This is a genomic window from Prevotella merdae (assembly GCF_900290275.1).
GTDB classification, from domain to species: domain Bacteria; phylum Bacteroidota; class Bacteroidia; order Bacteroidales; family Bacteroidaceae; genus Prevotella; species Prevotella merdae.
On sequence record NZ_LT985327.1, the window covers coordinates 1 to 57,671 of the forward strand.

At 44.3% G+C, this 57,671-nt stretch carries 41 protein-coding genes, 1 tRNA gene and 3 pseudogenes (1 of these 45 running past the window's edge); 16 read left to right on the forward strand and 29 right to left on the reverse strand.

Annotated features, from left to right (window positions below):
* Nucleotides 1–170: 170 nt before the first annotated feature.
* From C9991_RS15440 to C9991_RS15450, 3 genes are all read right to left on the reverse strand, one after another.
* Nucleotides 171–1,445: an MFS transporter gene (locus C9991_RS15440; RefSeq protein ID WP_106813386.1), complete on the reverse strand. Its 1,275-nt coding sequence runs from the start codon at nucleotides 1,443–1,445 to the stop codon at nucleotides 171–173.
* 184 nt (nucleotides 1,446–1,629) lie between these two features.
* Nucleotides 1,630–3,072 carry a mannitol dehydrogenase family protein gene (locus tag C9991_RS15445; protein WP_106813387.1) on the reverse strand — a complete coding sequence of 481 codons (1,443 nt, stop codon included), beginning with the start codon at nucleotides 3,070–3,072 and terminating at the stop codon, nucleotides 1,630–1,632.
* 200 nt (nucleotides 3,073–3,272) lie between these two features.
* Nucleotides 3,273–4,280 (reverse strand): LacI family DNA-binding transcriptional regulator, encoded by a 1,008-nt coding sequence (locus C9991_RS15450; RefSeq protein ID WP_106813388.1) that lies wholly within the window; start codon nucleotides 4,278–4,280, stop codon nucleotides 3,273–3,275.
* A 337-nt stretch (nucleotides 4,281–4,617) separates the two neighbouring features.
* Between C9991_RS15450 and C9991_RS15455 the strand changes: the two genes are divergently transcribed.
* The 8 genes from C9991_RS15455 to C9991_RS15490 all read left to right on the forward strand — a co-directional run bounded on the left by C9991_RS15455 (nucleotide 4,618) and on the right by C9991_RS15490 (nucleotide 14,360).
* On the forward strand, nucleotides 4,618–5,967 hold the full coding sequence (locus tag C9991_RS15455) for an NAD(P)/FAD-dependent oxidoreductase (RefSeq protein WP_106813389.1): 1,350 nt from the start codon (nucleotides 4,618–4,620) through the stop codon (nucleotides 5,965–5,967).
* Nucleotides 5,968–6,134: 167 nt separating this feature from the next.
* Nucleotides 6,135–8,216 (forward strand): M3 family metallopeptidase, encoded by a 2,082-nt coding sequence (locus C9991_RS15460; protein ID WP_106813390.1) that lies wholly within the window; start codon nucleotides 6,135–6,137, stop codon nucleotides 8,214–8,216.
* Between the two features lie 39 nt (nucleotides 8,217–8,255).
* Nucleotides 8,256–8,750, forward strand: a complete 495-nt coding sequence (locus C9991_RS15465; protein ID WP_106813391.1) for a dCMP deaminase family protein — start codon at nucleotides 8,256–8,258, stop codon at nucleotides 8,748–8,750.
* A complete protein-coding gene (locus tag C9991_RS15470; RefSeq protein ID WP_106813392.1) occupies nucleotides 8,731–10,392 on the forward strand; it encodes a S41 family peptidase in 1,662 nt (553 codons plus the stop codon). The genes C9991_RS15465 and C9991_RS15470 overlap by 20 nt, the downstream gene beginning before the upstream one ends.
* Nucleotides 10,393–10,444: 52 nt before the next feature.
* Entirely contained in the window at nucleotides 10,445–11,020 is a 576-nt protein-coding gene (locus tag C9991_RS15475; RefSeq protein ID WP_157949508.1) for a hypothetical protein, read from the forward strand.
* Nucleotides 10,974–11,723 carry a hypothetical protein gene (locus tag C9991_RS15480; RefSeq protein WP_106813394.1) on the forward strand — a complete coding sequence of 250 codons (750 nt, stop codon included), beginning with the start codon at nucleotides 10,974–10,976 and terminating at the stop codon, nucleotides 11,721–11,723. Before C9991_RS15475 ends, C9991_RS15480 begins: the two co-directional genes overlap by 47 nt.
* Nucleotides 11,724–11,746: 23 nt before the next feature.
* Complete coding sequence (locus C9991_RS15485) at nucleotides 11,747–13,792, forward strand: S8 family serine peptidase (RefSeq protein WP_106813395.1); 2,046 nt, start codon at nucleotides 11,747–11,749, stop codon at nucleotides 13,790–13,792.
* A 34-nt stretch (nucleotides 13,793–13,826) separates the two neighbouring features.
* A complete protein-coding gene (locus tag C9991_RS15490) occupies nucleotides 13,827–14,360 on the forward strand; it encodes a 5-formyltetrahydrofolate cyclo-ligase (RefSeq protein ID WP_106813396.1) in 534 nt (177 codons plus the stop codon).
* On the opposite strand, the gene C9991_RS15495 is transcribed toward C9991_RS15490, so the two are convergent.
* The 3 genes from C9991_RS15495 to recF all read right to left on the reverse strand — a co-directional run bounded on the left by C9991_RS15495 (nucleotide 14,352) and on the right by recF (nucleotide 16,727).
* Nucleotides 14,352–15,239, reverse strand: coding sequence for an Rpn family recombination-promoting nuclease/putative transposase (locus tag C9991_RS15495; protein WP_106813397.1), 888 nt, complete (start codon nucleotides 15,237–15,239; stop codon nucleotides 14,352–14,354). The genes C9991_RS15490 and C9991_RS15495 overlap by 9 nt on opposite strands.
* Before the next feature lie 95 nt (nucleotides 15,240–15,334).
* Nucleotides 15,335–15,625, reverse strand: a complete 291-nt coding sequence (locus C9991_RS15500; RefSeq protein WP_106813398.1) for a DciA family protein — start codon at nucleotides 15,623–15,625, stop codon at nucleotides 15,335–15,337.
* 1 nt (nucleotide 15,626) lies between these two features.
* Nucleotides 15,627–16,727 carry a DNA replication/repair protein RecF gene (recF, locus tag C9991_RS15505; RefSeq protein WP_106813399.1) on the reverse strand — a complete coding sequence of 367 codons (1,101 nt, stop codon included), beginning with the start codon at nucleotides 16,725–16,727 and terminating at the stop codon, nucleotides 15,627–15,629.
* A gap of 196 nt (nucleotides 16,728–16,923) precedes the next feature.
* Here recF and C9991_RS15510 point away from each other — a divergent pair, with 196 nt between their 5' ends.
* Nucleotides 16,924–17,628 carry a tetratricopeptide repeat protein gene (locus C9991_RS15510; RefSeq protein WP_106813400.1) on the forward strand — a complete coding sequence of 235 codons (705 nt, stop codon included), beginning with the start codon at nucleotides 16,924–16,926 and terminating at the stop codon, nucleotides 17,626–17,628.
* Nucleotides 17,629–17,635: 7 nt separating this feature from the next.
* Nucleotides 17,636–18,112, forward strand: coding sequence for a 6,7-dimethyl-8-ribityllumazine synthase (gene ribH / locus C9991_RS15515; protein WP_106813401.1), 477 nt, complete (start codon nucleotides 17,636–17,638; stop codon nucleotides 18,110–18,112).
* Between the two features lie 105 nt (nucleotides 18,113–18,217).
* On the opposite strand, the pseudogene C9991_RS15520 reads toward ribH, so the two are convergent.
* The 9 genes and pseudogenes from C9991_RS15520 to C9991_RS15570 all read right to left on the reverse strand — a co-directional run.
* Nucleotides 18,218–19,039, reverse strand: a pseudogene (locus C9991_RS15520) (reverse transcriptase domain-containing protein); the annotation flags it as partial.
* A gap of 444 nt (nucleotides 19,040–19,483) precedes the next feature.
* Nucleotides 19,484–20,095, reverse strand: coding sequence for a hypothetical protein (locus tag C9991_RS15525; RefSeq protein ID WP_106813402.1), 612 nt, complete (start codon nucleotides 20,093–20,095; stop codon nucleotides 19,484–19,486).
* Between the two features lies 1 nt (nucleotide 20,096).
* Entirely contained in the window at nucleotides 20,097–21,257 is a 1,161-nt protein-coding gene (locus tag C9991_RS15530; protein WP_106813403.1) for a hypothetical protein, read from the reverse strand.
* A gap of 22 nt (nucleotides 21,258–21,279) precedes the next feature.
* Nucleotides 21,280–24,165, reverse strand: coding sequence for a putative endonuclease domain-containing protein (locus tag C9991_RS15535; protein ID WP_106813404.1), 2,886 nt, complete (start codon nucleotides 24,163–24,165; stop codon nucleotides 21,280–21,282).
* A gap of 314 nt (nucleotides 24,166–24,479) precedes the next feature.
* Nucleotides 24,480–25,621, reverse strand: a pseudogene (gene mobV / locus C9991_RS15545) (MobV family relaxase).
* Nucleotides 25,622–25,933: 312 nt separating this feature from the next.
* Nucleotides 25,934–26,577: pseudogene (locus C9991_RS15550) on the reverse strand (reverse transcriptase domain-containing protein); the annotation flags it as partial.
* A 599-nt stretch (nucleotides 26,578–27,176) separates the two neighbouring features.
* Nucleotides 27,177–28,043, reverse strand: coding sequence for a 4-hydroxy-3-methylbut-2-enyl diphosphate reductase (locus C9991_RS15560; protein ID WP_106813405.1), 867 nt, complete (start codon nucleotides 28,041–28,043; stop codon nucleotides 27,177–27,179).
* 31 nt (nucleotides 28,044–28,074) lie between these two features.
* Nucleotides 28,075–29,136, reverse strand: a complete 1,062-nt coding sequence (locus C9991_RS15565; RefSeq protein WP_106813406.1) for a DUF1573 domain-containing protein — start codon at nucleotides 29,134–29,136, stop codon at nucleotides 28,075–28,077.
* A gap of 11 nt (nucleotides 29,137–29,147) precedes the next feature.
* Nucleotides 29,148–34,712 carry an MG2 domain-containing protein gene (locus C9991_RS15570; RefSeq protein ID WP_232823375.1) on the reverse strand — a complete coding sequence of 1,855 codons (5,565 nt, stop codon included), beginning with the start codon at nucleotides 34,710–34,712 and terminating at the stop codon, nucleotides 29,148–29,150.
* A gap of 309 nt (nucleotides 34,713–35,021) precedes the next feature.
* On the opposite strand from C9991_RS15570, the gene C9991_RS15575 reads away from it, so the two are divergent.
* The 3 genes from C9991_RS15575 (at nucleotide 35,022) to C9991_RS15585 (ending at nucleotide 38,095) form a co-directional block, all read left to right on the forward strand.
* Nucleotides 35,022–35,813 carry a NigD1/NigD2 family lipoprotein gene (locus C9991_RS15575; protein ID WP_106813407.1) on the forward strand — a complete coding sequence of 264 codons (792 nt, stop codon included), beginning with the start codon at nucleotides 35,022–35,024 and terminating at the stop codon, nucleotides 35,811–35,813.
* A gap of 63 nt (nucleotides 35,814–35,876) precedes the next feature.
* A complete protein-coding gene (locus C9991_RS15580) occupies nucleotides 35,877–36,767 on the forward strand; it encodes a YitT family protein (RefSeq protein WP_232823376.1) in 891 nt (296 codons plus the stop codon).
* Nucleotides 36,768–36,793: 26 nt separating this feature from the next.
* The gene (locus tag C9991_RS15585) at nucleotides 36,794–38,095 is read left to right on the forward strand and encodes an MATE family efflux transporter (RefSeq protein WP_106813427.1); all 1,302 of its coding nucleotides are present in this window, start codon (nucleotides 36,794–36,796) and stop codon (nucleotides 38,093–38,095) included.
* 1 nt (nucleotide 38,096) lies between these two features.
* Here C9991_RS15585 and C9991_RS15590 read toward each other — a convergent pair whose 3' ends face one another.
* The 12 genes from C9991_RS15590 to rlmN all read right to left on the reverse strand — a co-directional run bounded on the left by C9991_RS15590 (nucleotide 38,097) and on the right by rlmN (nucleotide 51,668).
* Nucleotides 38,097–41,222, reverse strand: coding sequence for an efflux RND transporter permease subunit (locus C9991_RS15590; protein ID WP_232823377.1), 3,126 nt, complete (start codon nucleotides 41,220–41,222; stop codon nucleotides 38,097–38,099).
* A gap of 11 nt (nucleotides 41,223–41,233) precedes the next feature.
* Nucleotides 41,234–42,277, reverse strand: a complete 1,044-nt coding sequence (locus C9991_RS15595; protein WP_232823379.1) for an efflux RND transporter periplasmic adaptor subunit — start codon at nucleotides 42,275–42,277, stop codon at nucleotides 41,234–41,236.
* Nucleotides 42,278–42,404: 127 nt separating this feature from the next.
* On the reverse strand, nucleotides 42,405–43,319 hold the full coding sequence (gluQRS, locus tag C9991_RS15600; RefSeq protein WP_106813409.1) for a tRNA glutamyl-Q(34) synthetase GluQRS: 915 nt from the start codon (nucleotides 43,317–43,319) through the stop codon (nucleotides 42,405–42,407).
* Between the two features lie 136 nt (nucleotides 43,320–43,455).
* Nucleotides 43,456–43,531: transfer RNA gene (locus C9991_RS15605), tRNA-His, on the reverse strand.
* 287 nt (nucleotides 43,532–43,818) lie between these two features.
* Complete coding sequence (gene secG / locus C9991_RS15610; protein ID WP_374220272.1) at nucleotides 43,819–44,226, reverse strand: preprotein translocase subunit SecG; 408 nt, start codon at nucleotides 44,224–44,226, stop codon at nucleotides 43,819–43,821.
* Nucleotides 44,227–44,314: 88 nt separating this feature from the next.
* Nucleotides 44,315–45,091, reverse strand: coding sequence for a DUF8458 domain-containing protein (locus C9991_RS15615; protein ID WP_106813411.1), 777 nt, complete (start codon nucleotides 45,089–45,091; stop codon nucleotides 44,315–44,317).
* Between the two features lie 81 nt (nucleotides 45,092–45,172).
* Entirely contained in the window at nucleotides 45,173–45,646 is a 474-nt protein-coding gene (locus C9991_RS15620; RefSeq protein ID WP_232823380.1) for an LptE family protein, read from the reverse strand.
* A 90-nt stretch (nucleotides 45,647–45,736) separates the two neighbouring features.
* Complete coding sequence (locus C9991_RS15625) at nucleotides 45,737–47,083, reverse strand: sigma-54-dependent transcriptional regulator (protein WP_106813413.1); 1,347 nt, start codon at nucleotides 47,081–47,083, stop codon at nucleotides 45,737–45,739.
* Between the two features lie 172 nt (nucleotides 47,084–47,255).
* Nucleotides 47,256–48,272 (reverse strand): lysylphosphatidylglycerol synthase transmembrane domain-containing protein, encoded by a 1,017-nt coding sequence (locus tag C9991_RS15630; protein ID WP_106813414.1) that lies wholly within the window; start codon nucleotides 48,270–48,272, stop codon nucleotides 47,256–47,258.
* Nucleotides 48,273–48,278: 6 nt separating this feature from the next.
* On the reverse strand, nucleotides 48,279–49,469 hold the full coding sequence (locus C9991_RS15635; RefSeq protein ID WP_106813415.1) for a PdxA family dehydrogenase: 1,191 nt from the start codon (nucleotides 49,467–49,469) through the stop codon (nucleotides 48,279–48,281).
* Nucleotides 49,470–49,509: 40 nt separating this feature from the next.
* Nucleotides 49,510–50,532 carry a DUF4837 family protein gene (locus C9991_RS15640; protein ID WP_106813416.1) on the reverse strand — a complete coding sequence of 341 codons (1,023 nt, stop codon included), beginning with the start codon at nucleotides 50,530–50,532 and terminating at the stop codon, nucleotides 49,510–49,512.
* Between the two features lie 95 nt (nucleotides 50,533–50,627).
* Entirely contained in the window at nucleotides 50,628–51,668 is a 1,041-nt protein-coding gene (gene rlmN, locus C9991_RS15645) for a dual-specificity RNA methyltransferase RlmN (RefSeq protein ID WP_106813417.1), read from the reverse strand.
* A 248-nt stretch (nucleotides 51,669–51,916) separates the two neighbouring features.
* On the opposite strand from rlmN, the gene C9991_RS15650 reads away from it, so the two are divergent.
* From C9991_RS15650 to C9991_RS15660, 3 genes are all read left to right on the forward strand, one after another.
* Nucleotides 51,917–53,737: a hypothetical protein gene (locus C9991_RS15650; protein ID WP_106813418.1), complete on the forward strand. Its 1,821-nt coding sequence runs from the start codon at nucleotides 51,917–51,919 to the stop codon at nucleotides 53,735–53,737.
* Between the two features lie 20 nt (nucleotides 53,738–53,757).
* Nucleotides 53,758–55,182, forward strand: coding sequence for a DUF5723 family protein (locus C9991_RS15655; protein WP_157949510.1), 1,425 nt, complete (start codon nucleotides 53,758–53,760; stop codon nucleotides 55,180–55,182).
* 374 nt (nucleotides 55,183–55,556) lie between these two features.
* Nucleotides 55,557–55,772 carry a helicase associated domain-containing protein gene (locus tag C9991_RS15660; RefSeq protein WP_106813420.1) on the forward strand — a complete coding sequence of 72 codons (216 nt, stop codon included), beginning with the start codon at nucleotides 55,557–55,559 and terminating at the stop codon, nucleotides 55,770–55,772.
* A 42-nt stretch (nucleotides 55,773–55,814) separates the two neighbouring features.
* On the opposite strand, the gene C9991_RS15665 is transcribed toward C9991_RS15660, so the two are convergent.
* Together C9991_RS15665 and C9991_RS15670 are read right to left on the reverse strand one after the other, a co-directional pair.
* The gene (locus tag C9991_RS15665; protein WP_106813429.1) at nucleotides 55,815–56,606 is read right to left on the reverse strand and encodes a gliding motility protein GldB-related protein; all 792 of its coding nucleotides are present in this window, start codon (nucleotides 56,604–56,606) and stop codon (nucleotides 55,815–55,817) included.
* 144 nt (nucleotides 56,607–56,750) lie between these two features.
* A protein-coding gene (locus C9991_RS15670) for a glycosyltransferase family 2 protein (RefSeq protein WP_106813421.1) crosses the window boundary here: on the reverse strand, nucleotides 56,751–57,671 show its 3' portion. Its footprint extends 90 nt past the window's final position; only the last 921 of its 1,011 coding nucleotides appear in the window; its start codon lies off the right edge, out of view; it ends in the stop codon at nucleotides 56,751–56,753.

Consider the following 57,671-nt stretch of genomic DNA (forward strand, 5'->3'; position numbering starts at 1 on the left):
GTTTGTCTTGGGCTTCCTTCAGATTTCATCTCGCGATGAACACCCTTGCCTTTGACTATGCAATTCCCGCTATTAGGGCTTGCTCGGGACTTTCACCCGTTAGACAATGCTCATGCCGAGCGTACTAGATAAAAAGAGAGTGTGCCATACTTTTGACACACTCTCTTTTTTTATTTTCTATATCCCCTAAGTCCATACCACAACAGCACAAACTCGCATACAAGAGCTATTGTCCACGTGAATTGCCATGAGCCAATCCAGTCGGCCAACATTCCCTGAAGCACTGGGAATACAGCTCCACCGAACACTCCCATCATAAACACTCCAGAGGCACGCGAGGTATATTCTCCAAGTCCATCAACGGCAAGAGTGAACACACAACTCCACATAACAGAGTGGAAAAGACCTACAGCCGCCAAGAGCCAGAGGTTCTCGGTTAGCATAGCAGCAATCATGAGTGCAATTGCTCCAAGACTAACAGTTATGAGCATAGGACGCGGCTTAACGTTTTTCATTGACGCCGACACCATACGTCCAATAAGGAAACCTCCCCAATAGATTGTGGCAAGCAATGCTGGCGACAAAGATGCACCACCAGAAGCAAGTTCCATTGCGTGAAGGTTTATGTTGTTGCCGATGCTCACCTCCGTACCTACGTAGAAAAATATTGTTATAACTCCATATTTCAGATTGCGGAACGACCATACGCTTCTTGTGTTTACTGCAGAAGATGCAGAAGAGGTTGCATCTGACGATGAAGAGCGTATGCCCTCGATGTCGGGCAAGGCAAGTCGGCGCGTGGTCAATGTGGTGACTACAATACAGATAGTCATGAGTATAAAAGGCAGGGTGAGTTGCGATGCTGTGACGCTATCGAGAGGAACTCCTGCGAACATAATGCCTGTGACAAAGAGTGGGGCTATGGTTGTGCCAAACGAGTTGACGGCACATGTGAAATTCATCCTTTGCACCGCACTTGTACCTGGCAACGGATAGGCAGCGATATATGGATTGATGACCACCTGGAGCATGGCTGCAGCAGTTCCCATAAGGAACGAACCCATGAGAAACACGAAGTAGCCAAACGGCACGAAGTCGCCATTGACAACAACACCTGCATCGCCAGCATACTCAGCACAAAAAGCAGAGGCTGTATAAAACACCAAGCCTTCGACCATGACTATCAGCGAGCGTATCAACGTGCGCTTGTAGCCAATGAGATTGAGCATTCGTCCAGTGCGCGAACTGTTGAGCAGATAGCCAAGGAAGAAAGCGAAGGATATGAGTGTGGTCAATGAGTTGCGCATGGCTGTGGCTTCGGAGAGGAACGCTATCTTGAGCGGTCCTTGACACTGACCGTTGACTGTTGTAAGGAATCCTACAATAAAATATATAAATGTGAGCAGCAGGAATGGTCCTGCGGTCTTTAGGCTTAGGGTTTTCATATTGATGTTAGGGTTTTATTTAAGTTTAGAATTGATAGTTGAGAGTTGAAAGTTATGATTACCATAGTTGAGAGTTGAAAGTTATGATATGCTTCAACAATAAATGTTTAGCTTGGTAATCATAACTCTTAACTTTCAACTCTCAATTCTCAACTTGAATAAGCTCTCAATTCTCAACTGAAGATTATAGTATTTCTTCAAGAGTCTGCATTGCTCCCTTGGCCTTAATGCTCTCCACCATCTTCAGATAAGGCTGTGTGAAGTTGTTTGCCGCACGCAGGTCGGTACTACGGAATGGCGAGAGGGCAAGGAAATCAAGTGGCTCATCGCTTGCAATGAGCTTCAGGTCGTCGGCTGTGAGCCATGGGTCGGCCACCTCAAACTGCTCGCCATTATCGTCAGTATGATATTTAAGATAATGGCGATAGGCTGCAAAGAGATAAGCCACACGGATAAGCTCCTTGTCATCACGTATCATCTTCTCAAGATTAGGCATTACATACACTGGGAACTTAGAAGCACCGTCGAAACAAAGACGAGCCACCTGGTCGCTTACCGAACGGTTGCCGAAACGCTCGCATAGAGTCTGCTTGTATAGTTCAAGGTCTGTATCCTTGGGAGCTGGAACATACGGAGTGATGTCGATGTCCATAAACTGGCGCACAAACTTGGCAATGCGCTCATCGTGCATAGCAGCGTCCACCTTGCGGTAGCCATAGAGGAATGACGGATAAGAGAGCAATGTGTGAGAAGCGTTGAGAAGAGAGAGTTTCATGTTCTCAAATGCGGTCACATCATCTGTCATCTGTGCGCCTACATTCTCCCATGACGGGCGACCGGCAGCGAAGTTATCCTCAACAACCCACTGTATAAAGTCCTCGCAATAAACGGGAGCCTGGTCGTCTGTACCGTTCTCCTCATTAAGACGCTTGATATCCTCTGGGCGTGTGGCAGGAGTGATGCGGTCGACCATTGAGTTGGGGAAGGTCACATTCTCTTCCATCCATGCTGCCAACTCCTTGTCTTGAGCCTCTATGAACGACATGAAAGCGCGGCGTGCCGTATTGCCATTGTGCTGAAGATTGTCACAAGAGAGGATTGTGATAGGACCTGCATCCGATGCCACACGGCGGCGAAGTCCCTCAGCCACATAACCGAATGCTGTCTGCGGGTCGTGGGGATATTCAAGGTCGTGAGCCACCTGCGAATTGTCGAGCATAAACTCGCCCGTCTGACGTGAGATGTTATATCCACCCTCGGTGATGGTGAGAGTGATAATGCGGATGTCGGGGTCGGCAATCTTGTTGAATATAGAGTTCTTCTCCTCAACACCCCAATACAACTCAACAAGAGCACCAAGACGGTAAACCTCATTGTTGCCGTCGCGTCCGCATACTGTCAGGGTATACTCGCCATTCTGTGCCTTCAGAGCCTTATAGAGATGCTCGTCCCTATCCAATATCATAGCTCCGCAGATGCCCCAACCATGCTGGGTAGGGTCTTCAAGCAGATTGCTTGTCATGTATTCGAGGTGAGCACGATGGAAGTTGCCTACACCAAAATGAAGAATACCAGCCTTGACCGAGTTGCGGTCGAAAGAATACGATTTGATTACATTTGTTGCCATAATCTCTTTAAGTTATTAGTTATTATTATTTTAGTTATTAATTGTTCTTTTCGCTTGCAAAGATATATGGCAAAAAGATTATGGCAAAGAATAATTTTAAGGTAAGTTTTGGAAACGTTTGCGGTAACGTTCCCAAAATCTGCAAACGTTTTAAATAGTAAGTTGTTATTGTGGGAGGTAGGCTCACATAGTCTAACCTCCTACTCTCCTGTCGATGCCCGGAGCTTCATTTCCGTGCGTAACACTATCTTCCTGTTCTCGGATTCGGGGTTGTGCACCTTCTCAAGCACAAGCTCGGCTGCACGCTGTCCCATCTCCGTTAGTGGCGGTTCTACTGTAGTTAGTTGTGGAAAGACTATAGTAGAAAGCTCGGTCCCAGAGAATCCTGCCACAGCCACATCCTCTGGTATACGTCGTCCTATCTCACGCAGACGGTTCATGGCACCAATGGCAAGAGTGTCGGTAAAGGCATACACGGCATCAAACTCTATACCCTGTCTAACAAGACTGTCCACAGCTGCAGCTCCGTCGGCAAACGTCATACCGGTCTTAACAATAAGCCGAGGGTCGTATATTTGGAATTTCTCCATAGCCTCACAGTATCCACGACCACGCTCCACGGCATTATACACATCGTCAGGACCATAGAGATAGGCTATACGGCGGCGACCAAGACGTATCAAGTGTTCTGCCATGAAGTAAGAGTCGTTGTTATCATCCACCATTACCTGCGGCATGTCGTCCATGCCATGAGGTATACGGTCGTAGAAAACAATGGCTACACCCTCTTTGGCAAGACGGCGATAGGTATCGACATTATGCTTATAGCTGCAAATACTCACTATGAGTCCGTCGACCATGAACTCCTCCATCATCTGCAAGCTCTCTCGCTCACGATTGGGGTTCTCGTCCGACTCGGCTATCATCACCTTCTGATTTTTCTTGTAGAGTATGCTCTGTATGCCAGCCACCACCTGCGAGGCGTATGGCGTATGCATCTCGGGCACTATCACACCTATTGTATTTGTGCGTCCCATCTTAAGGTTCATTGCCACTGGATTGCGGCGATAGCCAAGACGCTCTGCCTCGCGCAGCACAGCCTCACGAGTTTCACGACGTATATTCTTGTCGTCGGTAAGTGCGCGCGACACTGTGGAAACAGATATGCACAGCGAACGTGCTATGTCTTTTATTGTTACATGTTTCATTGCCGGTAGAATAGTAGGTGTTTAATATTTTATTATATAATTTGCAAAAATACAAAAATCCATTGAATATAACTTGACATAAAGCATTAAATAGCCCACTAATGTTTGACGTAATAGATATTTCAAGAAAAAAGCGTAACTTTGCACCATCATAAAGGATAACCCCACTACACAATAGGATACCCCCGCAATATTTATTGCAAACGTTTGCGAATTTTGGAAACGTTACCGCAATCGTTTGCAAAAAGAAACACACAATAAAAATAAATGGTTTACTCAATAATGGCTAACTTAGCCGTCGGAAAGAGTAACTAAATAAACCTTTTTATATTATATTATGAGCATCAACATCCAGAGAAATCAGAAGAAAAGAGTAGTAATCGTTGGTGGCGGACTTGGCGGACTGCGCCTTGCCGAAGACCTATACGGCGTAGGCATGCAGGTAGTGCTTATCGACAAGAACAACTTTCACCAGTTTCCACCGCTTATCTATCAGATAGCGTCGGCAGGTATCGACCCAAGCAGCATTTCATTCCCCTTCCGTCAGATATTCCGCAAGCGCAAGGACTTCTATTTCCGTATGGCTGAAGCTCGTATGGTAGATACCGACAAAAAGATTCTACAAACTTCTATCGGAAAGATCGACTACGACTACCTTGTCTTGGCAGCCGGAGCTACAACCAACTTCTTTGGCAATAAGAACATAGAGGACTGGGCTATTCCTATGAAGACTGTGCCCGAAGCTATGGGTCTGCGCAATGCCTTGCTATCAAACTTAGAGCGTGCATTAACTTGTGCAACAGAGGAAGAACGCCAAGAGCTTCTAAACGTCGTAATAGTTGGTGGTGGCGCTACTGGTGTAGAGATTGCAGGAGCCTTGTCAGAGATGAAACGCTACGTCATTCCATACGACTATCCCGATATGGACTCGTCGTTGATGCACATTTATCTTATAGAGGCTGGCGACCGTCTGCTTGCCGGAATGTCGCAAGACTCGTCAAAGAAGGCTTACGACTTCCTCAAGAGTATGGGTGTGGACATCCAGTTCGGCAAGATGGTTACTGACTACCGCGACCATAAGGTCATTATGAAGGACGGCACAGAGATTCCTACACGTACATTCCTTTGGGTGTCTGGTATTAGAGCCAATGCTATGCCGGGCATCGACGAGAGTCATTTGGGCCGTGGTTTCCGATTTAAAGTAGATCAATATAACCGTATTCCAGGCTTGGAAGGAGTATTTGCCATTGGCGACCAGTGTCTGCAAACAACAGACAAGGCTTATCCTAATGGACATCCTCAGGTAGCTCAGGTAGCTATCCAGCAGGCTAAGAACCTTGCCAAGAACCTCAAAAAGATTAACGAGGGTCAGGCCGAAAGCTCACTCACTGCCTTCAAGTACAAAAACCTCGGCTCTATGGCCACCATCGGACGCAACAAGGCGGTGGTTGAAATAGGCAAGTTGCGCAGTCAGGGCTTCTTTGCATGGATATTGTGGCTTGTCGTTCACCTGCGCTCTATTCTCGGTGTTAAGAACAAGATGATGGTGCTGCTCAACTGGTTGTGGAAGTATGTTAGCTACAACGACTCTATACGTATGATTACATACGCCACAAAACCACGTGAGGTGGTGGAGCGTATGGAACGCGAGCAGACCACACACCTTGGCGAGGACTTGATGGAATAAAAATACAAAATAATATCAATAGGAGGGTATGGCACATTTGTCATACCCTTCATGCTATTCAACAAACTACACCTTATAATATAAGTTAAAAATAATCTGCAAGATACACATTTGTGATATTTTGCGTAATTTTGCAAATTGATATATCACACATTTTTATATTTAGTATGTTGGAAAATAGCACGAATACTCCAAAGAGAAAGAATCCGTTTTTTGAACCTTACAACACCCCACACGATACAGTACCATTCGAAAGAATACGCCTCGAAGACTATGAAGAGGCTTTTTTTGAGGGCATACGCCGCGACGATGAGGAAATAGACAAAATCGTAAACGACCCCGAGGAACCAACTTTCGAGAACACCATTGTGCGTGTTGACAACGAGAACGGCGAAAACTACTACGACTTGCTGTCAAGAGTGTCTACCGTGTTCTCGTGTATGATGAGCGCAGAAACGTGTGACGAACTCGACGCATTGGCGCAAAAGATGAGTCCGATACTCACCAAGCACGCCAACGACGTGAAACTAAACCGTCGACTGTTTGAGCGCATAAAGCATGTTTACGAGCATCATCGCCCGCTTACACCCGAGGAACAGATGCTGCTCGACAACGCCTATGATGGTTTTGTGCGCTCGGGAGCACTGCTCGATGAGGAAGGCAAGGAACGTCTGCGCAAACTGACCGAGGAGGCAAGCATGCTGTCGCTGCAGTTCTCACAAAACCTGCTTAAGGAGAACAAGGCATTCACGCTGAACATAACCGATGAGGCTCAGCTCGACGGACTGCCCGAAACAGCACGCGAGGCTGCTCAGCTCGCCGCAAAAGAAGCAGGAAAGGAAGGCTGGCTCTTCACTCTCGATTATCCCAGCTTTTCGCCATTCATGACATATTCCACACAGCGTGAGCTAAGAAAACAGCTCTATATGGCTCGCAACACAGAGGGCACACACGACAATGCTGAGAACAACCTTGAGATTTGCAAGCGGCTTGTCAACCTGCGCCGCGAGATAGCACAGCTGCTCGGATATGCCACATATGCCGACTATGTGTTGGTGCATCGCATGGCATCGAATGCCGACAATGTGTATAAGTTGCTCAACGACCTAATCGATGCCTACAAGCCCACCGCCATAGAGGAGGTGAAGGCTATAGAGCGCGAGGCAAAGCAGATTGAAGGCGACGACTTCCAGTTGGAGCCGTGGGACTTTGGCTACTACTCGCACAAGCTACAGATGCGCGAGTTTAATCTCGATGCCGAGATGCTACGCCCCTACTTCGAACTGTCGAAGGTTATCGACGGCGTGTTTGGATTGGCAAACAAACTTTATGGAATCTCGTTCAAGGAGTCGAAGGAAATACAGGTGTATCATCCTGACGTGAAGGCTTATGAGGTGTTCGACAAGGATGGATCTTATCTTGCTGTGTTCTATGCCGACTTCCACCCACGCAAGGGCAAGCAGGGTGGAGCGTGGATGACAGAATTCCAAGGACAGTGGATAGACCGCAAGGGCGTGAACGTGCGTCCGCATGTGAGCGTGGTGATGAATCTTACCAAGCCAACAGCCGAAAAACCAGCTCTGCTGACACTTGGCGAGGTGGAGACATTCCTCCATGAGTTTGGCCACTCATTGCACGGCATGTTTGCCAATACTCGATTCGAGAGTCTAAGTGGCACCAACGTGTGGTGGGACTTTGTTGAGTTGCCTTCGCAGTTTATGGAGAACTACTCGGTAGAGAAAGAGTTTCTGCGCACATTCGCCTTCCATTACCAGACAGGCGAGCCTATGCCGGACGAACTAATCGACCGCATTGTGCGTAGCCGCAACTTCATGGCTGCCTATGCTTGTCTGCGCCAGGTGAGCTTCGGATTGCTCGACATGGCATACTACACCAAGAAGGAAGAATTCAAGGACGACATCATCCCATTTGAGAAAAAGGCTTGGGAGAAGGCTATGATAATGAAGCAACTGCCAAACACTTGCATGACAACACAGTTCTCGCATATCATGGCGGGCGGATATGCCGCTGGCTACTACAGCTACAAGTGGGCTGAGGTGCTTGATGCCGACGCTTTCAGCGTGTTCAAGAAGAATGGCATCTTCGACCAAGCTACGGCACAAAGCTTCCGCGACAACATCCTATCAAAGGGTGGAACAGAGCACCCTATGACGCTGTATAAACGATTCCGTGGACAAGAGCCTACTATAGACGCATTGTTGGAACGCAACGGAATAAAAAGAAACTAAATATTCACTGCTATTATATAGCAATTATACTGATATACTATGCCAACAAAACATGACAATCCCATCACTACGGAGAAGGGCAAAGACGCAAAAGCATCCAAGCAATTGCACCTCGACCTACGCTACCTACGTATGGCTCGCATATGGGCAGAGAACAGCTACTGCCAACGCCGTAAGGTTGGCGCCTTAGTGGTTAAGGACAAGATGATAATCAGCGATGGCTACAATGGAACGCCAAGTGGCTTCGAGAACGTGTGCGAGGACGACAACAACCTCACCAAACCTTACGTTCTACACGCCGAAGCCAATGCCATAACAAAGCTCGCACGCAGTTCAAACAACAGCGATGGTGCTACATTATACGTAACGGCATCGCCGTGTATAGAGTGTGCCAAACTGATTATACAAGCTGGCATAAAACGCGTTATATATGGTGAGCAATACCGTCTGACTGATGGTATTGACTTGCTGAAGCGCGCCAATATCGAAGTTACATATCTAAATCCCGACGATTATGAATATAAACAAGTCTAACAGATTTATGCCTTTGCTCATGGCTCTGTGCGTAGTCGTGGGCATACTTATCGGCACTTTTTATGCCAACCATTTCTCGGGCAACCGACTTAATATTATCAATTCGGGCTCCAACCGCCTGTCAAACTTGCTGCATATTGTAGACGACCAATATGTTGACAAGGTGAACATAGACTCGTTGGTGGATATGGCTATACCCCAGATTCTGGCAGATCTTGACCCTCACTCTGTATATATTCCTGCCAAAGATGCACAAGCTGTAACAGACGATCTAAAGGGTTCGTTCTCGGGTGTAGGCATCGAATTCACAATACGCAAGGACACCATACACGTACAGAATGTTGTAAAGAATGGACCAGCTCAGCGTGCGGGAATACTCGCTGGTGACAAAATTGTTAGTGTAGACGGAAAAACATTTGTAGGCAAAGTAGTAACACAGGACGAGGCTATGCGCCGACTTAAAGGTCCGAAAGATACTAAGGTTAAGATTGGCGTTGTGCGTTACGGACAGAAGGCTGTGAAATACTTCACCGTGACACGTGGCGATATTCCACAGCGCAGCATAACAGCCACTTATATGCTCGACAAATCTACAGGATACATAAAGATTAAGAACTTTGGCGAGACTACATATCCAGAGCTACTCATCGCACTTGCGCAACTGTCGCAGGAAAGATTCTCCAACCTTGTTATCGACCTACGCGACAATGGTGGCGGATATATGAACTCTGCCGTGCAAATGGCAAACGAGTTCTTGCCTAAGAACAAGCTCATTGTGTATATGCAAGGACGCAAGTCGCCACGTCAAGACTTCCGCTCTGATGGACATGGCTCTTATCAGAAGATTCCACTCATTGTACTCATTAATGAGGCCTCGGCTTCGGCTTCTGAGATATTTGCAGGTGCAATGCAAGACAACGACCGTGCCACTATCATTGGACGACGTTCGTTTGGCAAAGGATTGGTTCAGCAACAGATAGGATTCCCCGACGGCTCAATGATTCGACTTACCATTGCACGCTACTATACTCCATCTGGTCGCTGCATACAAAAGCCGTTTAAGCCTGGCGACAACCAGGACTACGACAACGACTTGCTTACACGCTACCAGCATGGCGAGTTCTTCTCGCAGGACAGCATCAAGCACACTGGTCCGGCTTACCATACAAGTATTGGACGTATTATATATGGTGGCGGTGGTATTACACCTGATATCTTCGTGGCAGAAGACACTCTGAGCATGACATCTTACTACAAGCAGGCTGCCATGTCGGGACTTATCCTACAGTATGCCTTCAACTACACCGACAACAACCGTCAGAAACTCAATACCTACAGCAGTATGATGGAAATGTCTAAGTATCTTGTAAGCCAGAACACCGTAGAGCAATTTGCTGCCTTTGCCGACAAGAACGGACTGAAGCGCCGTAACCTTATGATACGCAAGTCGCACAAACTGCTTGAGCGTTTCATCAACTCGCGCATCATATACAATATGCTTGACGAACAGGCTTGGACAGAATACATCAACCAAGACGATCCAACAATAGCTACAGCCCTGAGAGTGTTCGAAAAGAACGAGGCTTTCCCGAAGAAACCGGGAGCCAAGGCAAATACCCAAACCAAGAAAAGAAAGAAATAAACCTCTTATATCAAGAGGTAATAGTTTATTTAATCACAAAAAACAAAACGTTATGAAACAATTCAATCACAAGTCAACCCTTTTGGCTATTGCAATGTGTGCAATGTGTACAAACATGAACGCCCAGGCGTGGGACGGAACATCAGCCGAATGTACCAAAGGAGACGGTAGCAAAGATAATCCGTACCTTATCGAGAATCCTCAAAACCTTGCTTGGCTCGCAGAGCAGGTGAATGGCGGCAATACATTCGAGGGAAAGAACTTCAAGCTTGCAGCCGACCTGGATATGGGTGGCAAAGAGCATACATTCCCAATGATTGGCAAATTCGATAAATATACAGATGCTTCAGGTACTCCCATAGACAATTCAAAATACTTTAAAGGTACATTTGATGGAGCAAAACACATCATCGACAATCTTAATATATCTTATATAGAAGAAGGTGGTAGTGTTATGGAAGAAATTGGCGGCACAGGTCTATTTGCATCTATAACAAATGGTACAGAAATTCGTAATATTATCATTGGCAGTAATTCTACTGTAAAGGGGGGGTGCTGTATCAGGTGTGCTTGTTGGTTATATGGGCGGTGGTATTGTAGAATATTGCGAGAACCGCGGAAAACTTGATGCTAATACCTTCTCTGGAGGTTTTGTCGGCGAAATGGAGGGTGGCATTGTAAGATTCTGCTCTAATAGAGGCTATATTCATGCTGCTACAGAGATGAGTGGTATCATAGGCCAAGGAGCAAACAATGGCATTGTTAATTACTGCTATAACACTGGACATGCAGAGTGTATTGGCTTTGGTGGTGCAGGCATTGCAGGAGCATTGTACGATTCATTCAGCGTAAGTAATAGCTATAGTATTGGTAAAACAGAAGGTCAAGAAAACAAATGGATGGGTATACCACAGGCTATTGTATCATCTACAGATACCAAATGTACCATAAAGAACTGTTACTATGTTAAAGAATTTACTGGTGTTGACGATGAAAATGCAACTGCTGTTACTGCAGACGAGATGAAACAAGCCGACTTCCTAACAAAGATAAACGCTGGTGAAGATGCTTTCGTTGCTGACACAAAGAACATCAACAACGGCTTCCCAATTCTAAAATGGCAGGCAACCGAAGCTACCGGTATCAAGCACATCAACAACTTTGCAAGTACAGCTATCAACCTCGACGGCAATACTGTTGTATGCGACCAGCCTGTTAAGGTATACACTCTTGAGGGCGTACTCGTGGCAAGCGGACATGACGTAACTCTTGACAAGGGTACATACGTTATCAAGGCTGACGGTGCCATGAAGAAGGTTGTCATTAAGTAACACTATCTAAAACGACGGACGCAATGAAACAACATATCATTTCGTTGCTGCTTCTGTCGGGTGTCGGCATAAATATCTGTGCGCAAAACACAATTACTTATCCAAGCAAGCTGTCAGCGGGAACGCTGACAGCTATGCTTCGCGCCCAAAAAGCCGATACTCCGAACAAGCTGAACGCTTTTATAAAATTGTATAATGATGCCGACCGCACAACTGTAGCCACCGAATATGGTGTTAAGTTTAATGTGGGCGGCAATGGTCTATACACGGCAATTATCAACCCTAACACTATTGAGGCTTTAAGCAACGACGCTCGAGTTGAACGCCTTGATATAGGCAACAATGCAACAACAACACTCGACCGCGTACGCCCACTTGTTAATGCCGACAAGACAGGCACAGAGAACGGATTGCCGACACTCTTCGATGGCAAAGGCGTAATAATTGGTGTGGTTGACAACGGTTTCGACTTTACCCATCCTATGTTTAAGGATGCCGACGGCAATTGCCGTATCATTACAGCATGGGACCAGAACGTTACTGGTGGATTCAACGACTATGGTTACGGCGTAATATACAACACTACGGAAAAGATACTTGCAGCACGCCACGACAATAGCTATGACACTCATGGAACACACGTGCTCGGCATAGCTGGAGGTAGCTCAAGTAGTGCCTACAAAGGTATTGCTACTGGTGCCCAACTGGCTGTAGTATCTACCAACAAATCAGAACAGGGCATTATAGATGGTGTAGACTACCTTATTAAATATGCCGAAAGCCAAGGCAAACCTATAGCCATAAATGTGAGCCTCGGCACAGTGTTGGGATATAAAGACGGAACAAGCAATTTTGCACAACTTCTTGATCAATTGCTTTCAGGCAAGAAGGGCGTGCTTCTGAGCATTGCCACTGGCAATGAAGGTCATCGCAATACGATGATTGCATCAAACAATAATTGCTCGTCTACTCTTGTACCGCCAAGCTACGGCAGAGAGAATATCTTTATGCAAGGCGAGACTGGACACAGCTACAAACTAAAGCTTACGCTTAAGAATACAGCTACTGGCGATGTTCTGCTTGAGAAGATTCTTACATCAGACAATGAGACGTCTGAAAAGATTACAGATTTTGGAACAGACGATCGAGCCAACGCTCTTCTTACAATGTCGTCGCTAAAGAACGCTATCACAGAGGCCCCGACTTTCAATATTAATCTTTCTTATCTAACGGCTACCAATGAGCAGTGGCAGATAGAGTTTACTACAGATGGTGGCAAGTATATGGCTGCATGCGATTATGGTTCGTTTGCCGCAGGAGGTAACGAGGGTTTTGTAGACGGCTCGTCGGCTTCTACACTTGCATCTACATCCACAGGAAAGAATCCTATTGCCGTTGGCGCATACGTATCACGTAAGGATTATACCGACATATCAGGCAAAATCCACAACAACCCATGGACTGAGGGCGACATATACGTACGCTCAGGCAAAGGTCCTACATTTGACGGACGTATCAAGCCCGATGTTGTTGCTCCTGGCGCTGCAGTAATATCATCACTCAATTCGTTTGCAGCTATGTATTCGGTACCTTCTACAGACAAGGTATATAGCGAAACCACCAATGACCGTACTTATTACTGGGGTGTGGGCAGCGGAACATCAATGGCTACTCCAGCCGTAACCGGAACAATGGCTCTATGGCTACAAGCCAATAGCACGCTGACACTTGAACAGGCAAAGCAAATTATTGGCAATAGCGCTATTAGCGACACTTATGCCAAGGATCTGCCAAACTCTGTATTCGGATATGGTAAGATTGACGCACTTGCCGGACTTAAACTCATCATTACCGAGACTGGCATAAACAACACAAAATATGCCACTACCGCATACGACATACAGAACGGCATGCTTATCATGGATGGCAAACATCACGTGACTGTCTACTCTACCGACGGAACAAAACTCTTTGATACTTCTGCCAACACGGTTGACCTCAATCAGCTTGCTACTGGTTTCTACATAGTGAAGTTCGGAAACAATGCCATTAAGTACTGCCGTAAGTAGCAACCTCAACCAATCATCACCATATAATAACTCTATGGACAAACAAAGCCTAAGAAAGGAGATTAAAAACAAGAAACGACAATTCACAAGCCAGGAGCTATGCGAGTTGTCGTTTCCTGTTGTTATGCGACTGTTGTCGCATCCACGTATTAAAACGGCTAATACCGTTATGCTTTATTATTCGTTGCCCGACGAAGTAGACACGCACACGCTTGTCGATTCGCTCCTTATGAGCGGCAAACACATCCTTCTGCCTCGTGTTACGGGCGAAGGTACAATGGAACTGCGACGTTATACTGGTCCGTCCGACCTTGCTCAAGGTGCATACAACATAATGGAACCAACAGGCGAAGTGTTTGACAACTATACCGACATCGACCTTGCTGTTATTCCAGGTGTTGCATTCGATAAAGACGGCAACCGCATGGGACGCGGCAAAGGCTACTACGACCGCTTGCTGCCTAAACTTGCCAATACCTACAAGATTGGCATCTGCCTCCCCTTCCAATTGGTAGAGAAGATTCCTACCGACGAACACGACGTCAGAATGGACGAAGTTTTATTTTAATTGCTCTACAACTTCAATAGAAAGACCTGTCATATCTGATATATCATTCAACGACATGCCTCTTTCTATCATCTTCTTTGCAATTTCAATATTGCGCTGTTCGATTCCCTCGGTTATGCCCTCGGCTCTACCCTCAGCTCTACCCTCGGCAAAACTATCCTTCTTGGCAGTGTTAATAGCATTCACTATATCACGATATGCATTAACACTGTCTTCATATTGCATCAGTTCCTGCGGATTGAACTTTGATATCTCTGCCTGTTCAAACAAGCGGGTGAAGACACGCTCCTGAAGTGCGGCAGGACGATTCATAAGAACCGAAAGGTTTTTAAGCACATACATCCACTTGTCATACATTGTAACCAACTCATCCTCTGTTTTATTGAACTTTGGTATTTCAACATAGAAGTATGTTAGTTTATCATAGAAGATTTTCTTTGTATCAACCTCCATCAATTTAACTTCGTGATGCCAATGTTTAGCCTCATCCAAGCCTTCGGCAAAATTGAAGTTCAACAAGCCAATGGTGTAAACAGCCTCAAGCTTGAAGTCCCAATTTCTACCACGTTGAGCTTGTTCACGTATAGGGAAAGTGGAATAGAAGATGGTTCTATCCTTGAAAAACTCCTGATACACATTCTGCATCTCAACGATGAACTTCTCTCCTTTTTGGTTCTCACAATATACATCAAATATTGCCCGCCTTGCATCCGAACGATCACCGAGTTGTTCTGAGTTGAGATAAGTAACATCCTTAACGTCCTGTTTTCCAAGGAACATAGCGTTAAGAAAACTAATAAGCAATTCCTTATTAAACTCCGAACCAAATAGTCTTTTAAAGCCGAAGTCGGTATGTGGATTTAAGTATCTCTCTTCCATAATATGCTGTATTTGAATCTATAGTTGCAAATATACTAAATATTCCCCAAAGGTTAGTTGCCTTTGGGGAATATTTTTTGTTACACAAACAATGCCTAATACACTTTGACATCGGTTATAACCTGACTTCCTACAGCCTGGTTTATGCGCTGCACAATGCGCGTGCGCATCATGGAGAGGTCCTGACGCAAAGCCGGATTGGTGATTTTCACATACAAGGTTTGGTTCTTGATAAACTTCTCGCCAGTATATCTTGTTATCATTGCGCCCATTATATTGTCCCATGCGTCAATGGCACGTTTTTGCAATAAAGGCGTTTCAAGCCCCTCACGGCGCAAGTACATATTCAGCAAGTCGCTGATTGATTTCACTTCACGTCTAAACATATTATTTCTCTTTAATCTCTCCCTCCTCCACTTCAAACAGCTTATAGTCGTAGCTTACACTACGCAGTATCTGGTCGAGATGGTCGCGGTTGGTATCGGTAATGAATATTTGTCCGAATCCATCACCCGACACAAGCTTAACAATCTGCTCCACACGATGAGCGTCAAGCTTGTCGAAGATGTCGTCGAGCAATAATAAAGGTGTTGTCTGAGATGCTGTGCGACGAAGGAAATCGAATTGTGCAAGCTTCAAGGCAAGCACAAAAGTCTTGTTCTGACCTTGCGAACCCTCACGTCGCATCTGATATCCACCAAGCATCATCTCAAGATCATCGCGATGTACGCCATGAAGCGAATAGCCCACAGCACGATCCTTATACCTGTCGCGTTGTATTACGTCTATCAAGGCACCACGCTGTGCATGCGATATATACTTAAGCGACACCTCCTCATGTCCATCCGCCACATGATTGTATATATTCTGAAACACTGGGATAAGTTTTTCAACAAAATCCTGTCGTGCATTGAAGATACGCTCACCGTGCCGAGCCATCTCCTGTTCCCATATATCCAATAGAGCAGCATCAGGCTCCTGTTCCATCTTCAACAGAGCATTGCGCTGCTGCAAAGCCTTGTTATATCTGTTAAGAGCCTCAATATACCCATTGTCATACTGCGATATAACAACATCCATTAGTCGGCGACGCTCCTCGCTGCCACCTGATATCAAGGTTTGGTCGGAAGGCGATACAAAGATAAGCGGAATAAGTCCGATATGCTGCGACAAGCGCTTATACTCCTTCTTGTCTCGCTTAAAGTGCTTTTTAGTGCCGCGCTTCATTCCACAATAGATGTCGATAGGGTCGGATGCCTCATTCTCATAGAATCCTTCCACTACAAAGAAGTCTTGGTCGTGCATTATAACCTGTGAATCTACAGGATTGAAGGCGCTACGGCAAAACGACAAGTAGTAGACAGCATCCAGAAAGTTGGTTTTACCCTCGCCGTTATGACCTATAAAACAGTTGAGATTTGGCGAAAGCTCAAGCGAAGCCTCACGTATATTCTTGAAATTTAGTATGGATATTTTCTTCAGTATCATAGTTCTGTCAACTTATCAGTCTGCAAAGTTACCCCATTTATTATGGAAAAAGAAAAAAAGATAGTATAAATTTCAATATATGAGATAAATTGAGTAATTTTGCCAAGCATTTATGCCTACAGCCCAAGGTCATTAACAACACCTCAAACCAAGGGCAAAGGCAAGATACCAAGTAAATTAAAATTAAAATAAATAAATGGCAAACAAAATTGACTTTGGAGCAAACACTCATGTAGAGAACTCCAACAACACCGAGGCATTCATCATTAAGTTTAAGAAGCAGATAATCATCGCAGTAGTAGCTATCATCGTAGCTATTGCAGGCTTGCTTCTCTATCAGTCTTTCGTTAAGGCTCCACGTGAGGAAAAGGCAAGCACCGCCCTCGCTAAGGGTCAGGAGTATTTCAACCAGGAGCAGTTTGACAAGGCTCTTAACGGTGACGGCGCAAGCTATGCTGGATTTGTAAAGATAGCAAGCGACTATAGCGGAACTGACGCTGCCAACCTTGCCGACCTTTATGCAGGTCTTTGCTATGCCAACCTTGGCAAGTGGACTGAGGCTGTTACTTATCTTGAGAAGTTCTCTACAAAGAGCGACGCTATGATTAGCCCTGCCGCTGTAGCTGCACTTGGCAACGCATATGCCAATACTGGCAATATCGACAAGGCAATTAGCACACTCAAGAAGGCTGCTGATATGGCTGACAGCAAGGCTGCTGACGACACCAACAACAGTCTGTCTCCTACATTCCTCATTCAGGCTGCTCAGCTTCTGGAGAAGACCAACAAGAACGACGAGGCTTTGAAGATTTACCAGGACATCAAGAAGAAGTATGTAAACGCACAGGTTGTACAGTCGTCTGAAATCGACAAGTACATCGAGCGTGTAGCAGAGAAATAATAAGAATATGGCAACAGCACTTCACAATCTCTCTGATTACGACTTCGCTTCCATTCCTGATGCAAGCAATATGTGCTTCGGCATTGTTGTAGCCGAATGGAATCCTGAGATAACTGGCGCACTGCTTGACGGAGCTGTTAAGACTCTTGAGAAGCATGGCGCACTGCCTGAGAACATCCATGTAAAGACTGTTCCGGGAAGCTTTGAGCTGGTATACGGCGCTCACCAGATGGTATTGCATGGCGGATACGACGCTGTTATTATTTTGGGTAGCGTTATTCGTGGCGAGACTCCTCACTTCGACTATATCTGCCAGGGTGTAACTTATGGCATTGCACGTCTCAATACAACAAGCGAGATACCTATTATATATGGCTTGCTTACCACTAACGACAAGCAACAGGCTCTCGACCGCTGTGGCGGCAAATATGGCAACAAGGGCGACGAATGCGCTATTGACGCTATAAAGATGGCTAAGTTCTAAATTATAGATAACAATCGAGTAGGAGGAAAACGAAGCAGTTTTCTTCCTACTTTCGTTTTCCGACCTCTCACACCACCGTACGTGCGGTTCCGCATACGGCGGTTCCTATTTTGGATACCATTCGAGATACGCCTCCATTAAAGTAGCATACCCTGCGGAGCGCAGATTATCGTTATTTATCGCCCTCTTCAATACAGGACTATCAGCTATACGCCAATAGCCTTTGCGAGTATTACCCCATTCATATGCTTGGTATTCATTAATACCGCATCTAATGAGGTTTGCCACTCTTGTCTTGACTTTCTTCCAAGCTTTCCATATACACATGCGTATTCTACGTCTTAACCATTCGTCTGTTTCAAGCAAGAGACGCTTCATATTAGCAAGGTGATAATAGCCTACCCACCCTCTTATGTATTCTTTCAGCTTTTGCTTTCTCTTGGCATATCCCCATCCGTTGCTGCGACTTGTCAGTTCTTTTAGTCGCGACTTCATCTTGGCTTTGGACTTTGGATGTACCGTGAGTTAGCATTTGCCTTTCATCACATAAAAGGAGTAGCCGAGGTATTTTACTCCTCGCACATACGACACTATAGTCTTCTCCTTGTTGACTTTGAGATATAGAGCATTCTCTATAAATTGGGTTATACTCTCCTTTACTCGCATTGCAACCCTTTTGGACTTGCAGAATATCATCGAGTCGTCGGCATAACGCACAAAGGGGAGTCCTCTGCGTTCGAGTTCTTTATCCAATTCGTTGAGCATTATATTACTCAACAATGGACTTAGAGGTCCGCCTTGAGGAGTTCCTTCCTCGCTCGCTTCAAACAAACCTTTGTTCATTACGTCACTTCGGAGATATTTGTGTATAAGACTGACCACTCTGCCGTCTTTTATCGTACGGCTGAGAATTTGTTTAATTCTGGAAAACTTTCGTTAGTGCCTTATACAAAGGACTTTGGGAGAATTACCCATTTTTGAGGTAATGACTTGGCAACTGTGCAATCTGCTGCGTTCTACCTTGAATTGCTTACAAGGAACTCTTAGTTTGTTGCAAAGATACGAATTTTACTTATATATAAAAAGCACTGTACTATTTATTATGTCCCTTAGATAGTACAGCACTTGAATATTTGTCTAATTTCTTTTGATATAGAAAAAATGTATTAAAGGCTATTCTTTGTGATAAGAAACCATATCTCCCTTATCATTTCGATACATCTCTATATAATCCAAACAACTTGGCTTTAATGCGCCATTAAAGTGGAAAACAAATGTTCTTCTTCCATCATTTGATTCACAACGTAGAGTTGATTCATCTTGTTTTGTTACACGTCCTACAACAAGAGGATTGTATGGTGGTATCATAAATTAAAACGTGCCCTTGCTAAATTTGTAGTAGATGTCTCGTTGGGTTGGACTATCTATAGTTTTTTCTCCATTTCTCCATAAACAGTTTCTTGGTGAACTAAAGTGATTATAATCTTGCCCTGAACCGATTTTATGTGCTCTTATAAAATAGCTCTTCACATAACTACCATAATCAGAACACATTTGAATATTCATTTTATAACCATTAATACCATAATCCCGTTCTTCTACTCCATAGTGTCCTTCTCCATATTTTACCATGTATGAAAACACCTTATCAGCAACATTGAAGTTTCTTGATGGAATCTTATCAATAAGACCTTCCGAGAAGTAATCTAATTCAAAGTCAATCTGATAAGAACCTTTCAGATAAAGATATGCTGCAAGATAAATAGCTTCTGCTTCAAGGTCTTTTGTATTAAGAGGCATGTGTTTTTTCAGGTCTGTTACACTTTCCTTTACATATTGTTCTATAGGGTCCATAGATGGAGCTTCTGATTGCAGAACTGACTTTATCGTAGATTCAGACTTACAATTGTTTACACTTGAAGATGATTGTGAACTCACATTTTTATCTTCCTTTTTACCGAATAAAAATTCAAAAAAATCCATGTTATTTGTATGATTTAAAGTTTAACACTCTATTTCTTGTTTCTTTGTAATTGTACCTACATTCATATTGTAATATCTTAAATAAAGATTCAATATTACGACTTGTTAATTTGCCATCCTCCGCACAGATTCCTGTATAAAACAACAAAGCTATTGATTTTGCCTGCTCGTGTTTTGCTGATACAATTTCATTATATGTTTTTTCTTCAATATCAACATATCCTCCCGTATCATTAGGTTTAATAGATGCGTGTTGATAATAGGTAAGTGATTTCATATTATACTTCCATCCCGAAGATATTGATATTTGGGTTGCTAATTCATTACAATAATGCGCAAAGTACATATCTGAAATGTACAACAAGTCAGGATTGATATTTATTGGAATTATATACCTTGCCATAGAATCCATAGCAATAGATGCCCTATTTACATAAGCTTCCTGTTGAAAGATTTCATCATTTGTTGTACAGGCTAATTTTGTCAAATATAGATAATCATATGAATAAATCTTTCTATATAGTTCCATATGGTTTTTAGGGCACATCAATAATAATAATCTAAAAGTATTTGCTGCCCCAGCTAATCCATAATCACTATTCCAATATCGATTCGGGAACATTGTAAGTTGATTTATACTTCGATAAAGATAATTTAGCCCTTCTTCGAACTTTTGCCCATACATATACATACCTGCTATATCAGCAAGTATATATGGATGCTCTGTATCTTTAAATTCAAATATGATAGAATTTAATACAAAAGTAGGAATTTCATATAATGCTAATGAAATTCCCCTTGTACGCCAAGGAGAATTTAAATCTTTGAATTTAGGCTTGTCATTTTGTGCATTTTGAACTTTGAGGACATAATTATCCACAAACGAATCATCTATGCACAAACTTCTATCAATCATAGTAATTTCAGACATTTCATAATTCTTACATTTATTATGTAGATACAGTCCCAACTCTTTAAGTAAAGATATGATATACTCATTGTGTATTTTATTCACATAAAAATCAAACATCATAGGAAAGAGCCAATTGCCCTTTTTCTCTTGAAAACAAATGGGATGTTCATGTGCAAATTGACTGAACGATTTTGGGTCAGCAGACTCAATTTTCTCAAGGAGAGTTTTGATGTAATAATTATCTTCCATACAAAAAACTTAATTATCAATGTTATGATAGATTTTCTCCCTGTAATGTTATCAACCGCTTCTTAACAGTCCCGTTCTTACAGGATTTTACTATAGAAATTATGACTTCATCCATACGTGGCACTTCCAATTTTCTGTATTCATTTGTATCATCACAGAAAACCACAAGATACATCTTTTCGATAATTATGTCATAATTTCTTTCGAGAATATAGCGATATAGGTTCTGTTGAATACAATAATGCCAATATGGCGTATCCTCAATTTGATTGAGTTCACCTAACCCTTTCTCGCCATAGTTGTTTACCGCAATCGGTTTACCCCAAAAATCGACAATGCGATGACTACGTTTCCAATCATATATGTCAAAAACATCTCCACGTTTATGTATCATATCTATTGTACCAGCAATTTTTAGTTCGTCATCATATATAGCCCATTCTGTTCTAAACGGTTTAAATTTGTGGTTTTCGAGAAACTCTATGAATTGCATATATTCAAGTTCAAGAGAAATTTGTTCTTCTATGTGAACATATTTTCCGTCATATTTGAAAGAGAATTCTTGTTGATATGGAAGTCCCTTATAATAGTTTTCTATTTGTTGGTGCATAAAAGTTCCGACATCACGTGAACACGCACCTTTTGAATCCCATTCTTCAAGAATCTGTCCTTGTGATATATTTCGTTGATTAGCTTTATATTCTGACCAATAGTATGAATCAAATGGCTTAAAGAAACAAGATATCACACTGCTGACAGGAATAAATTGTTCCTGTCCATCATATAGATAAATATGTTCTTGTGGATAGAATTGAATATGAACGTCTTTTTCGCAAAAAACAGGTTCTCCTATTTTATAGTTTACTTTTCTATTTGAAGAAAACACCAATGGTTTCATTCTCTTGGCACAAACCCTTTCTTTTTCCGTTTGTGTTATGTCTGCAATTTCAAGTTTCTCATTGTCAACAATACCAAATTCATGGTTCAAGTATTTCTCGCGAGTATTTTCACTTGCCATAACTTTGGCTTCGATTTCTGTCCATCGTTCAATTTCCTTTGGAGTAGAACATGAGAGAAAATCGATTGGTAAAACCATAGAGGGTTGTATATAATGAAGAACTTGTGCTATAAAAGCCGCACATCCCTTAGGATTGGAAAAAACTTGATATTCAGTAAAACGAATAACAATCCATCCGATATTATTCAGAAGTGCATCACGAAAATCATCCCCACATCCTATATAATGTATAGGTTTTCGTGTAAATGCAGCATATGGTTCGTCTATTTCAATGTCTATTCTTATAGATGGGTGCTTTTTGCATATAATCGCTATATCTGGTTCAAAAGGCCTGTTATCTTCTACAGGAAGTATATTGCAATCACCGAGTATAAGTAAATCACATCCCCTGATAGTATCTTGTAGATAATTTTGGAATTTAGCTTCACTGAACCCTCTTCTTGCTATAGCTTTTCTTCTGTATGGAAAAACAATACAGCCATCTTCAGGATATTTAGTTACTGGATATTTCCAGTTACTCTTATCTTGGACAACTGATGGCATCAAATAATCAACATATTGAACATCAAAATCATCAACCACTCCAACAGCATAATCACTTTCTATTTTTTTCTCTGTTTTGCAAATGACATCTATCAATTCTTTATCTACGCTTTTAGACAAAGCAAAATCTTTAACCTTCTTGACTTTTTCTTTTGCCGTCTCAATATCAGCAGACTTTAATGCATTAGAAATAGAATTGATTTCATCTTTTATTTGTTTTTGTTGCTGCACTTCTATGTTCTTTTTATCAATGAGTTTTTGCATCTCTTCCCGAGAAAACTCTTTCATTAAAGAAATATAAACAATACAGGGCTTTTGATGCTTAAATTTCTGTATTACAGATTCGCATCTTTTTACAAACAAGTCTTGTGTTGTTACTCCATCAATAATAACAACATAGTTTGAAGATAGTTTATCTATATGATGGAGAGCACATGATTGAAATCCAAGTACAGCCAAATCAAGAGTTAAAAACTGAACTTGAAGATTTTCATCGAATTCAGCTCCATATGCGATTACTTGCACAGGGACACCCAATGATTTTATAAAGTTACTAATCTCTATGTTGATATAAGAAGGGGTATTTATTTTTCCCTCCTTATATTTATCTATATTAATGTTATTCTCTTGCGTCTGTTTAAAATGAGTGTAATCTAAATCGGTTGCAGTGCAAAAACTTGAAAAAAAGAATTGCCATATGCGATATTCTCCTTGTATGATATTTCCTTTATAGTCGGTTTTTTGAAAATTCATGTTATAAAAATAGCAACCAGAATGTGGCGTTGTAGATTTTTTGCTACGACATAACTTACTAAAAGCTATTTGTGCCTTTTCCCATTCTTCGGTACTTAAAAACTCTTTTTGCCGCCTATCGAAATCTATTATTTCCGTAATATTACTTATTATTATTGATTTGTTTGCAGAAGGATGTTCTTTTTGCCAACAAGTAAGTCCATCTGAATAGTTGGCTTTAATCATATTATATTCAGTTGATACCTGCTTTTCTCGTTGTATTCTTTCCAATTCGAGCTTTTCTCTCTTTTCCCATTCAACTTTAGGAAATGAGAGGAATTTATTTATATCTTGTTTTGTAAGATTGTTTTCAGACTGGAATATTCGTAATTCTTTTCGAAAGAAAGAGTATGCATTAGGATATATATCTTTTTGATGCTTAAATTTCTTTATTAAACGCTTAGTTGATAAATTTGATATAAATATAAAAGCTATAAGAATGGCTATTAAAATTCCTATAATTATGCATACGACTTTAAAACCTTGAGTAAGTCCACAAGTTATAAGTGCTAGTAGGGCATATCCAATACAACCCCATTTTTTTTCTGAATCCATAATTCTTACTTATAAATATATAAAGCGTGAACTGCACAGCCACGTCTTTACTTGGAGGTCGTAGGAAACCTTGCATACAGATGTAGTAATAGCAGCCCACGCTATAGCGTGAGAACCACTATGCCATCTGAGTATGCAATTTGAAAATTTTCTACGTTTCCAAATACTTGATGCGCATAACGCTTCTTTCTTATCTAATATGTTTTGGAAAGAGTTACCTCAATCCGATACAAAGGTAAGAAAAATCCGTGATCTGCCATTCAAACATCACGGATTTTTTTGATTTACAGTTTCATACTCCTATTCTGTCTTGGTTACGGTATTCCGATAGCTTCTCTAAACTCATTCATTTTCTTTCTGAACCAGTTCACGTGTGAAACCCCGTCTATCTTGAAATCGAATCTACCGTTTTCGTCCTGTCTGATGGAACAGACGGAGTGTCGGGTATCAAAACTTCGGTTAAATTCGGAAGAATAGAGTTCGCCTTTTATCCCGACCTCCTTGAACTCGCACAGTCTTCTGATTATTCCGTCATTGAACCCCAATCGGTCACGCAGGAAGTTTATTACAGGCATCAGCTTCTCCACATACGGGAAATAGCGTCTGACAAAATCCGTAAACTCCGACAGCTTGCGGTGCTGTTGCTCGTAAGCGTTTCTTATCCCCTGTATCTGTTCGGCTTGTTGCCGTTCCCGTTGTCGGGCTTCGTCTTCAAGTTCAAGGATGCGGTCTTGCAAGTCCTCGTTCCTGCGTTCCAACGATTTCATTCTTCCACTTCCGAAAAGAGAACCCACACTGCTTGCAAGGGCGGTTGCCGTATCGGTGGCTGCGCTTTTGAGCTTGTCGGTGGGATTTCCGCTTTTACCTGTTTCAGTTCCTCCTGCGCCTCGGCTTTCTTCTCCTGTAACAGTCTGGTTTCGGTTTCAAGGGTTTCATTTTTCTTTTTCAAGTCCCGATAACGGACGGAATTTGTTTTCTTGCGGTACTTGCGCTTACCGTCCGTCTGTTCTTTCTTGGCTTTGCGCCTTTCACCCGTCACGATAGGAACAACGGCTGCGTGGATGTGCGGAGTCTTCTCGTCCATGTGCAGATGGGCGGCAACCACATGGTCTTTGCCGAATGTGGCTTGCAGCCATTGGATGCTGTCGTTGCACCATTCGTCGAGCTTTCCTTTTTCCTGTATGTTCATCATATCCTCGTGCGTACCCGACAAAACCACCCGGACAACGCGGACTTGGTCGTGCGTGATTTTCCGTCTGATGCCTGCCGTGTTCAGCCTGTGGGCAATCGCTTCATCCCTGCCATGAACGCCATCAGGGTATTCGACAAGCACCATGTTCAGATGTGTTCTTGTCGGGTCTGCGTTTTTAGGCATTATCTTTCTCTCTATATGGTCGGACTGCGTGGTGTCCGATGTACCCTTTGCCTTCTTAATGTCCAATGAAAAATATCCCATATCATTACTGTTTTTGCGGTTATCGTTATGTTTCTTCTCTCTGCCTGTGGCATCGGCTCACAGGGTTTATTATGCAAATGAACCATTGCAGCACTCGGCATAATCCAGACGAGTTTGGCTTCTGCTCTCGTTTGCACAGGGTTTCCAAAGGGATTTCCCTTTGGCTCGATAGGGTGTTTTTAGCGTTACGGAGTAATGCGTGAAGAAAACGCCCTATAGAGCTATGGTATTTCTGTCTAAATACCTTGGGAGAGCGGACGTGCATATTACAGATGAAATCCCCCTTTCTTTTTCGGTGGCTGCATCATCCGCCTTGCGGATTGGACTTGCATTTCTCCCGTTTTTCGAGGTTATTCCAGAGATTTTCTATGAGTTTGCTATGGCTCACGGTATCGAAGAAGCGTTCAAGGTCAAGGTCTACTACATATATGTAGCCTTCGTTGATTATCCTTTGCGCTCCTCGTAGTGCGTCATGGCATCCTCTTCTCGGACGGAAGCCGTAGCTCGTCTTAGAGAATTGGTTCTCATAGATGGGAGTCAGTACTTGGTTGATGCACCAAACGGTCTACAACTGTAGGTATTCCCAACAGGCGCATCTTGCCATTGTCCTTAGGTATTTCTACCTTTTTCACTGGGTTCGGACGGTAAGAACCGTCCATCAAGGAACGGATGAGTTCATCCTTATTGGTCAAGAGCCATGTGAGCAGTTGCTCACACGACATATTGTCGATACCACCACAGCCTTTGTTTCTCATCACTGCCTTGTAGACTCGGCTGAGATTTGAAGGACTGAGGATTTGCTCGAAAAGGTGTTCCTTATCGAATGGTACTTCCACGATGTTGTCTTCACACATCCACATGAAGGTCTGCACTCCCCCATACCATTCAGTTTCCGACCTATCTCTTTGGGGGCAGCCATTAACTTGGGATAATGTTTTCTGCATTCTTTCCTTCATAAGGTATGTTTCAATTACTATCGCTTGATTGTTAGGTTCTGCCCTTCGTGCAACGTTATCGAGTATTGCACTACTATGGCGTCTGCTGACTTCTCACGGCAAGCTTTACTCCGCTTCTTTCGTAAGAACAACTATTTGAAGCGTCCGTGAGACCTCCTCGGATAAGAACATTGTCTTTCCATCTTATACCTACTTCATTTACACCAACCGTTCCGAATAGCTATAGGGCTTTGGTCTGGGTAGCAACCTTACCCACGGTCATATGCCTTGTATGAAGTTTCTGTACGTTAGGTCAGATGTTTGCCGCCGGCTTCTTTCAGGTTCCAACTCACGATGGACACCCTTGCCCTTGGCTATGTAATTCCCGCTATTAGGGCTTACTCGGGACTTGCACCCGTTAGACAATGCTCGTGCCGAGCATACTATGCAAAAGCGGCACAACCTATATAGGTTGTGCCGCTTTTATATTTAAACCAATCTATTTATATAAGTAAGATGCATCTATGCTTGCTATCAAATGTATCTATGCTTGCTATCAAATGTATCTATGCTTGCTATCAAACATGTTTTTGCTTGCTGTCAAAGATGTTTTCTTGCTATCAAAAACTCAATATCCTTTGCTGACATTGCTCCATAAGCCACTTAGGGGTACTTGTAGCTCCACAAATGCCAACGGTATGCACGTCATCCGTAAACCACGCCTTGTCTATCTCCTCAGGACTTTCTATCTGATAACTGTTAGGATTGACCGTATGACACTCCTTGAAAAGCACCTTGCCATTGCTCGACTTACGTCCCGACACAAACAATATCAGATTGTGCTTGGACGCAAAGGCGGCAATATTAGGCATGCGGTTAGCCACTTGCCTGCAGATGGTATCAAAGCTCTTGAACGTAGCCCCTGGCTGTATGTGCTGCTGAATATAGTCTATAACACGATGAAATCCGTCGAGCGACTTGGTAGTCTGCGAGTAAAGATAGATATCGCGCGAGAAGTCGAGACGTTCCACATCATCCACCTTTTCCACAACTATGGCACGACTCTCTGTTTGCCCTACAAGACCAAGCACTTCGGCATGACCACGCTTTCCGAATATAACAATCTGCGCATCGGGATTGGTATCGTATTGTCGCTTTATACGGCGCTGCAAGGCAAGCACTACCGGACATGTAGCATCTATTATCTCAATGCCGTTGTTGCGTGCCATTGCATATGTTTCAGGCGGTTCGCCATGAGCACGCAACAACACTTTAACTCCATGCAGCTGGCTCATCTCATCGTGATTAATGGTTGTTAGGCCTTGTTCGTGCAGACGTTTCACCTCCATACCATTATGCACAATATCGCCAAGGCAATAGAGCTGGGTACCATTTGCCAGCTCTTCTTCTGCCTTCTTGATGGCTGTGGTAACACCGAAGCAGAACCCGCTGCCTTCGTCTATCTCGATTGTCAAATCTTTGTTCATATTGTTAATAATGTCGTTGATATGACTTTATCTACTCCGTAATAATCTTAATTGTAACCTTTGGCAGATTAGGGTCGTTAGTTATCATGAGTACACGTGGTTTAGAGCGTGCATTCTTGAGCTGACGCTGCTCAGCAGTAATCTTAAGCTTGGCAGTCTCACCCGGCTTTAGGTTCTGCTTGTTTAGCGACACCTGCAATCCTACTGTAAACATCTGCAGATTCTTTATTTTAAGCGTATTCTTACCGTCGTTGCGTATGATAATCTCACCCTTAAGCTTCTTCTTGCCGTTGAAGGCACCAAGATTAAGTTCTGTGGTCGACAGATTCATACGTGGAGCATTGGCAAGCTGCGATGCTGTAAGATTGTCAAACTTAGGCAAAAGCACTGCCGATACCTCAAGCTCTTTCTCATGACTTACACGGTCGCCAGAGAATGCACCAAGGAATACTGAAGTCTGTGTCAGTCCCATATCCTTCAGACGCTTAGAATTAAGCGTTACGGTAACAACACCACTATGTTGTGGAGCTATCTTCGAAGGCGAAACCTCAGCAGTAAGGTAATCGGGCAAGTGCATAACAACCGGCTGTATAGTCTCATCGGTAGTGTTGCGTATATGTATCTTCTTCTGCGGACGCTCACCACGGTTTACATCGTCAAACTCTATGCCATTGCAATCGCTCTGAATATTACCAAGCATAAAGTCGTACTTGCCGCCAAAGTCAACAATCTCTCTAACCACCTGTCCACGCATACGCAACAGCAGCGGTTCGTCGTTGCCCTCGGTATAAATATCCACAAGTTTGTCGTAACGTCCCATTGTCTGTGCATCGTATGTAACACGCACGATAAACTTGCTATCGGCAGGAATCGTTCCCTTAGGATATTCCACATCGGTGCAACCGCAACTCATACGAATATCAGTGATGCGCGTTGGACGATTGCCCTTGTTTATTACTTCAAACTCGGCAGTTGCCGGCGACTGATAGACAGTCTGTCCGCAGTCGACAATAGTATTGGCTGTCACTATCTTCTGAGCACTCGCAGCGAGTGCCACCAAGAAGAGAGATGCAGATATAAATAGTTTCTTCATATTTCTATATATCAATTGTTTTTAACATTCAATGTCACAGCCTTGGTACGTGCCATAAACTCTGGCGAATAAGCACATTGCACGGTGCATGTACCAGTTTGGTAGATGCCACAACGGTCTACATAATAGGTTGTCTCCACAACATGCTTGCCCTTGGCAAGGCGTGCGAAGAAGTAGTTTGTGGCATTGTCCTTAGGCTGACAATAATATCCATAACCATATCCAGACAACTGTTGTGCCGGCTCAAGACATGCAGCACGGTGGTCAGACAGCTGAACAAAGTCGTAGTCGCGGTCGGCAATCACTGTTAGACGTACCGTAATACGGTCGCCTACATTAAGCCGTACATTGCCATTGTCAAGTTTTGCACCATCCTTAAGCACATCACGCAGCACCTTCATGCCCATTGTTGCGTCAGCAACGTCGGCTGTTGGCTGCATAAACTGAGCATAAGCAGCACCCCAAGATGTACCGGTAGACGTCTTTTCTATAGTTAGCGAGCGCATATTATCGCCCGTCTTAGCCGACTTTACATAACCAAGTGCTGCTGTGGCTTTAGGCATAGCCAACTTCTGTCCGTTTACTTTTATCACTGCAGGCTGTCCTGCGTTCTCGGTAAGCGAAGAAATATTACCATCCAAGAAGGCATAAACAGCATTGACCGAGTTGAGCGGTGTATCCCAAGCCTGTGTGCGCTTAGATTGCAACAGCCAACGTTGCATTTCCGAAATAGTATTGGCATCGTTTGGCTGCAAAGCCTTTAATGCCTCAATAGCAGCTACCTGCGACGGTATGCGATAGTCGAACCATGAGTAAAGGGCCTTAGGTGTGTCGAAATATCGACCCATATCCTCCTTGTATACTGTGTACTGACGTATGCTTTCCAGCAAGTCGGCAGCCTGCTTGCGATGATTATTTCCCGCCAACACAACAGCCGACACAGCCTTGCCGTATATAGAGAATTCGGTGTTCTGTGCAGCAAGACGTGATATAAGGTAGTCGAAATTGCGCTTTGCCGACTGCTGCATATCTCGTCCTGCAAGTGTAGAGGCATAAAGATACTGTACAGCAAGCTCGCTTGGGCGCACGTTCTTAACTTTGCCTTCGCTCTCTATCTTCTTCATTTCCTTCACCTCACGTGCCATCTGCTTGTCCATATAGGCAAATGCGGTACGTACAATGGTCTTGGTTTCATTCTGTTCGCCAACCATATGGTTAAGACGGGTCAGAGTCTGTAGAACCGACATCGTCATATAAGGCGAACCTTCCATTCCTTTCCACCATGCAAACGAGCCATCAGCATTCTGCAAACGCGAAAGACGCAATAGGTTGTCGGCAAGACGGTAATTGATTTGCGACTCATTAAAGTAGCCCATCAACTGTTGTTTCTGTTCCGATTCGCGGTCTGCGTCAAGCAACCATGGTGTCTCTGCAAGTACTATTTGCTTCAAACTTTCATTCTTCTGCAATGCACTTTGCAATGTTGAGCCTCCATTCTGCGATGCATCATTCTTCCACAACTCCATTGTCTGCTTGATTACTGGTGTAGACTGCATCAAGTGGCGTCCGATAGAGTTGGCATAATATGCTGTAGCGAGCGAGATAGCATTGTCTCCATCTGGATTAATCATCGAAGGTAGAGCCTGAACCACAAGCCAAGCAGGCGAGTTGGTATACTCCACCGTCAGTTTATTGCTCTTATCATTTACAGCAAACATTTTCTTTAGGTCAAGATGCAGTGTGCCAGGTTCGTTCTGAGTAAATGCAATGGTGTTGGTAACCAACACTCGACTGGGCAAAACTGGCATATAATGCTGCTCGCCATCGCTATATCCACGTCCCGAAGCTACGATGCGACATATCAGCAGTCCGTCGTTCTTTATCTTTGACATGTCAAAATCGAAGTTGGCTGCTATGGTCTCGCCTGCCTTGACCACGAACTTGTGGTCGGCATGGTATACTTCCTTGCCTGTCTCAGGATTGATAAACGATAGTCGTGCCGTGCCGTCAACCTGTTTATCCGACGTGTTTGATACACGTGCCAAGATTATTCCACTATCTGTAGAACGTACAAAGCGTGGAACATTAGGCTGTACCATAACAGTCTTCTTGGCTACAGATGTGGCTGATATCATGCCGCTGTTCATCTGGACATCGTGTGCCAAACCATACAACTGCCATGTTGTGACACTTTCGGGCAGCGTGAAGTTTATAGAAACATTGCCCTTGTCGTCGCTTATCAAGCCTGGATAGAAGAAAGCTGTTTCCTCAAGATTCTCGCGAACCTGTTCGGTTAGCACTTTACTTGAGCTTTCTTTATCGGCAGAACCAACCGCCGGCAACATCCGAGATGTATTGACAGAAACATCTTCATCGGCTACACGATCGGTATCAATAACACCTGCGAATATCTTATTCTTGCCTTTTCGTGATGCAGCATTATCACGTACATACATAGGACGAGACACGGAAAGCTCTTCCTTAGCCATCAACACCTCGCCATAATTGGTATACAAAGACTGATAACAGAAGCGGCTGAAGTCGAGCGAGCGCTCGTTGAGGAATCGCATAGGTGCCTCACTGTATGCATATACGTTACGGTTGTATACACCGTTCCACGACAACCAAGGCACATTGGCATATACCGGTAGGCTGAACGAGATGTTATGACTGCGTAACTGGTCAAGCGACTTGTCGTACATTGTTGCAAGCAGTTGTGCACGTGCTGGTGTTCCATCTGGGCGTGTTATGTTGAGCGTCCATGTTTCGCGCTGTCCTGGAGTAAGACGGTCGCGGAATGTAGTCCACTTAATATTGAGACGAGTGTCAGGCAATGGTCGCTGTATTTTAGCTGTATGTTTGTAGCTCCGACCATTCTTTACCCAAGCCACAGACAGGGTGACACCATCGCCCCACTCTTCCTTATAGCTTATAGCACGTGTGCGAAGCTCGTTGTGTAGGTCGGCTCTGCCTTCTTCTATTATCTTATCGCCTGAGATAATGGTATATACCACATGCTGTATGCTGTCAGTAGAACCTAGTTGTATATACACTGGGCTGCCATCAGCAGGGAATTGTTCTGCCGACTGATAGAACCAGTCGTGTGTCTCTACAGGTGCCTTACTATCTTGCAAAGTAAAGGTAACGAACGAGGTTGTCAATGTATCCGTACCACAAACAGCTATAAGATTATGACGAGCAGAAGCTAAGGCTGCGGCATCGAGCTTTGCCGGTGTGTTGGCTTTGCATGTATAGCTGTTGTTGTCGATAGTATAAGTCACGATGCCATCTATTGGCTCGCCCGCATTGTTGCGATAGGCAAAAGTTATGGTTGTCAAACTATCACGCAACGACTTCTCCGGGATATCGCATGTAAGCATAGTAGGATAATCGCTCAACGGAAGTGAGGTCTCGCCATGACGTGTCTCGCCTGCAACGTCGGTAACATCGGCTGTTATGTCGAAGTTGAAGTAGCGTTTGGGATGCTCGTCGTAGGTCTCTGGCATAACCATAGGCACAGCAACAGTGAAGGTTCCGTCGGCTGATGTTTGCAGAGTATCTACCAAAACGGTCTCGCTCTTGATGTCGTTATCGGCATAACGCCAATAAACTGAGGGACGACGCACAACTCTTACAACAGCCTTTGCACCCTGAACAGGCACACCATCAAAACTCTTTGCCGTGGCATTAAAGCGAACTGTATCTCCAACAGCATACTTGGTTTGAGGTTTCTCAAAATCTACCTTGAATGTTGGTCGTTTATACTCCTCAACAGAGAAATTAGTGTAGATGTTATTGCCAAGGTCGCTACGCAAAGTGTATATACCCGTCAAGCCACCCTCTGGCAAAACAAAGTCGGCAGAAGCCATACCAAACTCGTCGGTTGTTACAGTACGCTTGGCTATTTCCTTACGATTGGCATCACGCAAAGTTATAGTCATCTGCTTGCCCGAAAGTGCCTCACCCTTATACACCTTATTATTATATGTATAGGCAATAGCTGCTGCATGCACCGTCTGACCAGGTCTATATATACGGCGGTCGGTGTAAATCTTGGTCTGAGTTACATTTGACTTGTTACCGTAATAATAGAAACGACCTCCCATAGATGTGCGCGGAAAAGCTTTGTCCTCGTCTGTATACACACGGTATGCACGTGGCTCAGAGGCTTTATACTCTACATATGCCTCTCCATTTACGTCTGTTGTAAATGTCTTAACGTGCTCTTTGCCGTCGCGGTCTATCGACATTACCACATCAACCTTTGCTCCCGGCACGGCAGTACCAGTTGTGGCGTTGAGCACAGCCACACGACACTTCTTGCCAGGAAGCATCTCTATAACAGGATATAGATTGCTTACACGCAGCAAACGACGCTCAACCGGCATACTTACGTTGTCGGTTGATACCTCTACAAGATACATACCAGTGCGCAACCCTTTTATTTCCAGGGTGTCGCTTATGGTCTTGTATGCCGGCATACCTACATAATTGTGTACGTCGGTAAGTACCGGATCTGTAGAAACAATGTGTCGACGAAGACGTGCATAATCCTTGTCGTTGCTGGGATCAAGATTGGTTGTGCCGTCAATATTCAAGAGGCTGGCGCTGACACGTATCTGCCCTATATTGTTAAGCCCCATCACCATCACCTTACGTGTTACACCAGGCAATGCTATTTCGCCACCAAGCGAAGCATGGAAAGAAGGCAAGGTAAGGCGACGTTGGGCATTGCGCAGAATGTTCATACGTTGCCATGCCCCCCACTTCATAAGGGCATAGTTTATATAACTCATCTTCTCTTCTGCCGAAATGTCTTCGGCATTCTCCATATAAGCATAACGTTCTATAGCCACCTCGCCACATGGCAGGAGGTCGCCATACTGGCGCACCAATGAGTCAAGCGACATTATGTACTTCGACTTCTTCACTCGTCCCTCGTCTCCTGCACGGCGCGACTTCTTTACAAGCTCAAGCGCCGTGAGCAATGCACCCTCACGCTTGCCATGCGATGCATAATAGTCGTGCATTGTACGATAGTCGCCTGCACGCATACCTATTACATGCAATAGGTCGTCATAATAGTATTTGGAGTCGACACCATCCACCACAAATGGCTCATATCCTGTGGCATAGGCAGATGCAAGTGCATCGGGATGTGCCATAGACTTGGCATAATACTCCTTTCCTATATCTACACCGTCATCAAGCAATCGTCTATTGTCGGTATATACCGAACCCAGCACCGACTGATAAACTGCGGCAAGCACATTATCGCCACTGCTTACAGCAGTCTGTTCGGCATATTTAAGACGTTCTATAGCTGGCAACAGTGAGTCGGGCGACATCATTGTCTCATATCCGGCAATAGACACCTGTGCCTTAAGCAATTGTCCATATTCATGCTCTCGTTGTGCCTTGTCGGTTATTTTGGCAAGCACCTTGAGTGCCGACTGTGGATGATCCTTCTGCATGGCAGAGTCGAACTGCTTCCAAAGGGATGTATATGAGTCGGCTATAGCTGCCAATGGCATGAGCATAGCTACAACCAATGAAATGAGTCTTGACCTTTTCATATTCTATAATTTTTCTGTTTTCTCGTATAATGGCTTCTGGGGTGATATATTGCATGATATTTGAGCATATCATATACAAAGATAGCGGAAATATGCAAAACAACAAAACAAATACGGCTTTTTATTGATAATTATCCATATTAACCATCAATAAAGACAAAAGAAAAGAATAGATGACAATTATATAAAATCCATATCTTGTTTCTTGTTTTTTCAAATATTAAATTGTAACTTTGCCACAACAATATGGACAACGAACTTGCTCGTACCTGAACTTTATATAATATCTAATATAACTTTATTTACACCATGCATCAATTACATCGTTATACATCCAGCCTGTTAAGGGCTGTCCACTTGTTCTGCATTGCGACGATAGTATTTGTCGCAAGTGTTGCCGTTTCGTCTTGCGATAACGACGACGACCAATTTCCGGTATATCCTCTTAATCGTCCTAATGCCATAGTTACGGTTAAACCATCTGCCGACGGCTCTACATTCTATATGCAACTCGACGATTCTACACGCCTAACCGCTACCAACATGCAAGCTGCTCCTTATGGCAAACGCGAGGTAAGAGCTTTTGTCAACTATAGACTGCTTACACAACCTGCCGACAAGCGCAACTATGAGGTATATATCAACTGGATTGACAGCGTGCTTACAAAGCCTATGATTGAATATCCTGCCACCAGCGAGACTGATGCAATGCACTTAAGAAAGGACCCTGTAGAGATAATGCGCGACTGGACGGTTAGCGAGGATGGCTATCTTACCATACACTTCCGCACATTATGGGCAGCCAACGGCACTCCACATTACGTTAATCTTGCTGCAACAAACGCTGCAAATCCATACGACCTTACTTTCTTTCACGACGCACAAGGTGTAAAGGGTGGATATTGGGGCGACGGTATTGTAGCATTCCGACTTGACCAACTGCCCGATACTGGTGGCAAGACTGTAGACATGACATTGCATTGGACATCATTCAGTGGCGAGAAGAGTGTTACATTCAAGTATTCCACACGCCATACAACAAACAAGATACAAGGCTTGAGTTTTGCTCAAAGCGGACAGTTTGAAAAGGCTTTACACTGATTATACATATAATATATAAAGATAACATACACTTAAACATACTAAAATCAAATCAAAGAAACAATGGAGAAAACAACAGTAAAACTCCCAGGCAAGAGCCTCAAAAGCAATGCCAAGGACATGTTCTTCATCACATTCGGCATTTTTCTCTATGCCGTAGGCTATTGTGCATATACATTGCCTGAGAAATTGGTTATGGGCGGTGTGGCTGGTGCATCGGCACTTATCTACTATGCCACTAACATCCCTGCCGGTACATCTGTGCTTGCGCTTAATGTCTTGATGCTTGTCATTGCCATGTCGGCACTTACAAAGCAATTCTTCTGGCGCACAATCGTTGGTGTAGGCATATTGTCTTTCATGATTAGTGTATTGCAGCCTTTCTTTGCTACATTTCCTATTATGACTCCAGGCGAAGACAAATTCATGCATGTACTAATCGCTGGCGTTCTTTGTGGTGCAGGTCTTGGCATTGTATTCTCACACAATGGCTCTACTGGCGGTACTGATATCCTCACTATGTTGCTCAACAAGTACTTCCGTCTCAGCTTTGGACGTGCCATGCAGTTCGTAGACTGTATCATCATATCTTCGTCATACATCCTCTTCCACAGTATGGAGACCATCATATACGGTATTGTTTTCACTATCACCGCTACCGTAACATGCGACTATATTGTAAACGGTACACGACAGACCGTGCAGTTCCTTATCATCTCTAAGAAACATAAGGAGATTGCCGATGTTATCAATCACCGTGTTAATCGTGGCGTTACTGTTGTTGACGGAAAGGGATGGTATAGCCAAAACGATGTTAAAATGCTTATTGTGCTTACTCGTAAATACGAGTCACAGGATGTGTTCAACCTTATCAACGAAATAGATCCGGATGCTCTTGTGTCGCAGACTTTCTGTCACGGCGTATTCGGCGAGGGATTCGACAAGATTAAGTAAGCCCATAAGTTTAAGGCTACACAATGATGCAATCTATCGATCGTAAAATACTCAAAATAGCTCTTCCGTCTATTGTCAGCAATATAACGGTGCCATTGTTGGGACTTGTAGACACTGCCATATCTGGTCATATGGGGTCGGCTGTATACATAGGTGCCGTAGCTGTAGGCAGTATGATATTCAATGTTATATATTGGATTTTTGGCTTTCTACGTATGGGTACGAGCGGTATGACATCTCAAGCCTATGGCCAACGCAACCTCGATGGTGTGGCTTCATTATTAGCACGCTCCATCGTCGTTGCATTGGGCATAGCCTTTATTATAATCCTTTTACAGACTCCTATCTGCAATATTGCCTTGGCTTTTATCAATCCTGACAGCCCAACAGCTTTGGCTGCACGCACCTACTTCAGTATTTGTATATGGGGCGCACCGGCTATGTTGTGCCTTTACAGTCTTACGGGATGGTACATAGGCATGCAGAACACCCGCCTGCCTATGATGATAAGCATACTGCAAAATGTGGTAAACATTGTGGCAAGCCTACTGTTTGTCTATGCTTTGGATATGAATATAGAGGGTGTGGCTCTTGGCACACTCACAGCACAATGGTTTGCTATCGTTGTGTCGCTATTGCTGTGGACCAATACATACGCCAAGCGGTTGTTCCATCGAATTCGTTGGAACAACATTATCAATGGTGCTGCCATGCAACGCTTCTTCACCGTAAACCGCGACATCTTCTTGCGCACACTGTTTATTGTATCGGTCAACTTCTATTTCCTCTCTGCCGGAGCTGCCGAGGGTACTATTGTGCTTGCCGTCAACACTCTGCTTATGCAACTATTCACACTCTTCTCTTATGTTATGGATGGTTTTGCATATGCAGGAGAGGCGCTTTGTGGCCGACTGTATGGTGCAGGCAACCATCAGGAGTTTAACAAGACCTTGTACCGTCTGTTTGGTTGGGGCATAGCACTGTCTACTATATATACATTAGTATATGCCATAGGCGGTTCTGCCTTTCTATCATTGCTTACCAACGATGCTGAGGTTATAGCAGCCTCAACAAGTTATCTGCCTTGGGCTGTGTTCATACCGTTATGCGGCATGGCTGCCTTTGTATGGGATGGTGTGTTCATTGGCACCACATCAACACGCGGCATGCTATTGTCATCGGCCTTGTCTGCCCTACTCTTCTTCATCGTATACATATCATTGCGTTATCAACTGCACAACCATGCCTTATGGCTCGCCTTCCTTGTATATCTTGCGGCAAGAGGAGTGGCGCAGACCATTATCTTTAAACGTAGTCAACATTTATAGCTTACTTACCCTTATCAAACACCACTGTATACAGCACAGGCAGCACCGTGGCAATGAGCACCATGGAGATGAGCGTGCCAAAGAACACTACGGCTGCCATTGGCGACCATAGTGTATTGTTCTCGAGCATCATAGGCAATACGCCTACCGATGCTGCTGCAGATGTAAGGAATATCGGACGCATACGGCGCTCGCCTGCCTGAAAGGCAGCTTCTCGCACCGACAAGCCTTTATCTCTACGCAACTCTTCGGCATAGTCGAGCATAATAATGCCATTGCGCACCAATATACCCATCAAACTTACCACTCCCAAAATACCAGTTATGGACATATCATAACCCGTAATAAGCAGTCCTACAGCAGCGCCAAACACACATAACGACATCGACGACAAATTGACAAGGGCCAAGGATATGCGCTTGAAGTGGAATAGCAAAATAAAGAAGATTATAAACACGGCTATCAACACACCTGTAGATACCTGTGGCAACGTCTCTGTATCCTTCTCCAACATTCCACCCATATGCACCTCTACTTCCTTTGGCAACGACAACTTAGCCACACTTGCCTCCACTTGCTTTGCAAGACGGTCGGCATTATAGCCACGCATAGGTTCTGCCACCACCGAAATAGTGCGCACACCATTACGGCGCACTATGCAACCGTCTGTAAAGTCGGGCTTTATAGTGGCAAACTGTCGTAGCGGTACCGATGTTGTTCCACCCATAACGGGTATATATTCGTTACCTAACGATGTAAACTGGTTATTGTCCTTATGGTCGGTTTTCAGTACAACACCTACAGGATAGTCGCCTTCCCACAATGATGTAATAGGCACACCAGGACCATAATGCACGGCAAGACATGCCGTAAGCAGTGCCTTATTTATGCTGAGACGGTTCGATTCTGTTTCGTTTAGCGTTATGTTAACACCTGGTTGTGGCTCCTCAAAATTAGTTCTTACAAGCTGCAAGCCTTCTGTCTCACGCATGCAGGCAGCCACCTTGTCGGCAGCCTTACGTAATATATTAAGACTATCGCCACTTATACGTATCTCTACAGGATAGGCTGCATTGTTGTAGTCCATCTGTTTAAAGCGCACATAGGCATCGGGAAAATACTGGGCATAACGATCGGCATACTCGTCGAGCACTTTTGCAGTCGACTCATTATCTACAGTATTTACGATAAGCTGTGCAAAGTTAGTGCCTCCTATCTGCGGTGCATATGTCACGTTGAAGCGTGGCGAACCCTGTCCTATAAATGATGTTACAGCCGTCACTCTTTTATCTCGTTTTAGTATATGTTCTAACGAGTCTGTCACCTCGGCTGTGCGTTGGACTGTAGTGCCATTGGGCATAAATATCTCTACAGCAAACTGGTCGCGCTCCTCAAGTGGCATCATACGTTGTGGCACCATCATGAACAACATCACTCCAAACACAACAATACTCAATCCTGCTAACAATGTTAGTCTGGGATGGCGAAAGCATCTTGTAAGCAACCATGTATATCCGGCTTGCAGATAGTCGAGTGGCTTACGGCGACGATTGGCTGCGTTGTTCTCCTTTATACCCTCGTGTATAAAGGAGTATTGAAGATAAGGTGTGAGTATAAGCGATACCGTTAGCGATACACTTAAGATGATGAACATTGCCCACGGAAACGACTTAACAAAGTCGGCCATTTCGCCCTTCATAGTGAAGAGGAAAGGGAAGAATGTCAAGCTTATGGACAACGTAGCAGACAATACCGACATAAAGAACTCGCGTGGTGCTGCTATCGAGGCATGCCATCGCGACATGCCATGACTAAGTTTCTCCATATAGTTGTCTATGATAACAACCGAATCGTCTACAACCATACCGAGCGTTACGATTAATGCGGCAAGTGTAACTGTATTAAGCTCAAAACCGAATATATAAAAAATGCCCACCGAACTAAATATGGTTATAGGTATCGACATGGCTGACACTTCTGCTACACGACGCGGCATAAGCAACACAACGACAATGATTACGGATATAACGGATATCAGCAACTCACGAAGAAAATTTACAACAGACTCGCTCACCACCCTACTTTGGTCGGTTATTATGCTTAGACGCACCTCGTTTGGCAGTTCTTGCTTAAAGTCGTCTATTTGCTTGCGTACTTCCCTACCCATCTTTACAATGTCGTTACCAGGGCGCATCTCTACCGAAAGCAACACACATTTCTTGCCATTCGACTTGATGTACTTGTCCATCTGTGGATATTCGCGCACTATACGTGCAACATCTTTCAGGCGTATTACATCGCCTGTAGGTGTAGAATAAACAATCTGGTTTGCCACATCAAGCTCCGAATTATACGCATCGTTGATGTGTATAGGCGCTGTGGCAGAACCATCCTCTACCGATCCGCTATAAGTTGTCAATCCCTGCATGGCAAGCGAGTTGAGTATGGTGAACGACCCAATGCCATACTTTGCCATCTTTTGCTGGTCAAGATATACCGTAAGCTGCTCCATCTGCAATCCGTATGTGCGCAAATTGGAAATGGCATCAATACGGCGCAAGCGCGACTTTAGGTTGTCAAGATATTCTCTCAATTCGCGATAGGTCTTCTGTCCCGATTCTATAGTTATAAGCAATGCAGATGTTTCTGCAATGTCGTCTACAGCCTGAACAGCAGCCACCGATGATGGCAACTGCATCTTAAAAGCCGATAGACCATGCTTGAACTTCGACCAAAAGGCATCCTTGTCTTCTATATCAGCGTTCAACTCCACATATACTATAGCCATTCCGTCCTTAGTCTGCGAGTATGTTTTGTCCTTGCGCACCTCCTTGTAGCCAAACACAAAGTCTTCGAGTGGTTTTGTTACACGCTCTTCTATTTCCTGAGATGTACTGCCTGGACATACAGCTACTACGGCTCCCTGCCTAATGGTAAACACTGGCATCTCCTGTTTAGGCATATTCACAATTCCAGCCAATCCCATTACCACAAGCATACCCATAAGTAGGAGTATGATGTTGTGGTAGCACATTGCCGATTCTATAAAACTGCGCTTCATCAAACGATTTGGCTTACGCTTTATTCTGGCACGTATATGTTCGTGTAAATCTGTATCCTTCTTCATCTTGACAACTCCTAATTCTTAATTCTTAAGTCTTGGCCTTCGCTAACCTTCTGGCTTCCTTCTGTTATAACCTTGTCGCCTGCCTTTAGTCCAGAGGTTACGATGACACCTCCTTCAACAAAGTTGCCTATGATTATATACTGCTGATGTGCCTTTCCTGCTACAGCGAGCCATACAAAACGACGGTTGTCAGAATCTAACTTTACGGCATTAAGCGGAACTGCCAATGTTCCAACAGACAATTGCGACACCTCTGCCATTTCTACACTGCACACCATTTCAGGCATAAGTTTTCCGTCACTATTTACTATGCCAAGCTTCACGCTGTATGTATGCGATACGGCATTAGCTTCAACGCCTTTCTCCTTAACCACAGCCTCATAGCTCTTGCCACCCACTGCCTTTACGCTTACACGGGCTCTTGCACCCACCTTTATAGACGATACCTCTCCCTCAGGCACCGACATCTTTACGTCTACGCTCGATATTTCAACAAGTCTATATATCTGTTGACCTGCCATAACATTCATACCTCGCTCTGCTGTACGCTCGGATATAACACCCGAGAAAGGCGCCACAAGCGATGTGCGTTGCAATTGGGTACGTGCCAAACGTTCTGACGATTGTGCCTGTTCAAGCTTTGTTTGTATCTCTACCCAACGTATGTCCGACACAACTCCTTGCTTATGCAGAGGCTCAAACCTACGATAGGCATCTTCTGCCTGATGCAATGTGGTAAGCGTTAGCTGATGTGCGTCGCGCAATGTCACAGGGTCGAGTGTTGCAAGCAATTGTCCTTTAGACACATGGTCGCCTTGATCTACCATAAGTCTAAGTACATTGCCTGGCACCTCAAAGCTTAATGCTGTGCCCGAACGCTCTACTATACTACCTACATACTCGCTACTAACACCACTATCAGTACCGCCAACCGTAACAACCGATACTGCAACTGGTGCCTTAGGGGTATTATCCTTCTTGTTGCCGCATGCCCAAAGTAGCATCACTGCAACAATCAATACCGGATATAGAAATGCTAACGACTTGTTTTTCATATCTAACACAATCTTTTTTATTAAATATATGCCATTGGCAAACGTTATCAACAACAATGCAAAAGTACTATTTTTCCTAATAACACAAAAACGGAACACCACAAAAGTGATGCTCCGTTCTATTTTTTTATACCACGTCAATGATTATATCTTCCGTCCCTATCTTCCGCCAATCAAAGGTATCAATCAATTCCTGTGCCGATATCGGGGCTGATGTCTGGGTCAGTCTGGCTGCATGTGCAAGCATTCCTATTATCTGCTCTGCCGAATAACGCTCGCGCAACGATTCCATGTCAAGACTTTTGTCGCGCTTCGACAATCGCTGACCGGCTGTATTGCACAACAATGGCAGATGTATAAAGTCAGGAGAAGAAAAACCAAGTTGATTAGCCAAATATATCTGTTGTGGCGACGACAGTAGGAGGTCGCGCCCACGCACCACCTCATTTATGCCCATCAATGCATCGTCTACTACTACCGCAAGCTGATAAGCCCATGCCCCATCCTTACGGCGCACTATAAAGTCGCCGCATTGCACAGCAAGGTCTACTGTATGCATACCATAATGACCATCAGTAAAGCTAATCACTCCCTCGCCCACTGGCGGTACCTTCATACGTATTGCCGCAGGACCGCTGTGTATTCCAGATGGCAGATTACGGCATGTTCCCTTATATACCACTCTACCGTCACTCTCGTGTGGTGCCTGTGTTGCAAGAATATCGGCACGTGTACAATAGCATGGGTAGGTCATGTCTTGCGCTTTAAGCATTTGCAGATAATGCTCGTATATGTTGCCACGCTGGCTTTGATAATAAGGTCCTTCATCCCACTGCAGTCCCAACCACTCAAGGTCGTCCATTATCAAGTCTGCCCATTGTTGTCGAGAGCGTTGCGGGTCAATGTCCTCAATACGCAATAGCCACTCTCCGCCTTTCGACTTAGCCGAAAGCCATGACAGCAAAGCACTGAATACATTGCCCAAGTGCATACGCCCTGTAGGCGAAGGGGCAAAACGTCCTTTAATGTTATTGTTGTTCATACTGTATATACTCATATGATATTAATAGGAGGTACGGTAAATATATTGGTCGAGCCTGATTAATATACCGGACGAGCCACTGGGGAATATATATATGAAAAAAGGAAGTTCCTTTTATAAGAACTTCCTTCTTGTTGGGTGGCAGGTGGGACTCGAACCCACGACATTCAGAACCACAATCTGACGCTCTAACCAACTGAACTACGGCCACCATGATTAGTTTGCTTACTTGAAGATTTCGTTACTTCTTTAAAGCGAGTGCAAAGGTAACACATTTAATTTAAACCTCCAAATGTTTTGGCAAGTTTTTTCAAAAAAAGTTGCAAATAATTTATTTTACCCCTTTCATCTATTATCCTTACATTCGGTTGGTTTGCAATAAAAGGTTAGACGGATGGCATTACGAGATATTGCCCGCGTAATGCCATCCGTCTAACCTTTTATTCTACCCCGAAGGGTTTTGCTCACAATAGTATGTTCTATATGTTTAACCTAACCTTTAGTTGGCAGGCTGAGCTGGAGCTTGCTGAGCTGGAGCCTGAGCAGCACCGTTAGTAGCAGGAGTAGCCTGCTTTGCATCAGTAGCAGGAGCCTGCTGACTTGCACCAAAACCAGGTGTTGTGTTAGGATTAGTTGTCTGTGTCTCGGTTGCAGCCTTCTCCATAACACTTGTTTCAGTAGAAGAAACAGGAGCGAGGTGGGCACAGATAATGCTGAAAACTACAAGTGAGGCAGCGAGACCCCATGTAGCCTTCTCTACGAAGTCGGTAGTCTTGCGTACACCCATAATGGCGTTTGATGATGAGAAGTTTGAAGCCAAACCGCCACCCTTAGACTCTTGGATAAGTACGATGCCAATCATGAGCAACGATGCTATCACAATGAAAATTACGAATAAGATGTAAATCATTTTTATACTTATTATTTATTGTTTGTTATTTTGCTTGTCTTCTGTATATTTTACATAGCCTAAATAGGCGTAAACAGTATCTATCCTATTGCTTCACAACCTTCTCGTTGGCTATGAGTTTCTTTAAGAATCGAATTTGGTCTGCAAAGTAAGCATTTTTTTTTGGATAATTCAAATTTAATCGCTGAATTATTTCAAGAGCCTTCGAATATCTACCTTGTTTTATATATATTTTAGCCAAAGTCTCTGTAAAATAGCTTTCTTCGCCCTCGGCAGGCGTCTCTGCCGGTGTCTCAATCTCGGGTTTGTATGTTGGTTGTTCTTGCAGCTGAATCTTAGCTCCATCCTTGTTAAGGAAGTCGTCTATAAGGCTTTGCCCCTTAAGCTGTGGAGTTTGTTCGGCTTCCTTCTGCTCTTCATCGCTCTCTGTCTTCATAAGATAAGCCACATAGTCGACAGCAGCATCGGCAGGTGTAGGCTTTACCTTGCGTTGCTCATCGCCCTCGGTTGGTTCCGGATTAGAGTCGAGGAAATTGTCGATAATTGAAATAGTGCGGTTGACATCCACTTCCTTCTTTCGTTTGGCAGCCTCAGCAGCTTCTTCGGCAGCCTTTTCAGCCACAGTCTTTATCTTATAACGTGCTCCCTCAACCATATCAAACAGCAACCTACGGTCGGAAACATACAATGCTGCACGTCGCAGTTCATCGTCAAAGGCAGTATCATGCAGCAGATACATGTTCTTAAGCATTAGCAGACGCGCTGTCTGATAGTATGGATAGAGCGCAACAAGGCTTCGGAGTTCGTACAACGTCTCCTTGTTCATTAGCTCGGGCTGATTTATGAGTCGCACTAAATCCACGTCTTAAGATGTTTAAAGGTTTAATGTTTAATCGTTATTGCTGAATGTTTGATGTCTTACAACAGGCGAAGATGCAGCTTATTACCAGTTGGCAACTGTGGCATTGAATATCTGGTCGGCAAGATCCTTTACCATCTGTGTTACAAGTTCCTCTTGTACAGAGGCAAGACTTTGGGTTGTCTCGTACGACTTGCTGGCTGTGAACTGTCGCTCAAAGTCCTCGTTGTGATTGACGTTATTGGTAAATCGAACGTTTACTGTGATAGAAAGTTCAGTCTGTGCCGAGCGTCCGTCGGCTGCCACCGACTTGTTGCGTTGTGTATACTGTGTTATCTCGCCCTCTATCTTAAGGTCGCCACCACGCTTAACCTGTATAAGCTTGGTATGGTTGGCAAACTCATCCTTAAGTTGATTGTTGAACATCGGTCCCATAGGACCCCACACATAGCTAGAACGTATAGGGAAGTCGGCTATCTGTATGGTCTTGGTCTTGGTGTAGTCGATGCTTGCACCATTAAACTTATAGCCCTTGAATGCGCACGAGGCAGCCGTCATGGCCACAACGAGTACAAGTGCTATATATATATAATGTGTAAGATGATAACTTGTTTTCATTCTATAATGGTTTATTGAGGGTACAGCCCACTACTTTTCGAGTCCATACTGCTTAATGCGACGATAGAGAGTGCGGTCGGATATGCCCAACTCTTGTGCCGCTTTCTTGCGATTGCCATTGTTGCGTTCGAGAGCCATCTCCACAGCCTGACGTCCTATGTCACTCAGGTTAAGACTTTCGCTCTCACCAATGTTGATACTATCGGCATCGTTTATCTCTTCGGCCTCAGCCTCCTGATAAGGATCGAAGTGAGGATGTTCAGCATTGTTGAATGTATGCGAGCCATTGCGGTAAGTCTGCTGACCATTATCGTATGGATTAGCGGCATGTGCATACGGCTGTATAGCATGTGCGGCATCGGTGCCTATGCGTGTATCGGGCGAAGATAGCGAAGCCAACTGTCTATTAGCGGCAAACGAGTCGATAGCACGATTGTCGTCTATCTGCTTGCGCAGTGATGTTACCTCATGGCGCAACTCGCTAACGTTGCCACGTAGTTCGTAAAGTATCTTGTACAATATCTCGCGCTCGCTCTCGTACGAGTGAGCACCAGGTGTGGCTGTAGTTGTGAGCTCGGTGCTCTCCTGCCCGTTGGGGATAAACTTGCTCAGCATATCGGCGTTGATTTCGCGTTGCTGACTTAATACCGACATCTGTTCAGTGATGTTCTTAAGCTGGCGCACATTGCCAGGCCACTTGTATTTAAGCATAAGCGCCTTGGCATCCTCGGTAAGCGTAATACGCGGTATGCGGTATTTCTCTGCCATCTGCATCGTGAATAGACGGAATAGCAAAAGGATATCCTCGCCACGGTCGCGCAATGGAGGCATCTGAACAGGTATGGTATTGAGTCGATAGTAGAGGTCCTCGCGGAAGCGTCCCTCGGTTATTGCCTTATGCATGTTGACATTAGTAGCGGCAACAATGCGTACATCGGTCTTCATAACCTTCTGCCCTCCTACTCGAATGTATTCGCCTGTTTCAAGCACACGCAGAAGTCGAGCTTGTGTGGCTATAGGCAATTCGCCTACCTCGTCGAGGAAAATAGTGCCCTTATTGGCTATACCAAAATAGCCCTCGCTCTCGCCTATCGCACCAGTAAAGGAGCCTTTCTCGTGTCCAAATAGCTCGCTGTCGATAGTACCTTCGGGTATAGAACCACAGTTTATAGCAAAATATTTCTCGCGTTTGCGTGGCGAATTGTCGTGAATAAGTCGTGGAATAATCTCCTTTCCCACTCCACTCTCGCCCATAATGAGCACACTAAGATCGGTCGGCGCCACCTGCAAGGCTACGTCGAGAGCATGGTTCAAAGCATCGCAGTTGCCCACGATGTTGTACCGCTGTTTTATTCTTTGAAGTTCAGAAGTGTCCATTTGGTAGCAAAATTACATATAATTATTGAGAAAATGGCGATAAATCAGCACTTTTTCCTGTAAAGAAGTTAAATTATCTTGACGTGAAGGAAGGGAGAATACGATGTAATAAACAAACTCGACTCCGGCGATGGATAGTACCTATTCCATACTGATATCTTAAGGAATAGCTCTACTCTCTTGTTCTTCTGTTCTTCTTACTTAATGCACCCGGCGCCGAAGTTGTCTTTATCAGCAACAATCCTATACCTGTCCACACCAACTCGCGCACTCTTACAATAAGAGCCACGAATACACCCTGACTGGCTTTTAGTCCAAGACCTGCAGCCGACATAAGGAAACCGCCCTCCCTGCCACCAAGCTGCAAGGGAATAAAGAACAGGAGGTTGGCAAATAGAGATGTAAAGGCGAGGATAAGAATACAATCGGCATAGTTGGCAGAAGGCATGAGCACACGCAATACAAAGTATATCTCGGCTGTCGAACATATACGGCACATTAGCTCAAGTAGTACAGCCGACACAAACGTGCGACGGTTCTGATTGTGCAAAGCTGCTATCTGACAATCAACAGTATCTAACTGCTGACGATGTTGGTCGACAAAGCGAGTTGCCCAATTGCGCAAGCCTGGAACCGAACTAAGCAAACCAAGGGCACGATGGGCAAGTCCCTTGCGATAGCCTACTATGAAAAACCATAATCCAAGCAAGCAGAACAACGTAACAGCCGTTAGCAGTACACCCATAAAGACATCGAGTGGACGCACAACAAGGTAAAGCGCTACGGACAATAGCCAGAACCAGAAATGACTGAAGATATGGGTCATGGCAAAGAGTATGACCGATGACGATGCACGTTCGGCTCCGATGATTGGCGATAGCGACATAATGCGGTAGGGCTCGCCACCCAACAGACCACCTGGCGTAGCATAGTTGAGGGCAAAACCTGAGACTGTAATCTTATACAGCCACCAGAAACGTACTGGTGTTTTACCACCCGAATTAATGATGATGTACCACGATGCCGTGTTAAAGATATAAAGGAAAGCCCATAGCACAATAACGGCTACAGACCAATAACCAGCATGACACAGCCCACTCCACACCTGAGTGTAGTCGAGCTGTGTCAGCATGAGTATAAGAACAGCCACTCCGAAAAGGAAGAAGGCATTTTTATATTTTGGTTTCAATATCTATTATTCGTTTGTTACGGGTGCAGCCTGTGATGATTCAGCTGCAGGCTTGCTTTCTGCCATAGGTCTTGCGTTATCGTTTCTTGGTGCCTGCTTGCGGTCAGGTCTGAATCCTTCGCGCTTTTTAGGAATTGCAAAGCGCACCTTCTCACTCTCATCGCGCTTCTCATGATATAGCTTTTGCAAAGGATTAGCAAGTGGCTCATCATACTCGGCACGATTGCGCACAATGTCAATAGCCTCGAATATGGCATGACGCAAGGCACTCTCGTCGCTTATACCCTGTCCGGCAGCGTCGAAATCGGGAGTCTGTGCAGGTGCTGTACAAACAAGAGGCAGCGAGGCAACATAATAGATGCCGTCGTTCTGCATAAGCGTTGTAAATGGAATAACGGCCTGATCGTCGTACATTGCCAGTGTAACATCGAAGGCATCGTATATATTCTCGCCAAAATATTCGTCGGCAGCATATGGTCCGTAAACATTGATGCCTTCGTCGGCAGCCTTGCATACAGCCGGACCTATGATGTTCTTCTCCTCATCGCCATTGGCTGTAGAATTGAGTGCAAGCACACCGATGCGTGGATTTGACAGACGGAAGTCGCGCTTCATAGCCTCGTTAATAGTGCGCAACTTAGCCAGAAGCAAGTCTTCGGTGATGTGCGACGGAACATCCTTGATGGCGAGACCATCTGTAGCAAGTGCTATGCGCATCGACTCATTAATGAGCATCTTGATAGCCTTGGCTCCATCGCCGATGCTTGTCTCTGAGTATTGCTTAAGTCCACGATAGGTGAAGTTGGCATCCGACATGTTATCCGGATTTACCGGACAAGCCACAAGCACATCAAATAGCTGACTGCGGAAATCGGTCATAGCTCTATCGAGCGCCTTAAGCGCTGCCTCGCCCGACTCTTTTGTAGGTATACCAAGTTCTACCTTAACATCGTCGTCGAAACAAGCCAATAGATTAACACGTCCATCCTGTGCATCCTCAGCCTTATTTATAATACTGAAGTTGGCCTGTGTATCCATTGCCTTGCGATGATAGGCAGCAATCTTAGGCGAACCGTAAATGATGGGAGTACAAAGCTCCAGCATCTCTGGCTCGGCAAAGGTTTTAAAAATAAGCTCATATCCGATACCGTTGGTATCGCCATGCGTTATGGCAACGCGTATTTTTCTATCTTCCATTGTTTATATAATATGTGTATAAATAATATTTTGTGTACAGTTAGTCAATATGCTTTTTGCCCGGCAGATGCCTTATAGGCTCCAACCTTTTCTTTGCCTGTTGCTTGTGCGTGGCATATACTATTGCCTCAAGCTGCATGACAAGGTTGCGTTTCTGCTTTCCCGGTGCATAGACAAAACCTTCTACGGTGACAACATCACGAGGATAATAGCCCCATATAGAACGTGCCACAAGCGGTCCGCCCATAGCATCGCCATGCATTTGCCATAATCCACGCCATTCGTGTGTATATATGTCCTCCCGCTCGTCGTACTTATAGGTAACGCTACAGGCATTGTGCACGGTAGACATATACATAGAGTCGGTCTCGCCCTTGATATTTACCTGCATAACGCTATCGCGCTTGCCAAACGCATGCTTGTATATGCAGATGTTCTGCATAGCCGTAGGCGAATCGTTGGAAATCCAAATAAAGTCCTTGCCACGCTTGCACGATGTCATGTCGGCTGGGATAGGTATATCGAAACCAAACATCCTCTTTACTTCTGCCTCCATGTTGGGATTGTGCTTGCGCCTTATCATCTGCGTATAGGCTTTAAGCTCGTGTTCCTTTAGACGTGCCGTCAACTGCTTGGCATATCCTTGAAGAGCTATGCCTTCTGTTGTTGTGTCGCATAGACATTGTGCGGACGGAGCACATATTAGCGCTATAAGCTGAGGCTCGGCATAACGGTTGTTATACCATTTAATGCGCAACTTGTCGTATTTCTTGGGATTGACATCCACAATTATCAGCGAACGTGCATAGCGCAATACTCCCTTTAGAGCCTCTGAGGGCTTGATATTGGGCTCGCTAACATCGAACATTGGTTCGGGTTGCGGCAGTCCTTCAATCTCCACACTTAAAGCTTTGTACAAGATACTATCCGCATCGCCCACAACTGTTACCTCAAAAGGTCGTCCGCCACTGGCTGGCAACATACTCTTGCGACCATTGCAAGCAGCAAGGACAAAACTTAGAAAGGCCAAAAGGGCGAAATGCAAACTTCTATATCTGTACATAATAAACCGTATGTATATATGACTTTATTAACAATCGTCACACATCATCCCCTCCCTATGTAGGAGTGCTCAAGAGTGGAGCTGTTTTCTATCTTCTACTTCCTTTCTTCCTCTATTGTCTTAGCTGTAGACAGCAGTCCGCATGCCGCAAATATGTCCTGTCCACGACTTGCACGTATCGTTGTGATAATGCCATGGTTGTTGAGATAATCGCGGAAAGTCTCCATCTTCTGCTCGTCGCATCCCTCAAGATCTACATTAGGAATTTTGTGGAAACGTATGAGGTTGACACGACAGAACAAACCCTTTGTCAGTTTTACTATCTCGCGGGCATGAGTCATCGAGTCGTTTACACCACGGAACATAATGTACTCGAACGACAGGCGACGCTGATGTGTAAAGTCGTACTGGTGCATAAGGTTTATTACCTCAGTAATAGACATGCCGCGTTCGGCAGGCATAAGCATGGCACGCTGCTCGGGTATGGGCGAGTGCATGCTGATAGCCACATGACACTCGCTCTCGTCGAGGAATCGCTTAAGCTTGTTCTTTACACCCACGCTACTTACTGTTATGCGCTTGGGGCTCCATGCATAGCCATAATCAGACGTAAGCACCTCTGTTGCCTTAAGCACATTATCAAGATTGTCCATAGGCTCGCCCTGACCCATAAACACAATGTTGGTGAGCTTGTCGCGTTCGGGCAGCGAATATATCTGGTTGAGAATGTCGGCTACAGTAAGATAACCCTCAAAACCCTGTTTGCCTGTTTGGCAGAATAGGCAATTCATCTTGCAACCCACCTCGCACGACACACATAGTGTGGCACGGTCGTGATCGGGTATATATACGGTTTCCACATGCTTGCCCGACGCTGTGGGGAAGAGATACTTTATTGTACCGTCCTTAGACTTCTGGCATTCGATGTGCGGCATACAGCCTATAGTGTACTCGGCAGCAAGCTTGTCGCGGTTTGCCTTTGATATGTTGGTCATGTCGTCTATCGACATCACGTGCTGAACATATAGCCACTTGGCTATCTGACCACCGGTAAAGGCGGGCATACCGAGCGACTTGGCCACTTCCTTAAGTTCGTAAAGCGATAGTCCGAGTAATGTTTTCTTATTTTCTGTCATATATTTGTTGGCATTATTTATGCAAAGTTACTGAAAGTCTTGCACATAACGACATCCTTGTGCGTTTTTTTTGAATTGCATAGCAATATACAGAAATAATTCTTTATTTTCTTTGTCATTTATTTTATTTTGTTTACATTTGCAAACAAATAAAATAGTAATGTTCAAATACAAAAACTACCCCTACAACAGGACTTACTGTTTTAAAACTAAATAGCTTAATTTTTAACATCAAAACATAATATTCTATGAAGAGTGACATCAACAAATCAAAGATGTTGGTATGTCTGCTGTCGTGCGGTATGCTTACCTTAGGCACAGGATGTACTGACAATGATTTCGACTTGTCGAAAATCGACACTACTATTGGTATTGGTGGCGACGAACTAACGTTGCCTACCAACAGCACAGAGAACATCATGCTTGACGATGTACTTGAGCTGAACAACAGCGACTTGGTATATATTGCCGAGAATGGCGACTATATGTTCAAGAAGGAAGGCGATGATTGCGCTCCGGCTCACCCATTGGTTGACAAGGTAAACGTAAGCCAGACCAACATCAAAAACTTGAAGATTGAGGTAACTGTTCCTTCTTCGGTGCTGCTATCGGCACGCAAATCACCAAGCCGACTAAAGAAGATTGACGAGGTTAAATCGGGTGGCAAGGTGGCCGAATTTGAATACGTAGGCAAGACTCCTAAGGAAATAAAGGAGATTACATCGGCTGGCGTTTCGGCTGACGTTGTTATCAATATCAACCTGACCGACGAGCTGAAGCAGTTTATTCCTACTTTCAAGACGCTCACTATGCAGATTCCGTCGTACATGCACCTTAACGTTACATCGTGCTCGGAGAAGAACTACAGCTACGACAAGAATACAGGCAAGATTACACTTTCAAACGTTAAGACTGCCTCGCCTATCTACATCAAGGGTATGATTGACGTTCTCGACTTCAAGACCAAGGGCACAAACACCAGCAAGCTTACATTTAAGCCAGGTGTAGGCAATGCAGACGGCACCGTGGACATGAAGGGCGAGATTGAGACAAGCATTGTATTTGACGAGGTGAACGCTACTGCAGGCACCGTTCCTACAAACATGTACTTATCGGCAAAGATGACAATGGGCAAGATAACCATTAACAGCGCTAAGGGTAAGTTTGACCCAGAGATTGACTTGGGCGACCTGGGTAATATTGAGATTAACGATGTGCCCGACTTCCTTACAGGAGACGATGTGCATGTAAACCTATACAACCCGGTTTTAGAGTTGGAGATTAACAGCGACATTGCCATAGCCGGAACGCTTAAAGGCAACATCGTGGCTAAGGACAAGAACAACAAGACTATTGCCCAGGTGGCCATTCCGACAATGAACATCAAGCCTAACGCCACTACACGTATCTGTATATGCAAGTATCCTAACGAGGTGGACAAGTCTAAGTATGATGAGGTGAAGAAGGTAGACAACCTGTCGGACATCTTGGCTACAATACCTAAGACTATACAGTTTGAAGCCGACGCTAATGCAGACGCTACAAAGGAGGCCGAGATAAAACTGGGACATCAATATACCATCACTCCTAAATATAATGTGTCGGCCCCGTTGGCTTTTGACGCCGGTGCGCAGATTACATACCGCGACACTCTTGACGGATGGAACGACGATATCAAGGACTGTGAATTGGCTGAAGGCTCGTACATAGAGCTGAAGTCGGACATTGAAAATAAGCTTCCAGCATACCTGAAACTTAGCTCTAACGCTATAGATGTTGACGGCAACGAGATTGCTAAAGAACTTATCGAGGTAAAGGTTTCTAACATGATTGAGGCTTCGACCGATGGTACAACCGCCAAGACTACTCCTGTAACCATCACAATAAGTGAGAAGAAGAAGGGTATGCTGAAGAAGGTGGACGGTCTGACATTCAAGATTGAGGTGGCTGCCGACGACAATGGAAACAATCCTATCGTAGGAAAAACTATCAACGCTTACAACCACACCATCACAGCAAAGAATATCAAGGTGAAGCTTGTTGGAAAGATAATTGCTGACTTTAACTAACCTCTACACAACTCGATTTTATGAAAAGATTAGGTAAATATATACTCGCCGCTACAATGACCTCGGTCTGCGGCAACATGATGGCACAAGGACTCAACTCGGGATACTTTACAGACGACTATAAGTTCCGCCATACAATGAACCCGGCATTTGAGAACGAGCAGAACTATGTGTCGCTGCCAGCTCTCGGCAACTTGAATGTACGCACTCAAGGCAATTTTGGATTGGGCGATGTGATATTTGACAATCCACGATATGGTCTTGACAGCGACAAGAACAAGACTACATTCATGAACCCATACATCTCTACAAGCGAGGCTCTTAAGGGTTTCAACAAGGGCGACAACTGCATCAACGCTGATGTGGACATCACATTGCTGTCGGCTGGATTCAAGGCTTTTGGCGGATACAATACTATTTCTATCGATGCCCGAACCAATATCGGCATGTCGCTACCTTACGAGCTGTTTGAGTTTGCCAAGAACACCGGCAACAAGACATACGAGATGAACGACATCAATGTGCACACTCAGTCGTTTGTACAGCTTGCTTTCGGCCACTCACGCAACATAGGCGACAAGCTTAGAGTAGGCGCTAAGGTTAAGTTGCTGTTCGGTGCCGCACGCGGCGACTTGCAAATAACCAACCTACGTGCCGACCTTACTGGCGAGAACAAGTGGACTATGTCGGGCAAGGCTCTTGCCAACGTGTCGATGAAGGGATTTGCATATCAGGAAAAGGAAAAAGAATACAAGCAAGACAATAAGGGCACATACCGCTATGTAAACGATGTTGATGTCGATGGTGCCGGAGTTGGCGGATTTGGTATGGCTTTCGACCTTGGTGCAGTATACAAGATTAACGACGACTGGACCGTAAGCGCCGCTCTTATCGACCTTGGCTATATCAACTGGAGCAACAATATGCAGGCTGTAAACAAGCAGCAGACTTTCGAGTTTGACGGTTTCCACGACATAGCTGTAAAGAAGAACGACAACAACGGCAACCAGAAACCTAACTCGTTTGCAAGTCAGGGCGACAGCTATTCTGACCAGCTTGCTAACTTTGCCAACCTATCTGACGACGGCGACAAAGGCAGCCGCTCAACTGGTATAGGTGCTACACTTAACCTGGGTGGCGAGTATACTTTCCCGTTGTACCGCAAGCTGCACTTCGGTTTCCTTAGCTCTACACGCTTCAATGGCAAGTATACTTGGACTGAGGGCCGCCTTAGCGCCAACGTGGCTCCGCTGAAATGGATTGACGGTGGCGTGAACTTTGCCGTTAACAGCTTTACTGCAAGCTGCGGATGGATTCTGAACATCCACCCAAAGGGTATGAATATCTTCGTAGGTATGGACCATATCGTGGGCAAGACAAGCAAGGAATTTATTCCGCTTAGCTCTAACGCAAGCGTGAACCTCGGCTTTAACGTTGCTTTCTAACAGAATTCTCGTTAAAGGATTTTTTATGGCTTAAGCAATGAGGCAAAGCTCGGATTTGCCTCATTGTATTTGCAAAAACAAAATTATACCGTTCGTTCAGGGAGCTGCCCTGGACGAACGGATATTATAACCAATATGCCCTGAAAGGCTGTATATTCCATGAATTCGAACATTTTTATTCCATATATTCAAGCAATATTCAACGGCACAAAGTAAATTATATTAAATTGGCAAGTAAATTATATTAAATTGGCAAGTAAATTATATTAAATTGGCAAGTAAATTATATTAAATTGGCAAGTAAATTATATTGCTTTTTAAAAGCGAATAATCTTACAAATCGACATCATCCAATTATATTTACAACAATCATTATGACAAAAAGAGAAGAGAATTGGCTCAACAGATACGAAGCCTTGAAAAACTATATTGAAGAGCACAAACAACTGCCAGACAAGAAGAAGGTGGAGAATCGAGGCTTGCTTAACTGGTGGAAATATAATAAGAAATGTATGAAACAAGGAACCCTTGACGACGAGAGAGTGAGGATGCTGACCGAACTTAGCAACATGCGAAACATCAAGCAATAAAATCTTGCTATATAAAAAACAGAACACTTAAGTCAGACTAAATCAAAATTTGTCCGACTCAAGTATGTCCTTAACAGTCAACTTAGAATGACTCTTGGCGTATTGTTCCACTATAGCAGTATACTTGGTGCTGAACACCTTCTTGCCAAGCAACCAGTTGACCGACCACATTATCTTGCCAATGTGAAGATCGCGCTCGTATTGCGAGCGGGTTTCATTGTTCTTCAACGGATACATTCCCAAGAGATAGAAACTCATACAATCGGGCACAATATACTCACGTGTCATTAGCTTGCGCTGGTCCTCAGTATAAAAGCGGCTGTATAGGGGATAATCCTTGCCAAGATACTTGTCAAGAGAGATGCCAATGGAATTGTTGCCTATAATAACACTTTGGTCCAACGCACCTATCTGAGTGTAGATGACAGGCATACGCATATTTGGGCAAAGCTTCTTCAACTTCTTGAAGGCAGCGCTAAACTGCTTGTTTACATCGTTCATATTGGCATACTGCAACTCGGCATCGGCTATGAGCGACTGCAAAATTGTGTCTTGGTAGAAATTAAGAAACTTGGAATTTATCTCAGGGTCGTTAACCTCGCCTAAACGAAGCACATCCTCGATAAGTGTACGGGTTTCCATAGAATATTCAATATTCATCTGCTGAAGAGCAGAGAAATCGCCTGTGGTAAGATAACGGCTTTGAAGACGGTCATAACGCTGAATTTCGACAAGCATTGTCTGACTGTCTTCACCATATTGCTTCAACTTCAATTCGCAAGCGGTTGAAGCCAATAATATAACGGTTACTATAATTAGATATATCTTTCTCACAATAGGCAAATACTGAATATTCTTTTGCAAAAATACTAAAAAAGTTTTTAAAAACAAAGTATTCAGCTAAAAAAGTTAAACGTCAAGCCTAATTTTGACGTTTAACTTTTAAAAATTTATAAACTCATACTGTTTATTCAGTTTTTATTTGTAAGTATGCTTGCCCTTGACATAATACATCCAAAGGATGCTATAGGGTTTGCGCATCTTACAGGACTTATCTACACGGCGTGCCTGTATGCGCTTGCGGTCTTCGGCAAAATCGGACCGCCATGCCTTAAAGGCACGACGACCACGCAACACAGCTCGAAACTCTCCCCAATTGCGGTCTAACAAAAGCGACTTGAAGGCTGCCACATAGTCGAGCCAGAACCTAACTCGCATTACATGACGTAATTCTTGCTCGGGCAGATTCTTGTATAGCATGGTTAGATTGTTGCGAAAATTGAGATAGGTCTTCATAGGATTGCCCTTTGGAAGCGTTCCGCCTCCTACATGATATACCACACTTTGGGGTACGCAATATATCTTACGGCCAAAACTGCTTAGACGCCAACAAAGGTCTATCTCCTCGCAATGAGCAAAGAATCGGCCATCAAGAGCACCTGCATCCCAATAGTCGGCACGACGTATCATCAATGCGGCTCCAGTGGCCCAAAGCACTTCGGCAACATCATCATACTGACCTTTATCCTTTTCTACCGTATCAAATATGCGACCACGACAGAATGGATAGCCATAACGATCAAGATAACCACCACTGGCACCAGCATATTCAAACATATCACGAGTATGCTCGGCACGCAACTTAGGCTGGCAAGCTGCCGCTTCAAGATGAGCATCCATAAACTCAACAAGCAAGTTAAGCCAGCCTTCGGTTACCTCTACATCACTATTCAAAAGCATATAATACTCGTTGTCTACCTGCTTAAGAGCACGATTGTAGCCTTCTGCAAAACCGTAGTTCTTGTCAAGAACTATGGTCTGGACAGAGGGAAATTCATCGCGAAGCAACTGCAAAGAGTTGTCGGTGGATGCATTGTCGGCTACAATAATGTCGGCTAC

What these genes read in the sequence shown, in the direction of transcription:
- C9991_RS15440 (WP_106813386.1), bottom strand. Translation starts at nt 1,445, where the DNA reads ATGAAAACCCTAAGCCTAAAGACCGCAGGACCATTCCTGCTGCTCACA.
- C9991_RS15445 (WP_106813387.1), bottom strand. Translation starts at nt 3,072, where the DNA reads ATGGCAACAAATGTAATCAAATCGTATTCTTTCGACCGCAACTCGGTC.
- C9991_RS15450 (WP_106813388.1), bottom strand. Translation starts at nt 4,280, where the DNA reads ATGAAACATGTAACAATAAAAGACATAGCACGTTCGCTGTGCATATCT.
- C9991_RS15455 (WP_106813389.1), top strand. Translation starts at nt 4,618, where the DNA reads ATGAGCATCAACATCCAGAGAAATCAGAAGAAAAGAGTAGTAATCGTT.
- C9991_RS15460 (WP_106813390.1), top strand. Translation starts at nt 6,135, where the DNA reads ATGTTGGAAAATAGCACGAATACTCCAAAGAGAAAGAATCCGTTTTTT.
- C9991_RS15465 (WP_106813391.1), top strand. Translation starts at nt 8,256, where the DNA reads ATGCCAACAAAACATGACAATCCCATCACTACGGAGAAGGGCAAAGAC.
- C9991_RS15470 (WP_106813392.1), top strand. Translation starts at nt 8,731, where the DNA reads ATGAATATAAACAAGTCTAACAGATTTATGCCTTTGCTCATGGCTCTG.
- C9991_RS15475 (WP_157949508.1), top strand. Translation starts at nt 10,445, where the DNA reads ATGAAACAATTCAATCACAAGTCAACCCTTTTGGCTATTGCAATGTGT.
- C9991_RS15480 (WP_106813394.1), top strand. Translation starts at nt 10,974, where the DNA reads ATGGGCGGTGGTATTGTAGAATATTGCGAGAACCGCGGAAAACTTGAT.
- C9991_RS15485 (WP_106813395.1), top strand. Translation starts at nt 11,747, where the DNA reads ATGAAACAACATATCATTTCGTTGCTGCTTCTGTCGGGTGTCGGCATA.
- C9991_RS15490 (WP_106813396.1), top strand. Translation starts at nt 13,827, where the DNA reads ATGGACAAACAAAGCCTAAGAAAGGAGATTAAAAACAAGAAACGACAA.
- C9991_RS15495 (WP_106813397.1), bottom strand. Translation starts at nt 15,239, where the DNA reads ATGGAAGAGAGATACTTAAATCCACATACCGACTTCGGCTTTAAAAGA.
- C9991_RS15500 (WP_106813398.1), bottom strand. Translation starts at nt 15,625, where the DNA reads ATGTTTAGACGTGAAGTGAAATCAATCAGCGACTTGCTGAATATGTAC.
- recF (WP_106813399.1), bottom strand. Translation starts at nt 16,727, where the DNA reads ATGATACTGAAGAAAATATCCATACTAAATTTCAAGAATATACGTGAG.
- C9991_RS15510 (WP_106813400.1), top strand. Translation starts at nt 16,924, where the DNA reads ATGGCAAACAAAATTGACTTTGGAGCAAACACTCATGTAGAGAACTCC.
- ribH (WP_106813401.1), top strand. Translation starts at nt 17,636, where the DNA reads ATGGCAACAGCACTTCACAATCTCTCTGATTACGACTTCGCTTCCATT.
- C9991_RS15525 (WP_106813402.1), bottom strand. Translation starts at nt 20,095, where the DNA reads ATGGATTTTTTTGAATTTTTATTCGGTAAAAAGGAAGATAAAAATGTG.
- C9991_RS15530 (WP_106813403.1), bottom strand. Translation starts at nt 21,257, where the DNA reads ATGGAAGATAATTATTACATCAAAACTCTCCTTGAGAAAATTGAGTCT.
- C9991_RS15535 (WP_106813404.1), bottom strand. Translation starts at nt 24,165, where the DNA reads ATGGATTCAGAAAAAAAATGGGGTTGTATTGGATATGCCCTACTAGCA.
- C9991_RS15560 (WP_106813405.1), bottom strand. Translation starts at nt 28,043, where the DNA reads ATGAACAAAGATTTGACAATCGAGATAGACGAAGGCAGCGGGTTCTGC.
- C9991_RS15565 (WP_106813406.1), bottom strand. Translation starts at nt 29,136, where the DNA reads ATGAAGAAACTATTTATATCTGCATCTCTCTTCTTGGTGGCACTCGCT.
- C9991_RS15570 (WP_232823375.1), bottom strand. Translation starts at nt 34,712, where the DNA reads ATGAAAAGGTCAAGACTCATTTCATTGGTTGTAGCTATGCTCATGCCA.
- C9991_RS15575 (WP_106813407.1), top strand. Translation starts at nt 35,022, where the DNA reads ATGCATCAATTACATCGTTATACATCCAGCCTGTTAAGGGCTGTCCAC.
- C9991_RS15580 (WP_232823376.1), top strand. Translation starts at nt 35,877, where the DNA reads ATGGAGAAAACAACAGTAAAACTCCCAGGCAAGAGCCTCAAAAGCAAT.
- C9991_RS15585 (WP_106813427.1), top strand. Translation starts at nt 36,794, where the DNA reads ATGCAATCTATCGATCGTAAAATACTCAAAATAGCTCTTCCGTCTATT.
- C9991_RS15590 (WP_232823377.1), bottom strand. Translation starts at nt 41,222, where the DNA reads ATGAAGAAGGATACAGATTTACACGAACATATACGTGCCAGAATAAAG.
- C9991_RS15595 (WP_232823379.1), bottom strand. Translation starts at nt 42,277, where the DNA reads ATGAAAAACAAGTCGTTAGCATTTCTATATCCGGTATTGATTGTTGCA.
- gluQRS (WP_106813409.1), bottom strand. Translation starts at nt 43,319, where the DNA reads ATGAACAACAATAACATTAAAGGACGTTTTGCCCCTTCGCCTACAGGG.
- C9991_RS15620 (WP_232823380.1), bottom strand. Translation starts at nt 45,646, where the DNA reads ATGACGGCTGCCTCGTGCGCATTCAAGGGCTATAAGTTTAATGGTGCA.
- C9991_RS15625 (WP_106813413.1), bottom strand. Translation starts at nt 47,083, where the DNA reads ATGGACACTTCTGAACTTCAAAGAATAAAACAGCGGTACAACATCGTG.
- C9991_RS15635 (WP_106813415.1), bottom strand. Translation starts at nt 49,469, where the DNA reads ATGGAAGATAGAAAAATACGCGTTGCCATAACGCATGGCGATACCAAC.
- C9991_RS15640 (WP_106813416.1), bottom strand. Translation starts at nt 50,532, where the DNA reads ATGTACAGATATAGAAGTTTGCATTTCGCCCTTTTGGCCTTTCTAAGT.
- rlmN (WP_106813417.1), bottom strand. Translation starts at nt 51,668, where the DNA reads ATGACAGAAAATAAGAAAACATTACTCGGACTATCGCTTTACGAACTT.
- C9991_RS15650 (WP_106813418.1), top strand. Translation starts at nt 51,917, where the DNA reads ATGAAGAGTGACATCAACAAATCAAAGATGTTGGTATGTCTGCTGTCG.
- C9991_RS15655 (WP_157949510.1), top strand. Translation starts at nt 53,758, where the DNA reads ATGAAAAGATTAGGTAAATATATACTCGCCGCTACAATGACCTCGGTC.
- C9991_RS15660 (WP_106813420.1), top strand. Translation starts at nt 55,557, where the DNA reads ATGACAAAAAGAGAAGAGAATTGGCTCAACAGATACGAAGCCTTGAAA.